General features: G+C 60.4%; 43 protein-coding genes. 20 read left to right on the forward strand and 23 right to left on the reverse strand.

Going from position 1 to position 50,770, the window contains the following annotated elements; translation table 11 throughout:
* Positions 1 to 1,739: retention module-containing protein (locus BLU76_RS24810; protein ID WP_139211665.1), on the reverse strand; the 1,739-nt coding region annotated here is incomplete at its 3' end.
* Between the two features lie 455 nt (positions 1,740 to 2,194).
* Between BLU76_RS24810 and BLU76_RS24815 the strand changes: the two genes are divergently transcribed.
* The 3 genes from BLU76_RS24815 (at position 2,195) to BLU76_RS24825 (ending at position 7,352) form a co-directional block, all read left to right on the forward strand.
* A complete protein-coding gene (locus tag BLU76_RS24815; protein ID WP_092150956.1) occupies positions 2,195 to 3,553 on the forward strand; it encodes a TolC family outer membrane protein in 1,359 nt (452 codons plus the stop codon).
* 30 nt (positions 3,554 to 3,583) lie between these two features.
* On the forward strand, positions 3,584 to 5,743 hold the full coding sequence (locus tag BLU76_RS24820; RefSeq protein ID WP_092224936.1) for a type I secretion system permease/ATPase: 2,160 nt from the start codon (positions 3,584 to 3,586) through the stop codon (positions 5,741 to 5,743).
* A 244-nt stretch (positions 5,744 to 5,987) separates the two neighbouring features.
* A complete protein-coding gene (locus BLU76_RS24825) occupies positions 5,988 to 7,352 on the forward strand; it encodes an HlyD family type I secretion periplasmic adaptor subunit (RefSeq protein WP_072341479.1) in 1,365 nt (454 codons plus the stop codon).
* A gap of 185 nt (positions 7,353 to 7,537) precedes the next feature.
* On the opposite strand, the gene BLU76_RS24830 is transcribed toward BLU76_RS24825, so the two are convergent.
* Together BLU76_RS24830 and BLU76_RS24835 are read right to left on the reverse strand one after the other, a co-directional pair.
* Positions 7,538 to 8,134: a tRNA-uridine aminocarboxypropyltransferase gene (locus BLU76_RS24830; protein ID WP_092224821.1), complete on the reverse strand. Its 597-nt coding sequence runs from the start codon at positions 8,132 to 8,134 to the stop codon at positions 7,538 to 7,540.
* A gap of 2 nt (positions 8,135 to 8,136) precedes the next feature.
* A complete protein-coding gene (locus BLU76_RS24835; RefSeq protein ID WP_003184133.1) occupies positions 8,137 to 9,030 on the reverse strand; it encodes a LysR family transcriptional regulator in 894 nt (297 codons plus the stop codon).
* Positions 9,031 to 9,362: 332 nt separating this feature from the next.
* On the opposite strand from BLU76_RS24835, the gene speB reads away from it, so the two are divergent.
* The 4 genes from speB (at position 9,363) to BLU76_RS24855 (ending at position 13,895) form a co-directional block, all read left to right on the forward strand.
* A complete protein-coding gene (speB, locus tag BLU76_RS24840) occupies positions 9,363 to 10,313 on the forward strand; it encodes an agmatinase (RefSeq protein ID WP_003198979.1) in 951 nt (316 codons plus the stop codon).
* Between the two features lie 9 nt (positions 10,314 to 10,322).
* Positions 10,323 to 10,748, forward strand: a complete 426-nt coding sequence (locus BLU76_RS24845; protein WP_092224823.1) for a YybH family protein — start codon at positions 10,323 to 10,325, stop codon at positions 10,746 to 10,748.
* 51 nt (positions 10,749 to 10,799) lie between these two features.
* Positions 10,800 to 12,314, forward strand: coding sequence for a purine-cytosine permease family protein (locus BLU76_RS24850; protein WP_256572705.1), 1,515 nt, complete (start codon positions 10,800 to 10,802; stop codon positions 12,312 to 12,314).
* A gap of 192 nt (positions 12,315 to 12,506) precedes the next feature.
* The gene (locus BLU76_RS24855; RefSeq protein ID WP_092224825.1) at positions 12,507 to 13,895 is read left to right on the forward strand and encodes a sodium:solute symporter family protein; all 1,389 of its coding nucleotides are present in this window, start codon (positions 12,507 to 12,509) and stop codon (positions 13,893 to 13,895) included.
* A gap of 242 nt (positions 13,896 to 14,137) precedes the next feature.
* On the opposite strand, the gene BLU76_RS32000 is transcribed toward BLU76_RS24855, so the two are convergent.
* Positions 14,138 to 14,266 carry a PA1414 family protein gene (locus tag BLU76_RS32000; protein WP_256222727.1) on the reverse strand — a complete coding sequence of 43 codons (129 nt, stop codon included), beginning with the start codon at positions 14,264 to 14,266 and terminating at the stop codon, positions 14,138 to 14,140.
* 139 nt (positions 14,267 to 14,405) lie between these two features.
* The gene (locus tag BLU76_RS24860) at positions 14,406 to 15,299 is read right to left on the reverse strand and encodes a putrescine utilization regulator PtrR (RefSeq protein ID WP_063322451.1); all 894 of its coding nucleotides are present in this window, start codon (positions 15,297 to 15,299) and stop codon (positions 14,406 to 14,408) included.
* A gap of 103 nt (positions 15,300 to 15,402) precedes the next feature.
* On the opposite strand from BLU76_RS24860, the gene BLU76_RS24865 reads away from it, so the two are divergent.
* Positions 15,403 to 16,575 (forward strand): MFS transporter, encoded by a 1,173-nt coding sequence (locus tag BLU76_RS24865; RefSeq protein ID WP_092224827.1) that lies wholly within the window; start codon positions 15,403 to 15,405, stop codon positions 16,573 to 16,575.
* Here BLU76_RS24865 and BLU76_RS24870 read toward each other — a convergent pair whose 3' ends face one another.
* Both BLU76_RS24870 and BLU76_RS24875 read right to left on the reverse strand, forming a co-directional pair.
* A complete protein-coding gene (locus BLU76_RS24870; protein ID WP_092150977.1) occupies positions 16,576 to 18,030 on the reverse strand; it encodes an NCS1 family nucleobase:cation symporter-1 in 1,455 nt (484 codons plus the stop codon).
* A 389-nt stretch (positions 18,031 to 18,419) separates the two neighbouring features.
* A complete protein-coding gene (locus BLU76_RS24875; RefSeq protein ID WP_060738695.1) occupies positions 18,420 to 19,256 on the reverse strand; it encodes a CvfB family protein in 837 nt (278 codons plus the stop codon).
* A gap of 339 nt (positions 19,257 to 19,595) precedes the next feature.
* Here BLU76_RS24875 and BLU76_RS24880 point away from each other — a divergent pair, with 339 nt between their 5' ends.
* From BLU76_RS24880 to BLU76_RS24890, 3 genes are all read left to right on the forward strand, one after another.
* Positions 19,596 to 19,784 carry a hypothetical protein gene (locus BLU76_RS24880; RefSeq protein ID WP_018607615.1) on the forward strand — a complete coding sequence of 63 codons (189 nt, stop codon included), beginning with the start codon at positions 19,596 to 19,598 and terminating at the stop codon, positions 19,782 to 19,784.
* Between the two features lie 189 nt (positions 19,785 to 19,973).
* On the forward strand, positions 19,974 to 20,690 hold the full coding sequence (locus tag BLU76_RS24885) for a TorF family putative porin (RefSeq protein ID WP_092224829.1): 717 nt from the start codon (positions 19,974 to 19,976) through the stop codon (positions 20,688 to 20,690).
* A gap of 81 nt (positions 20,691 to 20,771) precedes the next feature.
* Positions 20,772 to 21,638, forward strand: coding sequence for a DUF6279 family lipoprotein (locus BLU76_RS24890; protein WP_092150986.1), 867 nt, complete (start codon positions 20,772 to 20,774; stop codon positions 21,636 to 21,638).
* A 62-nt stretch (positions 21,639 to 21,700) separates the two neighbouring features.
* Here the strand turns inward: BLU76_RS24890 and BLU76_RS24895 are convergent, their stop codons facing one another.
* The gene (locus tag BLU76_RS24895; protein WP_063322456.1) at positions 21,701 to 22,093 is read right to left on the reverse strand and encodes a hypothetical protein; all 393 of its coding nucleotides are present in this window, start codon (positions 22,091 to 22,093) and stop codon (positions 21,701 to 21,703) included.
* Between the two features lie 187 nt (positions 22,094 to 22,280).
* Between BLU76_RS24895 and BLU76_RS24900 the strand changes: the two genes are divergently transcribed.
* Together BLU76_RS24900 and BLU76_RS24905 are read left to right on the forward strand one after the other, a co-directional pair.
* Positions 22,281 to 23,012 (forward strand): DUF899 domain-containing protein, encoded by a 732-nt coding sequence (locus BLU76_RS24900; protein WP_092224831.1) that lies wholly within the window; start codon positions 22,281 to 22,283, stop codon positions 23,010 to 23,012.
* Positions 23,012 to 23,383: a hypothetical protein gene (locus BLU76_RS24905; RefSeq protein ID WP_371915048.1), complete on the forward strand. Its 372-nt coding sequence runs from the start codon at positions 23,012 to 23,014 to the stop codon at positions 23,381 to 23,383. Before BLU76_RS24900 ends, BLU76_RS24905 begins: the two co-directional genes overlap by 1 nt.
* 244 nt (positions 23,384 to 23,627) lie before the next feature.
* On the opposite strand, the gene BLU76_RS24910 is transcribed toward BLU76_RS24905, so the two are convergent.
* Positions 23,628 to 26,132 (reverse strand): glycoside hydrolase, encoded by a 2,505-nt coding sequence (locus tag BLU76_RS24910; protein WP_092224833.1) that lies wholly within the window; start codon positions 26,130 to 26,132, stop codon positions 23,628 to 23,630.
* A 366-nt stretch (positions 26,133 to 26,498) separates the two neighbouring features.
* Here BLU76_RS24910 and BLU76_RS24915 point away from each other — a divergent pair, with 366 nt between their 5' ends.
* Positions 26,499 to 26,774: a hypothetical protein gene (locus tag BLU76_RS24915; RefSeq protein ID WP_092150995.1), complete on the forward strand. Its 276-nt coding sequence runs from the start codon at positions 26,499 to 26,501 to the stop codon at positions 26,772 to 26,774.
* Between the two features lie 244 nt (positions 26,775 to 27,018).
* On the opposite strand, the gene BLU76_RS31615 is transcribed toward BLU76_RS24915, so the two are convergent.
* A complete protein-coding gene (locus tag BLU76_RS31615) occupies positions 27,019 to 27,180 on the reverse strand; it encodes a hypothetical protein (protein WP_170867323.1) in 162 nt (53 codons plus the stop codon).
* Positions 27,181 to 27,406: 226 nt separating this feature from the next.
* The gene (locus BLU76_RS24925) at positions 27,407 to 28,753 is read right to left on the reverse strand and encodes a DEAD/DEAH box helicase (RefSeq protein WP_092224837.1); all 1,347 of its coding nucleotides are present in this window, start codon (positions 28,751 to 28,753) and stop codon (positions 27,407 to 27,409) included.
* 193 nt (positions 28,754 to 28,946) lie between these two features.
* On the opposite strand from BLU76_RS24925, the gene BLU76_RS24930 reads away from it, so the two are divergent.
* A complete protein-coding gene (locus BLU76_RS24930; protein ID WP_092150850.1) occupies positions 28,947 to 30,245 on the forward strand; it encodes a mechanosensitive ion channel family protein in 1,299 nt (432 codons plus the stop codon).
* A 107-nt stretch (positions 30,246 to 30,352) separates the two neighbouring features.
* Here BLU76_RS24930 and BLU76_RS24935 read toward each other — a convergent pair whose 3' ends face one another.
* From BLU76_RS24935 to BLU76_RS24950, 4 genes are all read right to left on the reverse strand, one after another.
* On the reverse strand, positions 30,353 to 31,219 hold the full coding sequence (locus tag BLU76_RS24935) for a carboxylate/amino acid/amine transporter (protein WP_063322466.1): 867 nt from the start codon (positions 31,217 to 31,219) through the stop codon (positions 30,353 to 30,355).
* A 137-nt stretch (positions 31,220 to 31,356) separates the two neighbouring features.
* Positions 31,357 to 33,225: an ATP-binding protein gene (locus BLU76_RS24940; RefSeq protein ID WP_092224839.1), complete on the reverse strand. Its 1,869-nt coding sequence runs from the start codon at positions 33,223 to 33,225 to the stop codon at positions 31,357 to 31,359.
* Positions 33,226 to 33,528: 303 nt separating this feature from the next.
* A complete protein-coding gene (locus tag BLU76_RS24945) occupies positions 33,529 to 34,128 on the reverse strand; it encodes an FMN-dependent NADH-azoreductase (protein ID WP_072341417.1) in 600 nt (199 codons plus the stop codon).
* A gap of 150 nt (positions 34,129 to 34,278) precedes the next feature.
* Positions 34,279 to 34,593, reverse strand: a complete 315-nt coding sequence (locus BLU76_RS24950; RefSeq protein ID WP_063322469.1) for a hypothetical protein — start codon at positions 34,591 to 34,593, stop codon at positions 34,279 to 34,281.
* A gap of 50 nt (positions 34,594 to 34,643) precedes the next feature.
* Between BLU76_RS24950 and BLU76_RS24955 the strand changes: the two genes are divergently transcribed.
* The 5 genes from BLU76_RS24955 to aqpZ all read left to right on the forward strand — a co-directional run bounded on the left by BLU76_RS24955 (position 34,644) and on the right by aqpZ (position 39,879).
* On the forward strand, positions 34,644 to 35,567 hold the full coding sequence (locus BLU76_RS24955) for a PA3225 family LysR-type transcriptional regulator (protein ID WP_060738713.1): 924 nt from the start codon (positions 34,644 to 34,646) through the stop codon (positions 35,565 to 35,567).
* A 14-nt stretch (positions 35,568 to 35,581) separates the two neighbouring features.
* Positions 35,582 to 36,385 (forward strand): alpha/beta fold hydrolase, encoded by an 804-nt coding sequence (locus BLU76_RS24960; RefSeq protein WP_092224841.1) that lies wholly within the window; start codon positions 35,582 to 35,584, stop codon positions 36,383 to 36,385.
* A 4-nt stretch (positions 36,386 to 36,389) separates the two neighbouring features.
* Positions 36,390 to 36,953: a peptidylprolyl isomerase gene (locus BLU76_RS24965; protein ID WP_092150838.1), complete on the forward strand. Its 564-nt coding sequence runs from the start codon at positions 36,390 to 36,392 to the stop codon at positions 36,951 to 36,953.
* An 85-nt stretch (positions 36,954 to 37,038) separates the two neighbouring features.
* Positions 37,039 to 38,871, forward strand: a complete 1,833-nt coding sequence (locus tag BLU76_RS24970; protein WP_092224843.1) for an ABC transporter ATP-binding protein — start codon at positions 37,039 to 37,041, stop codon at positions 38,869 to 38,871.
* 318 nt (positions 38,872 to 39,189) lie between these two features.
* Positions 39,190 to 39,879 carry an aquaporin Z gene (gene aqpZ / locus BLU76_RS24975; protein ID WP_063322473.1) on the forward strand — a complete coding sequence of 230 codons (690 nt, stop codon included), beginning with the start codon at positions 39,190 to 39,192 and terminating at the stop codon, positions 39,877 to 39,879.
* Positions 39,880 to 39,896: 17 nt separating this feature from the next.
* On the opposite strand, the gene BLU76_RS24980 is transcribed toward aqpZ, so the two are convergent.
* The 8 genes from BLU76_RS24980 to BLU76_RS31720 form a co-directional block, all read right to left on the reverse strand.
* A complete protein-coding gene (locus tag BLU76_RS24980; protein WP_092224845.1) occupies positions 39,897 to 41,021 on the reverse strand; it encodes a GNAT family N-acetyltransferase in 1,125 nt (374 codons plus the stop codon).
* Between the two features lie 180 nt (positions 41,022 to 41,201).
* On the reverse strand, positions 41,202 to 42,254 hold the full coding sequence (locus BLU76_RS24985; RefSeq protein ID WP_256572704.1) for an RHS repeat-associated core domain-containing protein: 1,053 nt from the start codon (positions 42,252 to 42,254) through the stop codon (positions 41,202 to 41,204).
* A 195-nt stretch (positions 42,255 to 42,449) separates the two neighbouring features.
* Complete coding sequence (locus tag BLU76_RS24990; protein ID WP_063322477.1) at positions 42,450 to 43,760, reverse strand: OprO/OprP family phosphate-selective porin; 1,311 nt, start codon at positions 43,758 to 43,760, stop codon at positions 42,450 to 42,452.
* A gap of 222 nt (positions 43,761 to 43,982) precedes the next feature.
* Positions 43,983 to 44,219, reverse strand: coding sequence for an anti-sigma factor family protein (locus tag BLU76_RS24995; RefSeq protein WP_063322478.1), 237 nt, complete (start codon positions 44,217 to 44,219; stop codon positions 43,983 to 43,985).
* Positions 44,213 to 44,824, reverse strand: coding sequence for an RNA polymerase sigma factor (locus BLU76_RS25000; protein WP_072341392.1), 612 nt, complete (start codon positions 44,822 to 44,824; stop codon positions 44,213 to 44,215). Before BLU76_RS25000 ends, BLU76_RS24995 begins: the two co-directional genes overlap by 7 nt.
* A gap of 188 nt (positions 44,825 to 45,012) precedes the next feature.
* Positions 45,013 to 46,134 carry a beta-ketoacyl-ACP synthase III gene (locus BLU76_RS25005; protein ID WP_063322480.1) on the reverse strand — a complete coding sequence of 374 codons (1,122 nt, stop codon included), beginning with the start codon at positions 46,132 to 46,134 and terminating at the stop codon, positions 45,013 to 45,015.
* Positions 46,135 to 46,382: 248 nt separating this feature from the next.
* The gene (gene hrpA / locus BLU76_RS25010) at positions 46,383 to 50,294 is read right to left on the reverse strand and encodes an ATP-dependent RNA helicase HrpA (RefSeq protein WP_092224849.1); all 3,912 of its coding nucleotides are present in this window, start codon (positions 50,292 to 50,294) and stop codon (positions 46,383 to 46,385) included.
* A 296-nt stretch (positions 50,295 to 50,590) separates the two neighbouring features.
* Positions 50,591 to 50,770: hypothetical protein (locus BLU76_RS31720; RefSeq protein WP_218190252.1), on the reverse strand; the 180-nt coding region annotated here is incomplete at its 5' end.

Raw genomic sequence — 50,770 nt, forward strand, 5'->3', positions numbered from 1 at the left:
CTGTCGTCCACGGCCTTGGGCAAGTCGTCGACGATGTTCACGTCCAGGTTGCCGTTGGCCGTGGTGCCGTTATCGTCGGTGACCACTACGGCGAATTGCTCGCTAACGCTGTTGGCGCCGTTGGCGTTTGGATGGGCTTCATTGTCCAGCAAAGTGTAGCTATAGCTGACCACACCGGTGCTGGCGTTGTAGCCGGTGATGGTCAACGTATTACCCAGCGCAGTGGTAATCGATTGCGGGAAACCCGCCGCCACGCCGCCGGTGACGACGTTGATTCCACCCACACTCAAGGTCTGCACACCGTCCAGCGCGGTCACGGTAAAGGTGCCGCTTTGAGTCAGCGCCGATGCATCCGGACTGCTACCGTCGCTGAGATTTTTTTCCTGCAGCGATAGCTCACCACCCTCGGCATCAAGGCCCACCAACACCACAGGGTCGTCGTTGTTGTGCACTTGCAGCACCAGGTTCGCGGTGCTGGTGTCGCCATCGGCGTCGGTCAGCGTGTAGGTGAACGTCTCAGTGCCGCTGCCCCCACCGTGCAACGCGACGAATTGCGGGTCGCTGGTGTTCAGGGTGTAGGTGTACGTGCCGTTGGGGTTGAGCACCAGGGTGCCGTAGGTGCCGGTGAACGTGCCGCCGATGATCGGCCCGCTGTCGGGACCGGTGGGGATCCGGTCGGCGCCCTGATGGTCGTTGGGCAATACGTTGCCGGTGAGGGTCACCAGGGTTTCCGACGCCGTGTTGGCGTGGCTGTCGTCGATCGCCTGGGGTACGTCATCGGTGATGTTGACGTCCAGGGTGCCGGTGGCCGTGTCGCCGTCGGTGTCGACGGCCACTACCGGGAACTGCTCGGTAATGTTGTTGGCACCACCGCCGGCAGGATGGGTTTCATTGTCCGTCAGGGTGTAGGTGTAACTGACCGCCCCCGTGGCTGGGTTATAGCCGGTGATGGTCAACGTGTTGCCCAGCGCCGAAGTGATGGTTTGGGGGAAGCCCGTGGGCACGCCGCCTGTGATCACGTTGATGCCGCCGATGCTCAGGCTGCTCAGCCCGTCAGGCGCGGAAACCGTGAAGGTGCCGCTTTGCACCAACGCCCCCGGATTGCTGGCCGAACCATCGGCCAGATTGGCCTCGTTGGTGGTCAGTTCGCCGCCCTCGACATTGACCCCGTCGAGGGTCACCGGGTTATCCGGTGTCACCGGCGGCACGGTTGCATCGTCGCCCGTGTTGTCCGGATCACCGGCCAGGCGCAGTTGTGGAAACTCGGGAATCCCGTTGAACCCGGCCGTCGGAAAACCGATCTGCGGATCGACCTCCCCGCCAACTTCTTCCAGCAGCACAAAACTGTGCCCACCGCCCACGCCCCCCGGGTTGCCACCCTCGGGGCCGGCGGCCGTGGCTTCACCGGTCTGGGTCGGGTCGGCACCGGCGGCGATGGCTTGCTGCAGCTTTTGCACATCGGTCAGTTGCGCGTTACTCGGTGTCGCCGCGTCAGGCGTGTCGACATGCGGCGCATGGTTGGCGAGCAACTGCGGAGTCAGGGTCAGGTTGCTTTCGCGGCCCAGGGTCAACGTCTGGCCGTTCTGCATACGAACAGCCACCGCCCCTTCGGCACCGGTGACCAGGTGTTCGCCGGCATAAAGCCGATCGCCTTCGACCAGAGGCCGCCGCAGGCCACCTGCCGCTTCTGCGAATACTTGCCCGACTATTTTGCTGACGATACCGATGAGCGCTGCCATGTGCATTTCCTCCGTTGCCGACCGCAATCGGCACGTGTCTGGGTGAAGAATCCGTCCTCAGGTTTGGCAATCCAGAAAGCTGGAAAATCTGCCAGCTTTCGTGAAAGCAGAAGGTGCTGGCAATTCGCCAAAACGACAAAAAACCGTCACCAAAAACCACTTCACAGATCGCTCTTTCGACACTTCTTCACATCGTTTAAAAATTTGCATGGAACTTTTATTGACGCCTAAAAGCCGTCGCAACCCGCAAACTAAAAGGCTTTCGCTCTGAACAATGTGCCGGTTTTTTTCAAGCTCATAAGTTTTTTTCGGAATAAGCCTTATGAGAAATTCTTCTTAGGTTTTGCTCAGGATGTTCTTAGCTGTGTTGTTACAAGGTTGAAACGGTTTTGATCTTTAATACGTCAATATTTTGGCGACAAGCGAAGCACTACAGACCTCAGGAGATGCACCCCATGCGCGTTCTAACCCCCCTCTGCAGCGCGGTTTTACTGGCCATGGCCTGCTCTTCTCAGGCGCAGGCAATGTCCTTGACCGAGGCGATCCAGAGCACCATTGCCACTCACCCAGAGCTGGCACAACGGGTGGACAGCCGTCTGTCGGCCAATGAAGACGTCAAGGTCGCCCGAGGGGGCTTTTTCCCATCGGTGGATTTGAATGCCGGTTACGGTCGTGGCTATAGCGACAACACCAACACCCGGGCCTTGGGCAACCACCACACCAACATCCTCACCTATACCCAATCGGAGCTGCGCCTGCGGCAGATGATCTTCGACGGGTTCAACACTGCCAATGAAGTGGACCGCACCCAGGGCGTGGTCAACTCCCGAGCCTATTACGCCCAGGGCACCGCCCAGGATCTGGCGCTACGCACTATCGAGGTCTACCTGGAAGTGCTCAAGCGCCGCGAGCTGGTGACCCTGGCCAAGAACAACCTGCAGGCGCACCTGCGGGTCAACGACCAGATCGGCCTGCGCACCGAGCGAGGGGTGGGCAGTACGGCCGACTCCGACCAGTCCAATGCCCGTCGGGCCCTGGCGGAAAACAACTACGACACCGCCCAGGTCGACTTGGCCGACGCCGAGGCCAACTTCTACAGCGTGGTCGGACGCATGCCCGATGAGCTGGAGACACCGCCCTCGACCAAAGGCGAAATCCCCGCCGACCTGCGCGAAGCCCAGCAAAGCATGGTGGATAACAACCCCTACCTGAAATCGGCCCAGGCCGACATACAGTCCGCCGAAAGCCAGTACGAAGTGGCGAAGTCGCCGTTCTATCCACGCTTCGACGCCGAGGCGGCGGTGGGCGCCAACAACAACCTCGGCGGCGAAGAAGGCCACGACAACAACTGGCGGGTCGGCGTGGTGATGAACTACAACCTGTTTCGCGGTGGCAGCGACAAGGCGCGGTTGGCGTCCAACGCCCACCAGATCAACCAGGCCATGGACATCCGCAACAACGCCCTGCGCCAGCTCAACGAAGATACGCGCCTGGCCTGGAACGCGATGCTCAACGCCCGCAAACAGACCCCCACCGCCCGCGAGTACGCCGACACCACCGCCCGTGTGCGCGCCGCATACCAAGATCAGTTCGGTCTCGGCCAGCGCACCCTGCTCGACCTGCTCGACAGCGAAAACGAGCTGTACAACGCCAACCGCCGCTACACCGAAGTGCGTTACACCGAGGAATACTCGATGTACCGGGTGCTGGCGAACATGGGCCTGCTGTTGCACAAACAACGGATCGTGCTGCCGGCCGATACGGTCGCGCAGACCGAAGTCAAGAACCAGGCTCGGCTGCCGGAACTGAAGTAGCCCCCTCCAAAAAAAATGGGAGCGAACACTGTGACCAGCATGGAACCCGCAACCCTTGGCGCTGATCCGCGCCTGAATTTCGATGATCCCTTGCTGGACGGTCTGTTGATCCTCTGCAAACTCCATGGCGCGACGGTCAGCCGCGCCAGCCTCAGCGCCGGGCTCCCTATGGCGCACCAACGCTTGAGCCTGGACCTGCTGCCCCGCGCAGCAGCCCGGGCAAGCTTGCAGGCGCGGCTGTTGCGTCGTGAGCTGGCGGACATCTCCCCCCTGAACCTGCCAGTGATGCTGATCCTGGCGGGGGGCCGCTGTGCGGTATTGCGGCGCTGGGGCGAGGACGGCAAGGCACTGATCCTGCCCAGCGAAGCCGATGGCGGCGAGCAGTGGGTCAGCCGCGAGGAATTGACCACCGATTACAGCGGCCAGGCGCTATTCGCCCGGCCGCGCCATGAACTCGAAGACCTGCGCGCGCCCCTGGTGCCGCGGGTCGAGGCGTGGTTTCGCGACACCTTGAAACTATCGCGCTGGCTGTACAGCGACGCGATCCTGGCGAGCTTCCTGATCAACCTGCTGGGGCTGATGGTGCCGCTGTTCGTCATGCAGACCTACGACCGCGTGGTGCCGAACCAGGCCACGTCCACCTTGTGGGTGCTGGCCGTGGGGCTGTTGATCGGCACCGGCTTCGAACTGGTGCTGCGGGTGGTGCGCGCCCATCTGCTGGACACCGCCGGCAAGAAAACCGACGTGATTCTGTCCGCCACCCTGTTCGAACGCATCACCGGCATGGCGATGAAGGCCAAGCCGGTGACCATCGGCGGCTTCGCCCAGAGCATCCACGACTTCCAGGGCCTGCGCGAATTCCTCACGGCGGTGACGCTCACCAGCCTGATCGACCTGCCCTTCGCCCTGCTGATGCTCGTCGTGATCGGCCTGCTGGGCGGCTGGCTGGTGGTGATTCCCGTGATCGCGTTTCCGATCACCATCGTCTTCGCCATGATCATCCAGGTGCGCCTGCGCGACACCGTGCAAAAAAGCCTGGCCCTCGGCGCCCAGCGCCAGGCCCTGCTGATCGAAACCCTCGGCGGCCTGGAAACCCTCAAGGCCTGCAGCGCCGAAAGCGAGCGCCAGCATCAGTGGGAAAGCACCCACGGAGCCCTCACCCGCCTGGACAGCCACGCGCGCAACCTCTCGGCTCTGGCGACCAACGGCACGTTGTTCCTGCAACAACTGGCCGGCATGGCGACCATCGTCGCCGGGGTCTACAGCATCATCGCCGGCAACCTCAGCGTCGGCGCGCTGGTGGCGACCTATATGCTCGGCAGCCGGGTGCTCGCCCCGCTCGGGCAGATCGCCGGGCTGATCACCCGTTACCAGCAAGCCCAGCTCACCATGCGCAGCACCGATGCCCTGATGGCGCTGCCCCAGGAACGCGATGCCAAACAACGGCCGCTGGATCGCACCCAGTTGCAGGGCGCGCTGGACGTCAGCGGCGTGACCTTCCACTACAACGGCCAGAGCACCCCAGCACTGGCGAACATCAGCTTCAGCCTCAAGCCCGGCGAACGGGTCGGGATCATCGGTCGCAGTGGCTCGGGCAAGAGCACCCTGGCGCGCCTGGTGATGGGTTTCTATGCGCCGGAGGAAGGCCAGTTGCTGCTCGACGGCCTGGACCTGCGGCAACTGGACGTCGCCGACCTGCGCCAACAGATCGGCTACGTTGCCCATGACCTGCCGCTGCTGGCCGGTAGCCTGCGGGACAATCTCACCTTGGGCGCCCGTTACATCAGCGACGCGCGCATGTTGGAAGTGGCGGAACTGACCGGTGTCACCGAACTGGCGCGCCAACATCCCCAAGGTTTCGACCGCCCGGTGGGCGAGCGCGGGCAACTGCTCTCCGGCGGCCAACGCCAGGCCGTGCTGCTGGCCCGGGCCTTGCTGCTCGACCCGCCGATCCTGCTGCTGGACGAACCCACCAGCGCCATGGACAACAGCAGCGAAGACGTCCTGCGGCAAAAACTCCACACCCATGTACAGGGCAAGACCGTGCTGCTGGTCACTCACCGCACCTCGATGCTGAGCCTGGTGGACCGCTTGGTGGTGTTGGACAACGGACGGATCGTGGCGGATGGACCGAAGGAAGCAGTCATCGATGCGTTGCGCAAGGGACGGGTGGGGACGGCGGCGGTTTAACAGCCCCCACAACACCTGTGGCGAGGGAGCTTGCTCCCGCTGGGCTGCGAAGCAGCCCCCAAGCCATTCACCCGATTGTGTCAGACGGACCGCCTCGACAGGTTTTACGACGGCTTCGCCGCCGAGCGGGAGCAAGCTCCCTCGCCACAAAAAGCAGCGCCCAGCTCTCTTCTAAAAGCAGCACCCGCTCTTTTCTAAAAAGCAGCGACCGGCTCCACTTCACTTAACCGACGGGTACCGCTCCATGTCAGCCCAAACACCGGATTCAACCGCTCGAAGCTACTTCGGCAGTTTCAGCAAAAGCGCCGAAAGCGAGTTCATGCCGGAAACCGCCGGCGCCACGCTGCAGGATTCGCCCCGGCGCTCGCGGGTCACCGTGTGGCTGGCCGCCGGGTTGATCGTCACCGGGTTGGTCTGGGCGAAGTTGGCGGTGTTGCAGGAAGTCACCACCGGTGAAGGCAAGGCGATTCCGTCGAGCAAGATCCAGGTGATCCAGAACCTGGAGGGCGGCATCGTCACCGAGATTTTCGTCCGTGAAGGCCAGATGGTGAACAAGGGCGACACCCTGCTGCGCCTGGATGACACCCGATATCAGTCGAACAAGGGCGAGAGCGAAGCCGACCGCTATGCCTTGACCGCCCAGGTCGAGCGTCTGTCGGCCGAGGCCGAGGGCCGGCCGTTCAATCTTTCGGCCGAGGTGATCGCCAAGGCCCCGCAAGTGGCCGAGGACGAGCGCTCACTGTACGAACAACGCCAGCGGCGCCTGGCCAGTGAACAACGGACCCTGACCGAACAGCTGCGGCAGAAGACCCAGGAGCTGGCGGAGTTTCGCTCCAAGCAAGGCCAGTTCAGCTCGGCCCTGGCCTTGCTGCAAGAAGAAATGAACATGTCCGCCCCGCTGGTGCGCACCGGGGCGGTATCACCGGTGGAGATCCTGCGGCTCAAACGCAGCGCGGTGGAAATCCGCGGCTCGCTCAACGCCACCACCCTGGCCATTCCCCGAGCCGAATCGGCGATCAACGAGATCAAGAGCAAGATCGACGAATCGGAACAGACCTTTCGCTCCGAAGCAGCCAAGGACCTCAACGAGAAACGCACCGAACTGTCGAAAATCACCGCATCGAGCATCGCCATCGACGACCGCGTGACACGCACTACGGTGGTCTCGCCCGTGCATGGGGTGATCAAGCAACTGAAGGTCAACACCATCGGCGGCGTCGTGCAGCCAGGCAACGACATGGTGGAAATCGTGCCCCTGGAAGACAACCTGCTGATCGAAGCCAAGGTCCGCCCCCAGGACGTGGCGTTCCTGCACCCGGGCCAGAAAGCCATGGTCAAGTTCAGCGCCTACGACTACACCATCTACGGCGGGCTGAGCGCCAAGCTCGAACTGATCGGCGCCGACACCATCACCGACGACAAGGGCAACAGCTTCTACCTGATCCAGGTGCGCACCGACAAAAACCATTTGGGCGGGGATGCCAAACCCTTGCTGATCATTCCGGGAATGGTGGCGACAGTGGATATCATTACCGGCGAGAAAAGTGTCCTGGATTACCTGCTCAAGCCGGTGTTGAAAGCGCGGACCGAGGCGATGCGCGAGCGCTGATCTGGATTTGACTCGCCTGTTTGGTCCGGGGACATGGTTAACCCCTGTGGCGAGGGAGCTTGCTCCCGCTGGGCTGCGAAGCATCCCCAAGACCATTCACCTCGCTGTATCAGACAGACCGCGCCAGTAGGTTTTACGACGGCTGCGCCGCCGAGCGGGAGCAAGCTCCCTCGCCACAGGGGCCTCTAAACCTCTCCATGGTTCTTCTGGTAAGTCTCCTCCCCCATCGCCGCAATCTGCCCCTCGATCAGCGCTTCGAACGGCCTCAACAACGCCTCGAAACTCGCCGGCGCCTCCAGCGTCTGCAACGCCTGGACAATCGCCTCCACCGTCGACAACGCCCCCGGCCCGGGCGCCTTGCGCAAGCGATAACGGGACACCCCGCCTTCGGCCAGGGTCACCCTCGGCAGCGCCGCCAACAAGGGATTGAGGTGCAGCAACTTGCGCGCCTTGCGCCAGGTGCCATCGGGAACGACCAACAGCAGCGGCTCATCGGACAGGACATAGGCTTGCAACGGCTGCGCCTCATCGCCGGGAAACAGCAAGCGCGCCTGATACCCCGGTTGATTGAGCAACCGGGGCAAATCCTCGAACACCTCACCCACGATCAACTCGGCATTATTGAGTCCCAATGCCGCCAGCCGGGCGGTATTCAAAGCATGGTTCACTTCACTGGGATGCTGCAACAGCAAGACGCGGGTGCGGCTGTCGAGGCTGGGGATCAGCGAGCACAGGCAATGGCTTTGCGGCCTGTGGCAACGCGGACAATGGATTCTGGACATGGTCAGGCCTGATTCAGTTGAGCTTTGAGCAAATCGCGGAAGGTCTGGATCAGTGGCTCGCGGCTACGACCACGGCGTACGATCATCGAAAACGGCGCCTGATAACCAAAGGTCGCCGGCAGCAGCACGCGCAAGTCGCCCTTGTCGACCCAGGCCTGGGCGTAGTGCTCGGGCAGGTAACCGACGTAGGCGCCGGACAACACCAGGATCAACTGCGCCTCCATGCTCTCCACCGTCGCCGCGCTGTGCTTGAAGCCGTGGCGAGCCAGTTCGGCCTGGCTCCAGTAACCGCGCCCGACCATGCGTTGCTGGGTGATGACCTGCTCGGGGATGCGCCGCTCGTTGAACAACGGGTGGCGGTTGCTGCAGTACAACCAGTGCTGCTCACGGTACAGCGGCATGTAGACCAGCCCGCTCATGCGCGTGGAAAACGCACCGATGGCCAGGTCCAGGCGATTATCCTGCACGCCGAGTTGCAGCTCGTAAGGGCTCATGACCGACAGATGCAAATGCACCGCCGGATGTTCCTGGCTGTAGGCGCCGATGGCTTCGGCGAACGGCAAGGCCTTGTCGCTGACGGTGGAGTCGATCACCCCCAGGTTCAAGGTGCCGCGCAGCTCACCCTTGAGCGCGGCGGCGTACTGCTCGAACCCTTCGAGCTCGCCCAGCAGGCGCAAGGTTTCCTGATGGAACAGCTCGCCCTTGCTGGTCAGGCTGAAGCCACCCCGGCCGCGATGACACAACACCAGGCCCAAGGCCGATTCCAGTTGGCTCATGTAGGTGCTGATGGCCGACGTGGACAGGTTGAGTTCGTGCTGGGCATTGGCGAACCCTTGGTGCCGAACCACGCTGACAAAAATGCGCAGCAGTTTCAGGTCGGGTAGAGCGTTGGCCATTGGGGGCTCCATACAATCGAGTCAATGCAAACTTTGTGGCGAGGGGATTCATCCCCGCTGGGCTGCGAAGCAGCCCCAATACCATTTTCCTGACACACCGAGCTTTCAGGTTTTAGGGCCGCTTCGCGCCCCAGCGGGGATAAATCCCCTCGCCACAGGGGCCACTATTTCCCAATCCAAACAGGGGGACCGTGCTGCCGCGAAGTCTATCGCCCCGCCCGCCATTAGTTTAGAAAAATCTGAACTAAGTATTTGCCCCCAGCGATTCTTCACGGCAACGGCTTTTCGCAGAATCGGCCCCTGATAAGTAAAACAACGATGAGGCCCTACCCGTGGACAAGATTCTTCACCAACCACTGGGCGGCAACGAAATGCCGCGCTTCGGCGGCATCGCCACCATGATGCGACTTCCCCATTTGCAAACCGCTGCCGGCCTGGACGCTGCGTTCGTCGGCGTGCCGCTGGACATCGGCACCTCCCTGCGCGCCGGCACTCGTTTCGGGCCGCGGGAGATCCGCGCCGAATCCGTGATGATCCGCCCCTACAACATGGCCACTGGCGCCGCGCCGTTCGACTCGCTGTCGGTGGCCGACATCGGCGACGTGCCGATCAACACCTTCAACCTGCTGGACGCGGTGCGGATCATCGAGGAGTCTTACCACAAGATCCTCGAACACAACGTCATCCCCCTGACCCTGGGCGGCGACCACACCATCACCCTGCCGATCCTGCGGGCGATCCACAAGAAACACGGCAAGGTCGGCCTGGTGCATATCGACGCCCACGCCGATGTGAACGACCACATGTTCGGCGAGAAAATCGCCCATGGCACCACCTTCCGCCGCGCCGTGGAAGAAGGCCTGCTCGATTGCGACCGCGTGGTGCAAATCGGCCTGCGGGCCCAGGGCTACACCGCCGACGATTTCAACTGGAGTCGCAACCAGGGTTTCCGCGTGGTCCAGGCCGAAGAGTGCTGGCACAAATCCCTGGCACCGCTGATGGCTGAAGTGCGTGAGAAAGTCGGTGGCGGCCCGGTGTACCTGAGCTTTGATATCGACGGCATCGACCCGGCCTGGGCCCCTGGCACCGGCACCCCGGAAATCGGCGGGCTGACCACCATCCAGGCGATCGAAATCGTGCGCGGCTGCCAGGGCCTCGACCTGGTGGGTTGCGATCTGGTAGAAGTCTCGCCGCCGTACGACACCACCGGCAACACCTCGCTGCTGGGCGCCAACTTGCTGTACGAGATGCTCTGCGTACTGCCTGGCGTGGTTCATCGCTGAGGTGCGGTCATGAACGATCGAGATCAGGTTCTCAAGGCCGCCGCCGAATTGGTGTCGGCCTTCGCCCGCAATGACCGCGACGCCTACTTTGGCGCGTTCACAGGCGATGCGAGTTTCGTGTTCTACACCCTCGAACAGCCCCTGCTGTCACGCGATGCCTACCAGGCGTTGTGGGATCGCTGGCGGTCCGAGGATGGCTTCGAGGTGCTCAATTGCACCTCGAGCAACGCCTTCGTCAGCCTGCAAGGGGACGTGGCGATTTTCATCCATGACGTGGCCACCGAGCTGCGCATGCAAGGGGAGCGACACTTTAGCCAGGAGCGCGAAACCATCCTGTTCCGCAAACAGGAAGGCCGCGCACAAGAACAACAGGGCCTATGGCTGGCCTGCCATGAACATTTGTCCGCCATGCCGGAAGGGCTGCCACCCCCTTAGCCAAACAGGCGACGCTCACACACGATGAGCGCGCCTTGATGATCGGAGCAGATCATGAATAACAATAACGATAAAAGCCTTACGCAAATTGAAACCAACGGGGTCGAACAGATCCCGGACCACCAGCGAACCGCCGGCCCGGGGGACTTGTTTCGCCTGATCTTCGGTGGCGCCAATACCTTTGCCACCGCCGTGCTCGGCAGTTTCCCAGTGCTGTTCGGCCTGTCATTCCAGGCCGGTGTCTGGGCGATTGTGCTAGGGGTGTTGGTGGGGTCGATCATCCTCGCCCCCATGGGCCTGTTCGGCCCGCTCAACGGCACCAACAACGCGGTTTCTTCCGGTGCGCACTTCGGCGTGCACGGGCGGATCGTCGGCTCGTTCCTCTCGTTGCTGACCGCCATCGCGTTCTTCTCGCTGTCGGTGTGGAGTTCGGGGGACGCGTTGATCGGCGGCGCCAAGCGGCTGATCGGCGTGCCGGAAACCGACCTGAGCCTGGGCCTGGCCTACGGCCTGTTTGCCCTGCTGGTGTTGACGGTGTGCATCTACGGCTTCCGCTTCATGCTGTGGGTCAACCGCATCGCCGTATGGGCCGCCAGCCTGCTGTTTTTGCTGGGTATCCTGGCTTTCGCACCGACCTTCGACAGCCAGTTCGCCGGCACCGTCAGCCTCGGCCAGCCGGGCTTCTGGGCGGCGTTTATCGGCGCGGCGCTGGTGGCCATGAGCAACCCGATTTCCTTCGGTGCGTTCCTGGGTGACTGGTCGCGCTACATCCCCCGCAACACGCCCAAGCGCCGCATCATGCTGGCCGTGATCGCTGCGCAGCTGGCGACGTTGATCCCGTTCCTGTTCGGCCTCGCCACCGCCACCATCGTGGCGATCAAGGCGCCGGACTACATCGCGGCCAACAACTACGTGGGCGGCCTGCTGGCGGTTTCGCCGAGCTGGTTCTTCCTGCCGGTGTGCCTGATCGCGGTGATCGGCGGCATGTCCACCGGCACCACGTCGCTGTATGGCACCGGGCTGGACATGTCCAGCGTGTTTCCACGAGTGCTGTCGCGGGTCAAGGCGACGCTGCTGATCGGCGTGCTGTCGATTGCGTTCATCTTCATCGGGCGCTTCGCGGCGAACCTGGTGCAGAGCGTCTCGACCTTCGCCGTGCTGATCATCACCTGCACCACACCGTGGATGGTGATCATGATCATCGGCCTGTTGGTGCGCCGCGGCTTCTACTGCCCGGACGACCTGCAAGTGTTCACCCGCGGCGAAACCGGCGGGCGCTACTGGTTCAGCCATGGCTGGAACTGGCGCGGCCTCGGGGCGTGGATTCCCAGCGCATTGGTGGGGTTGTGCTTCGTCAACCTGCCAGGGCAGTTCGTCGGGCCGCTGGGGGAATTGGCCGGCGGGATCGACATCAGCCTGCCGGTGACCCTGGGGTTGGCCTCGGTGGTGTACTTGGTGCTGCTTGGGTTATTCCCGGAACCGGCGGCGGTGTACGGGCCGGATGATCCGCGGAGCAAAGGCTCTTCGGTGTCAATCGATAGCCCCTCCCTCAGGCAGACCGTCTGACCCGAGCCAACAAACCCCCTGTGGCGAGGGAGCTTGCTCCCGCTCGACTGCGCAGCAGTCGCTATCAAGGGCTGCTTCAGCCCAGCGGGAGCAAGCTCCCTCGCCACACAAGCACGTTCGCACTGAGGGCGCGGTGCCAGGGAGGGCATCACCCCGACTTCCTATAAAAAAGACAATCGGAGACACGCCATCATGGCTTTGGACTTAATCGTCGTTCTTCTCTACGCCACTGGCATGATCGCCCTCGGCTGGTACGGCATGCGCCGCGCTAGAACCCGTGACGACTACCTGGTCGCCGGGCGCAATCTCGGCCCGGGCTTTTACCTGGGCACCATGGCTGCCACCGTCCTGGGCGGCGCGTCCACCATTGGCACCGTGCGCCTGGGCTACGTCTACGGTATTTCCGGATTCTGGCTGTGCGGCGCCATCGGCCTGGGCATCGTCGGCCTGAGCCTGTTCCTCGCCAAGCCGTTGCTCAAGCTCAAGATCTACACCGTGACCCAGGTGCTGGAGCGCCGCTACAACCCGGCCGCGCGCCAGGCCAGTGCGCTGATCATGCTGGTTTACGCACTGATGATCGGCGCCACCTCGACCATCGCCATCGGCACCGTGATGCAGGTGCTGTTCGGCTTGCCGTTCTGGGTGTCGATCCTGGTGGGCGGTGGCGTGGTGGTGCTGTACTCCACCATCGGCGGCATGTGGTCGCTGACCCTCACCGACATCGTGCAATTCCTGATCATGACCGTTGGCCTGGTGTTCCTGCTGATGCCGATGTCCATCGTCGATGCCGGTGGCTGGGATGCGATGATGGCGGCATTGCCGGCCAGTTACTTCGATTTCACCGCGATTGGCGGGGACACCATCCTCACCTACTTCCTGATCTACTTCTTCGGCATCTTCATCGGCCAGGACATCTGGCAGCGGGTATTCACCGCTCGCAGTGAAGGCGTGGCCAAAGTGGCCGGCACCGCCGCCGGCCTGTACTGCGTGCTGTACGGCCTGGCCGGTGCGTTGATCGGCATGGCGGCCAAGGTATTGCTGCCGGACCTGGAAAACGTCAACAACGCCTTCGCCAGCATCGTCCAGACCAGCCTGCCCAACGGTATTCGCGGCCTGGTGATCGCCGCGGCCCTGGCAGCCTTGATGTCCACCGCCGCAGCGGGCCTGCTCGCGGCGTCCACCACGGTGGTCCAGGACTTGCTGCCCCGTCTGCGCCAGGGCCGTGAAAGCGGCAGTGGCGACGTTCACGAGAACCGCATCGCGACCCTGCTGATGGGCGCGGTAGTCCTGGTGATCGCCCTGGTGGTCAGCGACGTCATCAGCGCCCTGACCCTGGCCTACAACCTGCTGGTGGGCGGCATGCTGATCCCGCTGATCGGCGCCATCTACTGGAAACGCGCCACCACCGCTGGTGCGATCACCAGCATGTCGCTGGGCTTCCTGACCGCGCTGTTCTTCATGCTCAAGGATGGCCTGGACGCCAACACGCCGATCTACTACAGCCTGAGCGTGGCGCTGGTGAGTTTTGTGCTGGTGAGTGTGCTGTCGCCACGGCCGAGTGCGGTGGCCAAGGCGATCTAACCGGTACGACGCAGTCCCCGTGGCGAGGGAGCTTGCTCCCGCTGGTGCGCGAAGCGCGCCCAAAGCCAGGCGCCTCGGTGTGTCAGAAAGGGCTGAGGAGGCTGATTTGGGTCTGCTTCGCAGCCCAGCGGGAGCAAGCTCCCTCGCCACAGGGTTCACATCGCCAATAAAAAGATCGCAGTTCCGGGCCATCTCAATTGAAATGGTCCGGAACTGCGATCTCTCCAAATTCGGTGGCGTATTTACCGGCGGCGCGGTTGGCGGCGGCGTTGCTCGTCATCGGTGCGGATCGGTATCGGTTGCATCGGTGGCTCGATCAGGCCAAGCGCGACACCCAGGTCATGAAGCCAATTCTGGATTTTCTCTTTCATCGTGGTGCCCCCTCAGGGTGGTACGAGCGGCAAATTACTGTGGCCCCTTCGCACTGATAATAGTCCGATGTTCTACGCAATGCTCGTCTCAGTTTGCAATGATCTGTTACTGAATTGATCCAAATCCACCTCCCGGAGTTCAAGCCGATTGCGCCGTCGTCATGGGCGTTCGCGGCCAGGCCTGTTGTTGCAATTCAATCCAAGCGTTGAGGTTGGCCCCGACCATGCCTTTGCGCCACATCAGCCAAGTGGTGGCACTGGCGAACGGCTCGGCCAGCGAATGCACCGATACCCGCTCGCGGCCCGGCAGGCTGGCCAGCATCGACTCGGACATCAACGCCACCCCGGACCCGGCGATCACACACGCCAGCATCCCCTGGTAAGACTCGATTTCCATCGCCCGGCCCATGGTCGCGTGATCATGGGCAAACCAGGCCTCTAATCGCATCCGGTACGAACAACCACGCCGGAACGTGAACACCGCGCGGCCCTGCACATCCAGGGCACTGCGAACCGGCGGATGATCGGCCTCGGTAATCAGCACCAACCGCTCGTCGCACAACGGCACGCCATCCAACCCCGCGAGCTCCAGCGGGCCGTCCACCAGCGCCGCGTCGAGCCGGTTGGTGAGCAGGCCTTCAAGCAGCTCGCCACTAGGCCCCGATTGCACTTGCAGGTTCACCGCCGGATACGCCCGGTGATAAGCCGCCAGCAGGTCCGGCAAATGCGTCGCCGCCGTGCTGTACATCGTGCCCAGCAGGAAGTCCCCGGCCGGCTGCCCGCCCTGCACGGCGGCATGGGCCTCGTCGTGCAAGGCGAACAGCTTGGCCGCGTAGTCCAGCAGGACTTTTCCTGCCGGCGACAACTGCAAACGCTGACGCTCCCGCAGGAAAAGGTCCACGCCCAGCTGTTCTTCAAGCTGCTTGAGCCGGGTCGACAGGTTCGACGGCACCCGGTGCAGGCGCTCGGCAGCCCGGGTGATGGAACCTTCCTCGGCCACGGCCTGGAAAATCCGCAGTTGGCTGAACTCCATGACCTTCTCCAAAAAAGAACAAGTTACTCACTATTATTCATTTTTAATGAAAGTCAATCAGTCCTAGCCTGACGGTCATTCGCCCCGACACCGGAGAACGACCATGTCACCTCTTATTCGCCTGCTCGGCAGTTTCATCGCGCTGATGATGGCCATGGGCATTGGCCGCTTCGCCCTGACGCCCCAGTTACCTCATTTGATCGGCGAAGGTCAGGTCGACTTGACCGCCGCCGGTCTGATTGCCGCCGCCAACTACCTGGGGTATTTCCTTGGCGCGCTGGACGCCATGTTCGCCCGTCGTCCGGAACAGGTGCGGCGGCGGTTGCTCGGCGGCCTGTGGCTGTGCGTGCTGCTGACCCTGGCGTCGTTCTGGGCCTGGGGCTTCTGGCCGCACCTGGCGTTGCGCTTCGGCACCGGCGTGGCGAGCGCCTGGGTGATGGTGATGATCACCGCCCTGAGCCAACCCTTGGCCGCAGCGGTGGGACGGCCACGGCTCGGTGCCCTGGTGTTTGCCGGGCCGGGCCTGGGGATTTTCCTGACCGGCCTGCTCGCCCTCGGCTCGAACCTGCTGGGCCAGACCTCCGCCACCCTGTGGCTGGTGTATGCCGGCGTGGCCTTGGCGATGTTGCTGGTGATCTTGCCGATCCTGCCGCAGCCGGCCGTCGCAACACCTGTCGCTGGGCCGACCGCCCCTTCGCCGAACACCGGCATCGCTCGACTGGGCGTGGTGTACGCCCTGTACGGCGTGGGCTACATCATTCCGGCGACGTTCCTGTCGCAGATGGCCTCGGCGCAGTTCCACGGCCAATGGCTGGCCGATCTGTTCTGGCCCTGCTTCGGCCTGGCCGCCGCCAGCGGCGTGTTGCTGGTCAGCCGGCGGCGGCCGAACCCGAACACCACCGGCCACTGGCTGATCGGTACGCTCTGGCTGCAAGCCGCCGGGGTATTTGCCTGCCTGCTGGGCAGCGGGCCGGGGCTGGCGCTGGGGGTGATCCTGTGTGGCACGCCGTTCCTGGCCTGCATGCAGTTGGTGATGCTGCGCTCCCGGGAACTGGCGCCCCACGCCACCCAGCGCAACGCTGGACTGTTGACCGCCTGTTTTGCCGTGGGCCAGCTCAGCGGGCCACTGCTGGCGGCGCTGAGCAGCCATTTCAGCGGCGGCCTGCAACCGGCGCTGATCATTGCCGGCAGCGGCCTGGTGCTGGCCGGTGGCCTGTTGTTGCGGCCCGCCAGCCGGGGCGTGGCGAACCCTTGCGCCCAGACCGCCCTGCGTTGATCAGGCCTGGCCGGCCGGGCTGAACGCCTTGCTCGACTGCGTGGCCGGCTCGCGTCGCGCCAAGGCGAAATACAACACCCCGCCGAGGAAGCAACCGGTAAACCAAGCAAAATTGGCCATCGATTGCAGCATCGGCGTGAAGGTGATCGCCACCCCCATCAGCGTCGCCGGAATCAACGCCTTCACCGCCGTCCAGTTGATGCCGCCGCTGTAGTAATAACGCCCGCTCGGCCCGTCATTGAACAGCGCATCGACGTCGATCTGCTGTTTTTTGATCAGGTAGTAATCCACCAGCAGAATCCCGAACAGCGGGCCGATAAACGCCGCCAACACGTCCAGGGTGTAGTGGATCACTTCAGGGTTATTGAACAGGTTCCACGGCGTGATGAAAATCGAGGCCAGCGCCGCGATCATGCCACCAGCGCGCCAGCTGATTTTGCTGGGAGCGACGTTGGCGAAGTCGAAGGCCGGCGAGACGAAGTTGGCGACAATGTTGATGCCGATGGTCGCCGTCACGAAGGCAAAGGCCCCCAGCAAGACCGCCACGTCGTTGTCGATGCGCGCCACGGTGGCAATCGGGTCGTGGAGCATTTCACCGAACACCGGCAAGGTCCCGGAAACAATCACCACGGTGACCAGGGAGAACGCCAGGAAATTCACCGGTAATCCCCAGAAATTACCCCTGCGCACGTCAGACATGCTCCGGCAGTAACGGCTGAAATCGCCGAAATTCAGGGTCGGACCGGAAAAGTACGACACCACCAGTGCCGTCGCCACGATCACTTGGCCGAACGCCTGCCAACCGGACAAGGACTTTTCCGCCAGGGTGAAGCTGATGTTGCTCCAACCGGCCTTCCACACGATCCAGCCGGCCAACAAGAACATCACGGCGTACACCACCGGCCCCGCCCAATCGATGAAACGACGGATCGAATCCATACCGGTCCAGAACACCAGCGCCTGGACGAACCACAAGCTGAGGAAACCGAACCAACCCAGGTAGGACAAACCGGCAAAATGCGGCGTCGCGTAGACCTCCATCGAAGGAAAAAACCGCAGCACCACGATAATCAGCGCGCTGGAGGCCAGGTAAGTCTGAATGCCGTACCAGGCCACGGCGATCAAACCGCGAATGACCGCAGGAATATTCGCCCCGAACACCCCGAACGCCAGTCGGCAGATCACCGGGTACGGCACCGCCGCCTGTTGGCTCGGCTTGGCGACCAGGTTGGCGATCAACTGCACGATGCAGATCCCGCCGAGCAAGGCGATAAGCACCTGCCAACTCGCCAGGCCCAAGGCGAACAGACTGGCGGCGAAGACATAACCGCCCACGCTGTGCACATCACTCATCCAGAACGCGAAGATGTTGTACCAATTCCATTTCTGCGGCAGTGGGCCCAGGTCCTCGTTGTAAAGGCGGGGGCTGTAGCCATTGGGCAATTGCTCGGACATTGCGGGGCTCCTTTGAGTACCGCCGTGCCCCCGTATCGACCTGCTCACCATACTGCGCACGGGAGCCGGCATGGTTTGTATACGCGTTTCCACGCAGAATGCGTGCCATAGGCGCTGGATGTTAGACAAACCGGGGTGTGTGGCGCAGAGAAACACCACGCAGGAACAGGCATACGCCCACGAACAGGGCGCAGGTGCATGCTAAAGGTGCAAGATTTTGTATACAGCGAAGATCAACCTGTGGCGAGGGAGCTTGCTCCCGCTGGGGCGCGAAGCGGCCCCTTCGAACATGCTACCTCGGTGTCTTAGCTTGGATTGAGTGCAGCTGGTTTGGGGCTGCTTCGCAGCCCAGCGGGAGCAAGCTCCCTCGCCACAGGAATTGTGTGCAGTTAGCTCAATTCAATGCGATCGGCATGAATGACAATCTGCCCATTCTTGTACAGCGCACCAATGGCCTTCTTGAAGTTGCCCTTGCTCACGCCAAACAGGCTGCTGATCAGCGCCGGGTCGCTCTTGTCGCTGACCGCCAGGGTGCCGTTGTTCTCTCGCAACTTGGCGAGAATCTTGGCGTTCAGGCTAGTGGCAGCTTCCTGGCCCACCGGCTGCAGGCTCAGGCTGATCTTGCCGTCTGGGCGAATCTCCTTGATGAAACCTTTTTCCTGCATGCCCGCGCGCATGAACTTGAAGATTTCGTTCTTGTGGATCAAGCCCCAGTGCTTGTTATTGATGATCGCCTTGAACCCCATGTCGGTGGCTTCGGCGACCAGCAAATCCACTTCCTGGCCCGGCGTATAGTTGGCCGGGGTCTTGTCCAGATAGCGATCCAGGCGTGCCGTGGCGGTGATGCGACGGGTGTGCTTGTCGAGGTAGACGTGCACCACGCAGTATTCGCCGGCGGTCATTTGGCGCTTTTCTTCGGAATACGGCAGCAACAGGTCCTTGGGCAGGCCCCAGTCCAGGAACACGCCGATGCTGTTGACCTCAACCACTTTCAGGCTGGCGAACTCACCGACCTGCACTTTTGGTTTTTCGGTGGTGGCGATCAGTTTGTCGTCGCTGTCCAGATAAATAAAAACATTGAGCCAGTCTTCATCTTCGCTGGGAATATCCTTGGGGATATAACGGTTGGGCAGCAGAATTTCGCCGTCCGCGCCGCCATCCAGATATAAACCGAAGTTAGTGTGTTTAACCACTTGCAAACTGTTGTAGCGCCCGACTAAAGCCATTTCCAATACCCTCATTGCGTGGGCGGCATTCTACCCGGTTTTGCGGCGCGATTCGTGGCCGCCGGCAAGGTTTGCCTGGAAGGCCCGGCACAACCCTTGATTTTCCTGGGTTTGCGTCCGAGGCACAGCCATTCGTCAGGCCGGAGACGGTGCATGCCGTCCTTTCTCGACACTACATTCTTCACACGGTTGTTATTTAAAACAGAGGCTTAGGGCAATTATTGCCGGATAACGGCTGATTATTCCCATCACGCTGGCGATAATTCAGAAGGATATTTGCCAAGCAATTGTCAAGTATTTCCTGTACGATGCCTGGCCCAATTAATTATCTACAGGTTAATGGCCGTCATGCGCGTAAAAGCATCCAACAGCAAAGCAAAGCCAGCTCCAGCCGTTGAAACCAGCGAGTCGATCAACGACCAGATCGCTGCGTTCCTCAAGTCCGGCGGCGAGATCCAGCAAATTGCCAAAGGCGTCAGCGGCCAGACATTCGGCCCGTCCAAGCAGATCAGCCTGGGCAAGAAGTAACCTGCGCGTCACCTGGTCCCAAAGCGCTTTGAGTTTCGAAGCGCTTGGACTGGAACCCTCCCCGCCCTATCCATTTCCCATGAATCGACGAACGGCCTTCGCAGCCGAGCATTCGCCGGTATGCTTTCACCTCTCTAGCTCAAGCGTTTCAGCTTAGTTCCTGCTCCTCGCTATTTCATGGAGTGAAGCATGCGTATTCCTATTGTTGCGCTGGCGATCAGCCTGCTGACGTGCTCCCTCGCCCAGGGGCAGGTGTTCCAACGCGAACTCGGCGACTTCGATCTCAAACTGGGCACCACTCCCAGCCGCAGCATGGCCGAGGGCCTGGTCACGCCGTCGAGCACCGGCTCGTTTCATGGTGGGTTGGACCTGAGCCACGACAGCGGCTGGTACGTTGGCCAGTGGTCACCCAGCGCCGGCCTGACATCGTCCGCCGACCTTGAGGTCGATTCCTACATGGGCTTTAAACAACCCTTCGACCAGACCCTGGGCTACGAAGTCGGCCTGATCCACTACAGCTACCCCACCGTCGATACCCTCGACAGCCAGGAGTTCTACGGCGGCCTGACCGTGCTCGGCAGCCGTTTTGGCGCGGCCCTGAGCAACGACCCGGACAAACAGAACAGCACACTGTTCGCCGACCTGGGCGGCAACGTGCCGTTCGGCATTGGCATCAGCGCCAAATACACCACCCACCAACTCAATACGCCAGTCTCGGTGGAGAACGGTTATATCGGCAGCTTCAGCGACTGGTCGTTGAAAATTTCCCGTCCGTGGAAGGGCCTCGACCTGGACCTGATCTACAGCGACTCAAGCCTCAGCGGCAGCAGTTGCTCGGCGTACTCGGGCCACAACAGCGAGTGCGACAGCCTGCTGACCCTCAAGATGGCCCACCCTTTTTACTAAGCGTTACGCATTTAATCGGCTGAACTGCCGCGCGTCTGCGATGCTCAAACAAAGCACCTACGCCTTCGCAAGGACTCGCTCATGCCGCGCTGGTTGACCCGCACTGCCATGTTCATCGCCCTGTTGCTGACGCTCACCGCCTGCAGCCGCATCGGCCTGGCCTACCGCAACCTCGACCTGATCATCCCCTGGACCCTCAATGATTACCTGGACATCAGAGGCGAGCAAAAAGACTGGTTCAACGAACGCCTCAAGGACCACCTGACCTGGCATTGCACAACCCAATTGCCCGACTACCTCGACTGGCTGGATCGCCTCAAGACCATGGTGAAAACTGACCAGGTAACCGACGAAGCCTTGCAACAACGTACCCAAGAAGCCAAGGCCGCCATCGCCGAAACCGCACGGCAAATCACTCCCTCGGCCATCGAACTGCTGCAAGGCCTGAACGACGACCAAGTCGATGACATGGATGCCGCCTTCGTCAAGGATCAGCGCAAACGCCAGCAGCAATACCTCAAGCCGACGTTGCAGGAACAGATCCAGGAACGCAGCGACCGGATGGTCAAACGCTTGGACGACTGGCTCGGCCCGCTCAACGAAGCCCAGCACCAACGGGTGATGGCCTGGTCCACCGCCCTGGGTGACCAGAACCAGCAATGGATCGCCAACCGCGCCCACTGGCAAAACCAGTTCAGCGAAGCCGTGGCCCAGCGCCACAGTCCTGACTTTCCCAAACGCATCGAGCAGTTGCTGGTCAACCGCGAAAGCCTCTGGACGCCCGCCTACCGCGAAGCCTTCAGCAAAACCGAAGCCCAGGCCCGCAGCCTGCTGGTGGACCTGATGGCCGAAAGCACCCCGCCCCAGCGCGAACGGCTGCTGAAGAAAATCGACGGGGTGAAGAAAGATTTCACTGACTTGAAGTGCCTGAAAGCAGCACGATCTTAAAACCACTGAAGATCCAATGTGGGAGCGAGCTTGCTCGCTCCCACAAGGTTTGTGCCTGGTTCCTAGGCAATCTGCGCCTTGGACGCCAAATCATCAAACGTAAACTCATCCAGCGCATCGTCCTGCTCATCCAGCACCTGGCGCGGATGATCATTGCCCGGAATGCTGCTGTCGATCAGGCTCAACAACCGCGAGCCACGGGGCGTCAGCACGAAGTTCTCGCCGTTACCGCCCTCTTCCTCCGGCCGCGGCTCGATATAGCCACGCTCCAGCAGTAACTTTTCATACTCCCCGGCGACCGCTTTCAGATGATCGAGGTTCTCGATTTCCTCACCCGCCGCCGCCTTCTGAGCTGCGTATTCCTCCGCATAAGGCCGAGGCGTAAAACTATGGCCGGCGCCGTTCTGCACTTCGTGCAACAACTTTTCGATCAAGTCCCAGTTATAAGTCGTCATCCTGGTCCATCCTCTGAAGAGTGAGATGCCTACCTAGGTTGTGACCGAGGTGCTGCGCCGCCGTTCAGCCAGGTTTCCGGGTGGTCACTGCCTTGAGCCGACCAACGGCCTGTCGAATTCATCGAAGGCCAAACGACCAGTTGCTGAAACGCCCACTAAGTAGCTCTGCCATGCAGGAGAAATCACCATGAACGTAGAGAATCATCCGGTCGTCTCGCGGGAAGAGTGGCTCGCCGCCCGCCGCCAACACCTGGCCCACGAAAAAGCCTTCACCCGCGAACGAGACAAACTCAGCGCCGAACGCCGCGCCCTGCCCTGGGTAAAAATCGACAAACCCTACCGTTTCCAAGGCCCCCACGGTGAACTGAGCCTGGCCGACCTGTTCGGCGGTCGCAGCCAACTGATCATCTACCACTTCATGTTCGGCCCCGGCTGGACAGAAGGCTGCCAGGGCTGCTCATTCCTCTCCGACCACATCGACGGCGCCAACCAACACCTGGCCCACCACGACGTGGCCGTGGTCGCCGTCTCCCGCGCCCCCTTCGCCGAGTTCCAGCCGTTCAAGCGCCGCATGGGCTGGACCTTCGACTGGGTCTCGTCCAACGGCTGCGACTTCAACTACGACTTCGGCGTCAGCTTCAAAGCCGAAGACACCGCCGGTGGAAAAGCCACCTACAACTACGAAAAAACCGACACCACCGAAGGCGAACTCCCCGGCCTGAGCGTCTTCTACCGCAACGAAGCCGGCGACATCTTCCACACCTACTCCACCTACGCCCGCGGCCTCGACATTCTGGTCGGCACCTACAACTACCTCGACCTGACGCCCAAGGGCCGCAACGAAGACGAAATCATGGACTGGGTGCGGCATCACGATAAATACGACGAGGCCAAGCCACACAGCTGCTGCCACAGCTGATGCGCCAACCCGCACAAGTCGAGCGCGATCCCCGTGGCGAGGGAGCTTGCTCCCGCTCGACTGCGCAGCAGTCGCCTGCTTTGCCTGACCTTTCGCAGCGCCAAAGCCGACCGCTGCAAGGCCAAAGGTCCTACACAAAGCTCGGAAACTGCATCCCCGCTACCCTGCTCATCGACACCGAAGCCCCGCTCGACGTCCTTTTCGAAACGGCTGGTTACCGCATTCGCACCGTGACCCAATTGCTGGAAAACATCGAGTTCCGTTCGGATATCAGTGCCGATACGATGGTGCTTTCCGACTTCTGCAAAATGCTGACGATAGCCCTGCGCGATGGGTGTGATTGGGAGGCGGTTACGGGCCCAGGTTGTTGAATAATGAAAACGGGCGAGCTTTGAGTCGCCCGTTTCAAATGTATGGAGAGTACAAATTGATTGAGACTTTTACAGAATTTGCCCCCGCAGAATACCCGGCGGGAGCACGCGCCCTCGCCAAAGGGGCTGTGCCGAATTCAGGTTGGGCTTCATAAAAAACCGGACTCAACGTCCGGTTCTTTATGAAAGAGCTAGGAATTCGCCTCGGAAAGCAGGGATATCCTGCTGAGCATTGGTTTGACGACTACTTACTTGCCTCCTCAACGGCTGCCGTATTCTGAGGACCGAAAGAATATTTCAGGGCCCGTGCCTTCATGGTGCGCGGATCAGGTAAGCCTACGGTCTCTGGGCCCGCAAAACCGGTGACACCTTTGCTGAGCGTGGGATTGATCGCATCGAACAGGAAGCTGAAACCTTGTTTGAGCGAGCTCTGGGCGATGCCGTGACATCCCATGCAACCGCCCATGGTCAGGCCTTGGGTGCTGTGGTCGTAATCCGGTACCTTGATGTTCAGCTGGTTGCGCGCATTGATCAGGGTGTTGTTCTTCGGGATGGGGAATACGTTGCTCCCACGAAACAGCTGAATCCCCGGCTGGCTGCTTTCGACCATGATATTGGCCAGGTAGTAATCCGGATCGGTTTGAGTGCTCGACGGGATGGCTTGAACGCCTTTGAGCCGATAATGCTTCCAGACCGAATTGTTGAATTCGCCGCTGCCGTCCATCAACTGCTTGACCTGGTTGTTCACCGCCGCGACTTCGACATCCATGGTGAGCGGTTGCACGACCCGGATCGGGCCGGCCTGCCCTTCAGGGATCCCGTTACTGCCGGAGTAGACCGGCGGATCAAGGCTCGCGTTTGCGACTGCGCCCGCTTTTGGCAGGGAAACCGTATAGGTCTTGTTGCCGTCAGAGAAAGTGGCGGTCGGGGGGTTGTTTATATCGAAACCGGGGTAATCAATCTTGTTGTAGTTGGCAATGTAGTAGAGCCCGGTCGGTGATTTACCGTCGGGCAGCGTCAGGGCATCTTCGTGCTCGAACGTGGCGAAAATGAAGGTCGGGTAGTTGGACGTCTTATGGATTATATGTAAGGCGACCAGTGCGTAGTCTTCGTTCTGCGCCACCGGGTCACTGTCGAGGCCCTTATAGGTCACCACCGTCGCCGTGTGGTAACGCGCGCGATTTTGAACCGGGATGTCTGCCAGCTTGCGCCATGTCGCCTTGACCTCCACCGCGCCGTCGGGCAGCACTACATTCGTATCCGGGAACCTGGTCAGGCCTTTCGCATACTCGTAAACGACGGGGTTCGCCTTGGCCTCGAACAGGATCTGGCTGTCGTTTGAAGGGGCATAATCTCTCCCTGTCTTCGCCACATTTGGCGGATTGACCGGGAAGAAAATAGCGTTTTGTCCTATTTGGGTCGCCTCATCCAGATTGTTGTAATGATTAAAGGTGGCGCCAGGCGCCAAACGAATACCCTGGGGAAATTGTATATAGCTGTATTGCGGGTCAGAACCAAATGGGCGCGTCGGACCACCTGCGGTGTTTTTTTGTGGTCCCGCGGGAAACAACTCAGTACGGTGCGCGAAGGTTTGCCATAACAAGGGGCTGGGAGACTTTGGCACCTTGCCCGAATCAGCAAAACTGCTGGCGGGATTGCCGACGCCGCGGTTAGCGGGCAATGGTGCGGCAGCTGTATTGTTCAGTGCGAAAAAGCTGCGCCAGGCGAACGTTGCATAGTCGCTATGGCTGAGGCCTGTGGCCAGGTCCGAGGGCAGTTGCGGGTTGCGCACGGTTAGATCGCTTGCGGTAATGCCATAGGAAACGCCCAAAACCGAGGGAAAGTTATCAAGCCCACTCGCAGCGAAATACGGATTCCAGTTAACCCCATCGCTGGAGTAAAAAGTTTTTGTATTGTTGCTGACAAACACACGATCGTTGATCATCGCCGCACTGTTCAGGAAAAGTTTACTGTTTATACCTTTCAGCTCTTGCCTCTCTCCCCACTGGCCGCGACGGTTGTAAGTGCGTGCGTACATGAGGCGATTTTCCACTGTGTAATAGACCCAAATCTTACCGCTATAGACGATAGGCACCACTTTGGTCAGAGGCGTGTCAGTGCTTTCCTGGAACGCTGGAGTTTCCCGGCCGAACAGAAGACCATCATTCGAAGTGACGTAATAAACAGTTTTAGCATTACCGTCACCTTTGTGATAAAAAATGAATAATTGACCGTTATACACAACGGGGCTGTTAACGCCGGCCATAGGGCTGGTATTGATAGTTTGAATATCGGTCCAATTGACGCCGTCTGTAGAGCTGGTGGTCCTCAAGCGTTGCTGAGGATCGGCAAAGGTCAGCACTAGCTTCTGCTTAAATACAGTCACTGAAATATCCCCACCCCATCGGTAGCCATTCACTGGGATAGTTTTAGCAGGGGACCACTTTTTCCCATCTGTCGAATAGGAAGAATAGATATGCTCTGAATCATAATTATTGGACCAGAACATATAAATTTTTCCCTTGAACGACTGCACCGCGGGTATAAATCCCGCTGGGAGGCCGAATCCCACCAGGCTCGTCGAGGAAGGAATACCGTTTGAGGCGTCGGGCTTGTCAAAGACATCGACTTTTATTCCCACACCTTGTTGCGGTGTGGCGATGATCAGACTTTCCGCATAGGCCGATGAGAGCGCAAACAAACCCCACAGACACAACATCAGCCGACTGAATATCGCTCTAAGACTCATAGGTTTCATTCCTTTGAATTAACGGCTACCACAGGCCGTGGATACGTCCTGACAGGCGTAGTTGTTCTATTGTTCAATGCGAGCTGAACTGGATGTTCTGGAAGTCATTGACTGCATTGCGACAGACATATTGTTAGCCTCCTAGCTAATAAAGCACTTACATCCTGTGTGAAGCAGCGACCCGGCGTTGCAGGCATAGGGCTACCAGTCGCCTTTCTCCATGGTAGACGACGGTTTAATATCGGCTAGGGAAATTCTGAAAAAAGGCACCCTGCCAAGCGGCAGCCAGCATGGCGGCTAATGAACTTTCCACCCAATACCGGCCTCAACCCATTACCTGCCCAACAAGGAATATGAGGCCCAGCCATGAAAACCCTCTTGAAACTCACCCTCGCAGCCACCCTCACCTGCGCCCTGCCCGCCTGGGCCACTTGCACGCCAGAGCAAGCGACCGCCAAGCGCGAACAATTGGCAAATGAAGTGACCAAGCTCACCGAACAGAACCCGGCCAAGGCCAAGGAAATCAACGACGAGTTGCAGGCCATGGACCTGGAGACGGCCAGCAAGGATGTGCCGGACAAGTGCCAGTTGATCGATAAGCGTCTGCAAGAGTTGAAGGATGCGGAGAAGAAGGCCGGGTGATTGCCCTAGTCTGAGCACCGCTTCGCTTTTGTGGCGAGGGAGCTTGCTCCCGCTGGGGTGCGAAGCGCCCCCCAAAAACAAGTCTCACCGCGCAATAATGGGTGAACACGCAACTTTGGGGCTGCTGCGCAGCCCAGCGGGAGCAAGCTCCCTCGCCACAGGTTCTGCATCGAACTTAAGGTCGAGTTTCACCCATAAAAAACCGGACCTTGGGTCCGGTTTTTCATGAGGCACTAGCGCCGCTTCACTCCGCCGCAGGCGCTTCTGGCTTGCGGCGCTTGAGCGGGGCCATGCCGTCCTTGCTGACCAGCGACGGGGCGTCGGCCTTCGGGCGGTTGGCGGTCTTGCGCTTGGTCGGGGCCTTGGCGCAGAAAAGAAAGCCGGGTGGTTGCCCTAGTCTGAGCACCGCTTCGCTTTTGTGGCGAGGGAGCTTGCTCCCGCTGGGGTGCGAAGCGCCCCCCAAAAACAAGTCTCACCGCGCAATAATGGGTGAACACGCAACTTTGGGGCTGCTGCGCAGCCCAGCGGGAGCAAGCTCCCTCGCCACAGGGTTCGGCATCGAACTTAAGGTCGAGTTTCACCCATAAAAAACCGGACCTTGGGTCCGGTTTTCATGAGGCACTAGCGCCGCTTCACTCAGCCGCAGGCGCTTCTGGCTTGCGGCGCTTGAGCGGGGCCATGCCGTCCTTGCTGACCAGCGACGGGGCGTCGGCCTTCGGGCGGTTGGCGGTCTTGCGCTTGGTCGGGGCCTTGGCGCCGGTTTTCTTCTTGTCGCCCTTGGCGTCGACCTTTTTCTTCTTCACGCCAACGGCCTTGCCCGAGGCCTTGACCTTTTTCGGTCCGCCGTAGGTGCCTTTGACTTCCTTGATGGTGCGGCGCTCGAAGCTCTGCTTGAGGTAGCGCTCGATGCTCGACATCAGGTTCCAGTCGCCGTGGCAGATCAGCGAGATCGCCAGGCCGTCGTTGCCGGCGCGGCCGGTACGACCGATGCGGTGCACGTATTCGTCGCCGCTGCGGGGCATGTCGAAGTTGATGACCATGTCCAGGCCATCCACGTCCAGGCCGCGGGCGGCGACGTCGGTGGCGACGAGGATTTTCACGCCGCCCTGTTTGAGGCGGTCGATGGCCAGCTTGCGGTCCTTCTGGTCTTTCTCGCCGTGCAGTACGAACGCCTTGTATTCCTGAGCCACCAGGCGACCGTAGATGCGGTCGGCCATGGCCCGGGTGTTAGTGAATACGATGGCTTTTTCGTAGGTTTCGTTGGCCAGCAACCAGTTCACGATCTGCTCTTTGTGCTGGTTGTGATCAGCGGTGATGATCTGCTGGCGGGTGGTGGAGTTCAGTTGGCTGACCGCGTTGAGCTGCAAGTGCTCAGGGTTGTTCAGCACCTTGGCGATCATCTCGCGCAGGCCCGAGCCGCCAGTGGTGGCAGAGAACAGCATGGTCTGCTGGCGATTGACGCATTCGTCCACCAGGCGCTGCACGTCTTCGGCAAAACCCATGTCGAGCATGCGGTCGGCTTCGTCCAGCACCAGTACTTCGACTTCCTTGAGGTCGAGGTTGCCGGCGTTCAACTGCTCGATCATCCGCCCCGGCGTGCCGATCAGGATGTCCGGCACCTTGCGCAGCATGGCGGCCTGGACCTTGAAGTCTTCGCCGCCGGTGATCAGGCCGGACTTGATGAAGGTGAATTGCGAGAAGCGTTCCACTTCCTTCAAGGTCTGCTGGGCCAGTTCGCGGGTCGGCAGCAGGATCAGAGTCTTGATGCTGACGCGCACCTTGGCCGGGCCGATCAGGCGGTTGAGGATCGGCAGCACGAACGCGGCGGTCTTGCCGCTGCCGGTCTGCGCCGTCACCCGCAGGTCACGCCCCTGGAGCGCGAGCGGAATAGCCGCTGCCTGCACCGGCGTTGGCTCGACAAATTTAAGCTCGGCCACGGCTTTGAGCAGGCGTTCGTGCAGGGCGAATTGGGAAAACACGGGTGCTACCTCGAAGAAATGCAAAAAAACAGCTGCATAGGGTAACGGTTTCGAGCGCGAAGGCCGAGTTTCTTTATACAAACGGCGGCAAATCAGTGCATTTTTATCAGCCGTTATTGCATCAACGGTCACTTGACCGGGCTTAAATGCTCTAATCGTCCCGTCGCGTCTTTATAGAAGAACCGTTTCGTCCATGGACATCAAACAACTCTGGGTCAACCTCCAAGACCTCTGGGGTGCCCTTGACCAGCACCCGCTCCTGCATTCCAGCCTCGCCCTGATGTTGCTGCTGGTCATCGCCCTGGTGCTTGGCCGTGTGGCGCGCTACCTGATTCTGCACGCCGCCAAGCTGCTGGGGCGCCAACCGGCCTTGAACTGGGTCAACGACCTGCGCCAGAACAAGGTATTCCATCGCCTGGCGCAGATGACGCCGTCGCTGATCATCCAGTTCGGCCTGCACCTGGTGCCGGAACTGAGCAAGACCAGCCTGGTTTTCCTCGGCAATGTCGCCCTGGCTTTCACCATTTTGTTCCTGGTGCTGGCTCTCAGTGCCTTGCTCAGCGCCCTGCTGGACGTCTATGCGCGCACCGAGCACGCCCGTACCCGCTCGATCAAAGGCTATGTGCAACTGACGAAGATGGTGCTGTATGTATTCGGCGCGATCATCATCGTCGCCACCCTGATCGACCGTTCGCCGCTGTTACTGCTGTCGGGCCTGGGAGCGATGTCGGCGGTGATCCTGCTGGTCTACAAGGACACCCTGCTGTCGTTCGTCGCCAGCGTGCAGCTGACCAGCAACGACATGTTGCGGGTCGGCGACTGGATCGAGATGCCCCAGGTCGGCGCCGACGGTGATGTGGTGGACATCACGCTGCACACGGTCAAGGTGCAGAACTTCGACAAGACCATCGTCTCGATCCCGACCTGGCGACTGATGTCCGAGTCGTTCAAAAACTGGCGTGGCATGCAGCAATCCGGCGGGCGGCGGATCAAGCGCAGCCTGTTCATCGACGCCAGCGGCGTGCGTTTCCTGCATGACGAGGAAGAACAACGCCTGACCCAGGTGCGCCTGCTGACCGACTACATCGGCCGCAAGCAGGCCGAACTCAAGGCCTGGAACGAGGCCCAGGGCAACGTCGCGGCGATGTCGGCCAACCGTCGGCGGATGACCAACCTGGGCACCTTCCGCGCTTATGCACTGGCGTATTTGAAAAGCCACGCGGAGATCCAGCCGAACATGACCTGCATGGTCCGGCAGTTGCAGACCACCGCCCAAGGCATCCCGCTGGAAATCTACTGCTTCACCCGCACCACCGCGTGGACCGACTACGAGCGTATCCAGGGGGATATTTTCGATTACCTGCTGGCGGTGATGCCGGAGTTTGGGTTGAACCTGTATCAGCAGCCCAGCGGCACGGATTTGCGTTCGGGGTTGTTGCCGGCGGTGCTGGGGGCAAGCCACCTGCCGGAGCCGCAGAAGCAGGTGATCTGAAACCACCAGATCCCCTGTGGGAGCGAGCTTGCTCGCGATAGCGGTGTATCAGAAACATAGATGCTGACTGACACTCCGCCATCGCGAGCAAGCTCCCACAGGGGTTTTCAGCGTGCAGGTAGCGGTTGGCGGATCCCCAACCGACTGATCCACACCGCCGCCAATATCACCGATCCCCCCAACAGCAACCGCCCCAACGCCTCGTGCTGGTTCCAGATCAACAGGTTCACCAGCAGCCCCACCGGCACATGCAGGTTGTTCATCACCGCCAGCGTCCCGCCATTGACCAGGCACGCGCCTTTGTTCCACCAGTAAAGTCCCAGCGCGGTGGAGACCAGGCCGAGGAACACCAACACGCCCCATTGCAGCGGCGCTTCAGGCCAGAAGTTGGCCTTGCCGAACAGCAGGAAAGCCGGCAACGCCACCATCAGCGCCCCAAGATAGAAATAACCGAAACGCCGGTAATGCGGCAGGTCGCTCGGGTGGCGGGCCACCAGATGCTTGTACAGCACCTGCCCGGCTGCATAGGTGAAGTTGGCCAGTTGCAGCAGCAAGAAGCCCATGAAGAAATCCGGGTTGATCCGGTCGTAGCGAATCACCGCCGCGCCGGCCACGGCCACCAGCGCCGCGATCAGCGCCCAGGGGTTGAAGCGACGGTTCAGCGCGTCTTCGATCAAGGTCACGTGCAGGGGCGTCAGGATGGTGAAAAGCAGCACCTCGGGCACCGTCAGCACTCGGAAGCTCAGATACAGGCAGACGTAGGTCACGCCAAACTGCAAGGCACCGATCAACAACATGCCGCGCATGAACGCCGGCTCCACCTGGCGCCAGCGCGTCAGCGGAATGAACACCAGCCCGGCCAGCAACACCCGCACCAGCACGGCAAAATAACTGTCCACATGCCCAGCCAGGTACTCGCCGATCAGGCTGAAGGAAAATGCCTGGATCAATGTCACAAAAAGTAGATAGCCCATACCGCCCTCGTTTCGAATGGCGGCGAAGATAGCGCTTTTGAACGGTGGGAGCGAGCTTGCTCACGATGGCGGCGTGTCAGTCAGCATCTGTATTTCTGACCCTCCGCCATCGCGAGCAAGCTCCCACAGATACTCCACTAACTTGAAAGTTCATCCACGACCCAAGGAGTGGCCTGACGCTGGTGCCGATGGCTGGCGGCACGCTGGAGCACTCGGGTCAGCGCCTGGAAGTTTGCCGGTTTGGTCAGGACGTCATCGGCACCCCCGGCCCTGAAACGCTCTATCTCGCTGGAAAAAACACTCGCGGTGAAAGCAACGATGTAGCAAGTATCGCCCTGGGGTAACTCGCGAATTCTACGCACAGCCTCCATCCCATCCATCACGGGCATGTTGATATCCATCAGAATGATCTCTGGCGTCGAAGCCATGCAACGATTGACCGCCTCCAGGCCATCTGACGCAAGGTCGGGTGTATAACCCAACTCTTGTAGCATCGCCATGGCCACTTTCTGACTCACCGGATGGTTCTCCACCAGAAGGATATCGAGCGGATAATCCTCGGCAAAAGACGAGTCGAAGCCAACCGCCGCCTGATCATCCTTGATGGGTATTTCCGAGACTGAAAAAAGCGCCAGGGGTAGAGAGAAGGAGAATGTCGAGCCTAAACCTGGCTGACTGGTGAACGTTAAAGTCCCCTGCTGCGCCTCGAGCAGGTTCTTGCAGATAGAAAGACCCAACCCGCTCCCAGTGAAGCGTTGGCTAGCCGCCTCTTTAAACTGCACAAAGGGTTTGAACAGATTGTCTTGCCGTTCCGTGGGGATACCGATGCCGGTATCGCGTATGGAGAAGTCGAGCCACGCTTGAGAGCCGTAACCGCTGGTGGTGACCAGGAGCGATATTTTTCCGGCTTCGGTAAATTTGACCGCATTGCCCAGCAAGTTGATCAATATCTGGCGAAGGCAATCCATATCGGTCTTGACCAAAGGCGGTACGTCTGGGGAAAACTGCGCCTCCAGCACGATGGGTTTGTCCTGGATATTTTGCCGGATGAGTTCCATACAGGATGAAACCAGTGCTCTCACTTCGAAAACACGAGGTTTCAATTCAAGTTTGCCCGCTTCGATTTTGGCGAGATCGAGAATGTTATCGATAAGAGACAGCAGGGTCCGTCCACTGGAATGAATCGTTGTGAGAAGACGGCGTTGCTCGGGATCCAGGGCGGACCGGGCCAATAGTTCGGTCGCGCCAATGACACCGTACATCGGGGTGCGAATTTCATGACTCATGGTTGCCAGAAAGCTGGTTTTTGAACGATCAGCGTCTTCGGCGGCATTTTTAGCCTGATTCAATACCTGCTCATTGACTCGCAGTTGCTGAAGATGAGCACGCATGCGTAAAAGGAGGAAAGCGAGAAATACCAGGATGGCCAGGATGATGTGGTACAGCGAGTCATGATTAAGTTGTTGGTAGTAGTCCGCCAAGGTAACTTCCGCCCCGACAACATACACCGTACCGTCTTGTGATTTTAAGGGGACAAAGACCGCGCGAAAATCACCCCAATGATCCGAGTAGTCGATCCAGGTTGGCTCGGTACGCTCAAAACTATCGAGTAAAGCCTGGCTGGCATCGGGATAAGGATCGAAAAAACGCACGAAATTCTTCTCTTGAATTTCTTCTTTCGATGCGCTGGAACTGATCAGGTAGGCCTTTGCACCTCGCTTGATCACGCTATAGACAAACGCAGTGCCCATGGACTCGTTGAAGCCGGAGAGGCGCTGAATGGTATCCCAGTCCTGCGCTTGCGATTTGGATTGCTTATCGACCAGATTGTCATGGTAACGGTCGCCGAGGATCGCCGAAGCCCCCAGCGCGGCATGCAGCAATTTATTATTAATGTTGTCAGTAAGGACGCTTTGCGTCTCGACATAGAGGTAGTAGATATAGCCACCTGCCCCTATGAGATAGGCTAGAAATAAGGCCCATGTTTGCCGTTTGATTTTTAACATATCACAGCCTCCCTACTGTAAATCGGCGCATAAATTACCACAGCCAGACGTCGACAGACTTGCCCAATCCGAGTGAGTTTGCCGCCTGCCTATCTCCCAGCCCTCAAAAGCTTGAGGGGCCGTTCATGTCAGGTAGTGGTTATTTCTATTTCCCCCAAAAAAAAAGCCCGATCTCGCTAAAGCGTTCAATCGGGCTGATGCACTCAGGAGCAATAAGTGCAAAGGGAGGTTCGATGCGCAAAACGATTTGAAGGGAAGCGCCAGGCCACTAGACCACCTGGCGATTATCCGAGGATTAACGGATCAGGCGACCTGGGACAGTTTGGCGTTGGCCTGATTCAGGCCCTTCTCCTGGAAGTCGCCGCCCAGGTTCATGCCTTCGGCATGGATGAAGGTCACGTCGTGGATCCCGATGAAGCCCATGACCTGGCGCAAGTAGGGTTCTTGATGGTCAGTGCTGCCGCCGGCATGAATGCCACCACGGGCGGTCAGCACGAAGGCGCGCTTGTCGGCCAGCAGGCCTTGAGGGCCGGTGGGGGTGTATTTGAACGTCACGCCGGCACGCAGCACATGGTCGAGCCAGGCTTTCAGTGTGCTGGGGATGGCGAAGTTGTACATCGGTGCAGCCATTACCAGCACGTCCGCGGCCAGCAGTTCATCGGTCAGTTGGTTGGAGCGCTCCAGCGAGGCGTTTTCAACGTCGCTGCGCTGCTCGGCCGGCTTCATCCAGCCACCCAGCAGATTGGCATCCAGGTGCGGCACCGGATTGACGGCCAGGTCGCGAACGCTGATTTCATCGGCCGGGTGCGCCGCTTTCCACTGGCTGATAAAGGTCTGGGTCAGTTGACGGGACACCGAGTCTTGCTGGCGGGCACTGCTTTCGATGATCAGAACGCGGGACATGGCTTGTAGGCTCCATCTGAGAATGTTGTCAGTCGATGGAGTGAAGGTTAAACGCGATCATATCGATGAAAAAGCGCAAATAACTGCTGTAAAGCATCGATAAATTCGTTTATAAGCGGAGCAAGCAATATTGCCTGCCTCACTGCCGGGCTATTTCGGCTGACAGGTCAGCTTGATGCGCAGCTTGATGATGTTGCGGTTGAACTTGGCCGTGGCGTTCTTGAACTTGCCGGCGGCGACTTCGATCTTGCGGGTGCGCGGTGCCTCGGGGCCATTGTTGAAGACCACGGTACAAGCCGCGTCGGTGTTGCCGTAGTTGTTGACCTGGATGGAACCGATATCGGCATCGGTGTCATAGGCGTTGTAGTCGATGCTCAGGCCGTTGAGGTGTTTTTCCACATCGATCGGGTAGGCAAACGCAGTCAGTGGCAGCAGGGCCAGCACCACACAACAGATTTTCTTCATTCGGCAGTCTCCACCAAGGGACTGCCAGCTTAGGACAAGAGGAGCTCGATATGAAAGCGCCCCGCGTAACCCTTGATCAATGGCGCACCTTGCAGGCCGTGGTCGACCACGGCGGCTTCGCCCAGGCCGCTGAAGTGCTGCATCGCTCCCAGTCGTCAGTGAGCTACACCGTGGCCCGCATGCAGGATCAGCTCGGCGTACCGTTGCTGCGCATCGATGGGCGCAAGGCCGTGCTGACCGAAGCCGGCGGCGTACTGCTGCGCCGTTCCCGGCAACTGGTGAAACAGGCCAGCCAACTGGAAGACCTGGCCCACCACATGGAGCAAGGCTGGGAAGCGGAAGTGCGCCTGGTGGTCGACGCGGCCTACCCCAACGCCCGCCTCGTTCGCGCCTTGACGGCGTTCATGCCACAAAGCCGTGGCTGCCGGGTGCGGCTGCGCGAAGAAGTGTTGTCGGGTGTCGAAGAAGTGCTGCTCGAAGGCGTGGCCGACCTGGCCATCAGCGGCTTCAGCATTCCCGGTTACCTGGGGGCGGAGTTGAGCGACGTAGAGTTCATCGCGGTGGCCCATCCCGAGCATGCCCTGCACCGCCTCAACCGCGAACTGAACTTCCAGGACCTGGAAAGCCAGTTGCAAGTGGTCATCCGCGACTCCGGCCGCCAACAGCCCCGCGACGTCGGCTGGCTCGGCGCCGAGCAGCGCTGGACCGTGGGCAGCCTGGCCACCGCCGCGAGTTTCGTCGGCAGCGGCCTGGGTTTCGCCTGGCTGCCCCGGCACATGATCGAACGGGAACTCAAGGAAGGCGTGCTCAAGCGTCTACCCTTGGAACAGGGAGGCAGCCGCAACTCGACCTTCTATCTTTTCTCAAACAAGGAAAAACCCCTGGGCCCGGCCACGCAGATCCTGATCGAATTGCTGCGCACCTTCGACACCGCGCCGCTGGATGCGCCGTTCGCCGCCCCTGAACAAGCCTGACAAGGACTTCGCCGATGGCCTATTTTGAACATGAAGGTTGCAACCTGCACTATGAGGAATACGGCCACGGTACGCCCTTGCTGATGGTCCACGGCCTGGGCTCGAGCACCCGCGACTGGGAAAAGCAGATCCCGGTGCTGTCCGCCCGCTACCACCTGATCGTGGTGGATGTGCGCGGTCACGGTCGCTCCGACAAGCCGCGCGAGCGCTACAGCATCGAAGGGTTCAGCGCCGACCTGGTCGCCCTGGTCGAACACTTGGACCTCGGCCCGGTGCATCTGGTGGGTTGGTCCATGGGCGGCATGATCTGCTTTCAGCTGGCTGTGGACCAACCCAACCTGGTCAGGAGCCTGTGCATCGTCAACAGTGCTCCCGAAGTCAAAGTCCGCACGCCCGATGACTGCTGGCAATGGTTCAAGCGCTGGAGCCTGATGCGCATCCTCAGCCTGGAGACCATCGGCAAGGCCCTCGGCGCCAAGTTATTCCCCAAGCCCGAACAAACCGAGTTACGCCTGGAAATGGCTCGGCGCTGGGCAAAAAACGACAAACGTGCTTATCTCGCCAGCTTCGATGCGATCGTGGGATGGGGCGTGCAGGAACGACTGTCGCAGGTCGCCTGTCCAACCCTGGTCATTTGCGCCGACCATGACTACACCCCGGTGGCACTGAAAGAAGCCTACGTCAGGCTACTGCCCGATGCACGGCTGGTGGTCATCGCCGATTCGCGGCACGCCACCCCGCTGGATCAACCCGAACGCTTCAACCAAACCCTGCTCGACTTTTTGACCGCAACCGATTCCACCACTCAGGATCACTGACCCCATGCTGAAAAAAATCGCCCTTGCCGCCGGCACCGTATTGTTTGCCGCCAACCTGATGGCTGCGACTCCCGCCAAGGCACCCCATGTATTGCTGGAAACCACCAACGGCCAGATCGAAATCGAACTGGACCCGGTCAAGGCCCCCATCAGCACCAAGAACTTCCTTGAGTACGTGGACAGTGGCTTCTACACCAATACGATTTTCCACCGAGTGATCCCGGGCTTCATGGCCCAGGGCGGTGGGTTCACTCAAACCATGCAACAAAAAGACACCAAGGCCCCAATCAAGAACGAAGCCAGCAATGGCCTGCACAACGTTCGTGGCACCTTGTCGATGGCCCGCACATCCAACCCGGACTCGGCCACCAGCCAGTTCTTCATCAACGTGGCCGACAACGCCTTCCTCGATCCGGGCCGTGACGCCGGTTACGCAGTGTTCGCCAAGGTGGTCAAGGGCATGGACGTGGTGGACATCATCGTCAACTCCCAGACCACGACCAAACAAGGCATGCAAAACGTGCCGATCGACCCTGTGCTCATCAAGTCGGCCAAGCGCATCGACTGAAGCGGCACACGGCAAGCCTGGGCGGCGCGGGTCATCCCGCACCGCCCATTAGCAAAAAGGAGAGCCCCTGCCAGGGCATTTACAGATGGTTTTTCGCCGTTTCGAAACACTGATCGATATCTTCCGCGACGCCCCGAGCTCGGCCCCGCCGAACCGCGTCCTGCCCTTCTACACCTATTACCTGAAACAGGTCTGGCCCAGCTTCGTCGTGCTGCTGGTGGTGGGCCTGATCGGCGCGCTGATCGAAGTGGCACTGTTCAGCTACCTGAGCCGCATCATCGACCTGACCCAGGGCACTCCGAATGTGGACTTCTTCAAGGTCCATGGCCTGGAACTGGCCTGGATGGCGGTGGTGGCGCTGGTCTTTCGGCCGATCTTCGTGGCCCTGCATGACCTGCTGGTGCACCAGACCCTGAGTCCCGGCATGACCAGCCTGATCCGCTGGCAGAACCACAGCTACGTGCTCAAGCAGAGCCTGAATTTCTTCCAGAACGATTTCGCCGGGCGCATAGCCCAGCGCATCATGCAGACCGGCAACTCCCTGCGCGACTCGGCGGTACAAGCCGTGGACGCCCTGTGGCACGTGCTGATCTACGCCATCAGTTCCCTGGTGCTGTTCGCCGAAGCCGACTGGCGCCTGATGATCCCGCTGCTGATGTGGATCGCCGCCTACATTGGCGCACTCTGTTACTTCGTGCCAAGGGTCAAGGAGCGCTCGGTGGTGTCGTCCGATGCCCGCTCCAAGCTCATGGGCCGGATCGTCGACGGCTACACCAACATCACCACCCTCAAGCTGTTCGCCCACACCAACTTCGAGCAGCAGTACGCCCGCGAAGCCATCCAGGAGCAGACCGAAAAAGCCCAGTTGGCCGGTCGCGTGGTGACCAGCATGGACGTGGTCATCACCGGCATGAACGGGCTGCTGATCGTCGGCACCACCGGGCTGGCGCTGTGGCTCTGGACTCAGTCGCTGATCAGCGTGGGCGCCATTGCCCTGGCGACCGGGCTGGTGATCCGCATCGTCAACATGTCCGGTTGGATCATGTGGGTGGTCAACGGCATCTTCGAGAACATCGGCATGGTCCAGGACGGCCTGCAGACCATCGCCCAGCCAGTCAGCGTCACCGACCGCGACCAGGCCAAGCCCCTGGCGGTCGCTCGCGGCGAGGTGCGTTTCGAGCACGTGGATTTCCACTATGGCAAGAAAAGCGGCGTGATCGGCGACCTCAACCTGACCATCAAGCCCGGGGAAAAAATCGGCCTGATCGGCCCGTCCGGCGCGGGTAAATCCACCTTGGTCAACCTGCTGCTGCGTCTTTATGACGTGCAAGGCGGGCGCATCCTCATCGACGGCCAGGACATCGCCGAGGTCGGCCAGGAAAGCTTGCGCGAGCGCATCGGCATGATCACCCAGGACACCTCGCTGCTGCACCGCTCGATTCGTGACAACCTGCTTTACGGCAAGCCAGACGCCACCGATGCGCAACTCTGGGAAGCCGTGCGCAAGGCCCGGGCCGATGAGTTCATTCCATTGTTGTCGGATGCCGAAGGTCGTACCGGTTTCGACGCCCATGTGGGTGAGCGCGGCGTGAAGCTGTCCGGCGGCCAGCGCCAGCGCATCGCCATTGCCCGGGTGCTGCTCAAGGACGCGCCGATCCTGATCATGGACGAAGCGACGTCAGCACTGGACTCGGAAGTCGAAGCGGCGATCCAGGAAAGCCTCGAGACCCTGATGCAAGGCAAGACCGTGATCGCCATCGCCCACCGCCTCTCGACCATCGCCCGCATGGACCGCCTGGTCGTGCTGGAAAACGGCCGCATCGCCGAAACCGGCAGCCATGCCGAACTGCTGGCCCATGGTGGGTTGTATGCGCGGTTGTGGCAGCACCAGACGGGTGGGTTCGTGGGGATCGACTGAATCAACCAGACACCACTGACCCCTGTGGCGAGGGAGCTTGCTCCCTCGCCACAGGGTCTTTGCTTAAACAGTAGGGCCAGTGCAGCCCCAAGGCCTTTCTGAAAAAATCTGTCCAGAATCCATTTAGCCCATATAGCAACGACATACTCCCCGCCGACCACGGCCAAAACCGCCCCAGTCCATGACTCTGGCGGTTTTTTTGTGCCGCTGGATTTGTCGATAAACCCTGCTGTACTCAGCCCAGGTTCTGGAGATGAGCCTGTCGTAATGCTGCAGGATGCATAACCGATTATCACGACTGTTTTTTCAAGGATGCTTATGTCTTTACTCAAACGTTCAACGACTGAGTTGTTGGGTACGTTCTGGCTGGTGTTGGGCGGCTGCGGCAGCGCGGTATTGGCTGCCTCCGGGATTGGCGTGCTGGGGGTTGCCCTGGCATTCGGCCTGACGGTGTTGACCATGGCGTTCGCCATCGGTCATATCTCCGGCTGCCACCTGAACCCGGCTGTGTCGGTGGGTTTGTACGTGGGCGGGCGGTTTCCGGCCAGGGAATTGCCGGCCTACATCATCGCCCAGGTCATCGGTGGTGTGCTGGCCGCGGCGCTGATCTACTTCATCGCCAGCGGCAAGGAAGGCTTTGACCTGACCGCGTCCGGCCTGGCGTCGAACGGTTACGGCGAGCATTCACCCGGTGGGTATTCGTTGGCGGCCGGTTTTGTGACCGAGCTGATCATGACGGCAATGTTCATCCTGATCATCCTCGGCGCCACCGATAAACGTGCCCCGGCCGGGCTGGCACCGATTGCCATCGGCCTGGCCCTGACGCTCATTCACCTGATCTCGATTCCAGTCACCAACACGTCCGTCAACCCGGCCCGCAGTACCGGTCCGGCGCTGATCGTCGGCGGCTGGGCCATCGAGCAACTGTGGCTGTTCTGGGTAGCACCGCTGCTGGGTGCTGTCATTGGTGGTGTCTCTTACCGCTGGCTGGGCAACGAAGACAGCTGAGTCACACCCGCGAAAAATCAGCACTGCCGATAAGGCAGTGCTGTTTTCGCCTCTTCGGCATAGGCCAGCACCCCCTCTTGCTCGCGCACGAGGAAATCCGCCACGGCCGCTTTCAACCCCGGATGCCGCAAGTAATGCCACGAACGGGTAATCACCGGTTCGAACCCCCGAATCAATTTGTGCTCGCCCTGGGCCCCGGCATCGAAACGCTGCAAGCCATGGGCAATCGCGTAGTCCATGCCCTGATAGAAACAGGTCTCGAAATGCAGGCGATCAAATTCCGCCAGGCAGCCCCAGTAACGCCCGTAGAAACTGTCGCCGCCCACCAGGCTGAACGCCATCGCCACCGGCCGTGAACCTTGCTTGGCCAAGACCACGCGAATGGCCTCAGGCATGCGCTCGGCCAGCAGGCTGAAGAACGCCCGGGTCAGGTACGGCGCCTGCCGCCGCACCGCGTAGGTGTTGGCGTAACAGGCGTAGACAAAGTCCCACTGGGCCTCGTCCAGTTGCTGGCCTTCGAGCCATTCGAACTCGATGCCCTGCCCCGCCACCTGTTCACGCTCCTTGCGCATCTGCTTGCGCTTGCGCGAACTGAGGGCATCGAGAAAATCCTGGAAGTCCCGATAACCACGATTTTGCCAGTGGTACTGGCAGCCAATCCGCTGCAGCCAACCCTCCTGCCCGGCCAGCGCCGCGTCGGTGAAGGCATCGGTGAAGTTGATGTGGGCGCTGGAAAGCCCTTCGATCTCAAGATAACCCGGCAGGCTGCCCAACAATTCCAGACCGTCCTCCACGCGGGCCGCCAACAATCGCGGACCGCTGACCGGACTGAACGGCACCCCTGTCAGCAGCTTGGGGTAATACTCGATCCCGGCCCGGGCGCAGGCATCGGCCCAGGCATGGTCGAATACGTATTCACCGTAGGAATGCCACTTGCGGTAACTGGGCAAGGCCGCCAGCAGACGACCGCCTTCGATGTGCAGCAAATGCTCAGGCTGCCAACCAGATTGCGGGCCGAGGCTGGCACTGTCTTCCAGGGTGCTCAGGAAGGCGTGACGCAGGAATGGTTGGTTGGCGGGTACCAGGGCGTCCCATTCTTGCGGCGCAATGGCGGACAGGCTGTCCAAGACGTGAAGCGGCATGCGGTTCCTCGATATCCAGACAATGGATGGAGCGAGTATCGCCGATCCGGACGGTAGGAACGAGAAGCAGGATACTTTTTTACGGGCTTGGGTGATGAGTGATCCGAAATAGGATATTGGCGGTACTACTCGACATCTTGCAGTTCGAAAAAATCAGTTATTAGAGGTCGCCCCCTTTACTTATTCGCGAATATTCTTCATTTCCGCCGCTGTTCTGACTCTATCTTCCACACTGGCTAAATGTTCAGCGCGCTCCTGCCCTGGTATGTTTTTCATCATCTTATCGTACACTTCTGCGAGCGCCTCGAGTTTTTTTGCCCCACGCCGCGTAATTCCAACCTCACCTTTGTGGCGTAGAGCGAATTCATAATTCTTCAATGCAGATATTGTTTTTCCGCGAAAAAAATCTTGCTCACTGATCATGTTACTCACAATCTCCGGACTGACTTCCAGATCACTAATTTCAATAAATTTAGCCTCATATTTTCTAACCATCACGTCAAAATAAGCCACGTTTTTTTGGGCATTCAAAACATCTTCAGACCCAATAACTCTTAAACTCGGAGGCTTGACTCTGTGCTTAGTCAAGGTAAAAATCCCGGATGTAGTTTCGCCCACAGAAAACGCTGCTGGCTTTCTAAAAAAACGCGATACAGCTCCTATAAAACCATGCCCCGTCGGGTCTACATTATTAATTGGATCCCCCACACAATACATGTACGCATTCAATCCCCCCCTACCGAAGGGACTCAAGTTATCCGGGCTGTGAAACCTCATCAACTGAGGATTGAAGACACGGTAGCCCTTGCCCAGCAAATACCAGCCGGTCTGCCTTTCGCGCCGCTCGCCGTTGTAACCCAAATGACTACTCGCCGAGCTGCCTTCAACCCGATGGCCATAGGGTGAATACGCAATACTCGTGAGTCCCTGCCGAGTAACTTCACCCATCACGCTGTTCTTATCATCGCCCATCAGCAATATGGGACTGGCATCACCACCGGTTTGGCACTCGGCGAGCACCACGCCCTCTGCACGCACGAAGGTTGTGCTGACAGTCCCGCTGACTTCGCTCGCCAGCTCATCGTTTCGGTAGAACCGATGCTCTTTGCCCTCGGACGTAGTGCGCCCGATCAAGCTATCGAGTGCGTCATAGTGAAAGCGGGTGGTCGGTTCATAGGGCGAGGCAGCGAAGTTGGTAATGGGGTGATTGGACCCAAGATCTGAATCCGCCATGGTTGACTCTCCAGGTGAGCTATGGTGGCCTGAAGAAGTAAGCACGCTTTCCGGATACGGCGAAACTGTCAGGGTTGACAGGTGGCTACCCATACAGCGCTTACCCAAACGCGGCTCAAAAAAAAACCCCGCCAGAGGCGGGGTTCAAAGGAGCGCTTTAACGGATGAAGTCAGAGCGGTATATCAAAGTGCGGTTTAGAACACGTACTGAGCACGCATCACAAAACCGTCGCCATCGTCGTCGCCATTGGCGTTGGTCACTTTGTCGGTCTTGGCCTTGATGTAGGCAGCGGAAATTTTCACCGCTTCGTTGGCGTACCAGTTCACGCCCAGGTTGTGCACCTTGGCTTCGGCATCGCCCACGTCGCGGGTCGCCGAGGCAGTGGTGATGTTGTCGTCTTCGACGGTCAGGCTGTCGAAACGATAGAACACTTCCCAGGCACCGATGGATTTGTTCTGAGGTTTGATCGCGTCAAACTTGCCGACTTTATAACCACGGGACTCGCCGGTGAGGGTGTACGCGCCCTGTACGTAGAAGCCATGGCCTTTGATGTCTTCGAAACCATCGGCATCAGCCTTGGTCTTGCGAGTGATGTATTCGCCCTGGATCGACGCAGGCCCCATGGCGAAAGCGGCTTCCAGGCCGAAGGCGGTGTCGCGGTCGTACGAACCGGCTGGCGAGTTGTTCGCGCCGCCCAGTACCGGACGGTTGCCGTTAGGGCCGGCGTCGTTGCCACCCAGGGTTTCAACGCCACGCATGCCCAGGCGGGAGCGATAACGCGCATCGAAGACGGTGTCGGAGACGTCGCGCGAAGCCACGTTCACACCGAAGTGCAGCACGTTGCCAGCATCGTGCATTGGCGCGAATACGAAGCGACCGTTGACTTGCTTGACGCTGTCGCCGTCGGTGTCGTCGGTGTCTTTGCTGAATACACCGGCCGAGGCATAGAACGAATCGGCGAAGGTGCTGGAGGCTTGCAGGCCCAGGCCGTTCTGATGGCTGTTCGTCCAGTCGATCAGGTCGTAAGCGGCGTTACGCTCAGGTGCAGTGACCCACTTGGAGCTGGTGGCTTTTTCCAGGCCGAAGTCGGGGTCGAAGCGACCCACCTTGATCGAAACCGGCTTGAAGCCGTTGTAGGCCAGGGACGCTTCGTCGAAGTAGCCGTTATCGGAGTCGCCACTGTTGTGGGACATGTCGTAGTTGATGGTGTAGGCCCAATCCGTGTACAGCACGCCGGACAGTTCCAGGAACGCGCGGCGGATGTAAGCGGCATCGGCCGAGTTGCCGTTGTCGGTGTAGATACCATCGAACTGGCTGTAGTCAGCCTGCAGACGACCACCGAGCTTGAAGCTGAACTCTTTGTCAGTGGTAGCGACCTCAAGGCCGCCCTTGGTTTTGACCACGATATCGGCGCCGTCGGTGGTGACGGTGCCGGCGAAAGCCTGGGCGGTTACTGCCATTGCCAGTGCGCTGGCGGCAACACCTGCGAAGTGCTTGCGGATCATCGAAGAATTCCCCTGTTGGTAGTCTATGCGTTAGAAAACACGCGGAACTGGGCCCGCTGGTGTTGGGAGGGGATCTTGGCGACGGGTTGTGTCAGGCGAGTTGCTATCACATAAAGATTTTATGACAGCGGAACTTTTTACTTCGAAAGGGAATAACTGAGAAGCAGCTGCAAGGAGTGAGCTGCAAGCGGCAAGTTAGAGCAGTCGCAGGTGCATACGGAACTAGGGGTGGTGACGTTTACGTTCAGCCGCGAGTTTTTCGGCGAGGTGATCCAGGTCGGGAATGGGGGCTTCAGGAAGCTTTTTGAGGGTCGCCTGCATTAGCCGCATCTGGCGGATAAAACGCCGGCAGTTGGGGCAGAACATCAGGTGATGACGCACCATCAGGCGTTCACGAAAACTTAACTGGCCGTCGAGATAATCGCTGGAGCGCGCCACTTGTTCCTTGCAGGTCAGCATTCGCCGGTTTCCTCGAAATGTTCAACGGTCGCGAAGACTTTCAGCCGGGCGCGATGCAACAGCACTCGCACATTGGAGAGCGAAATATCCAGAAGATTACAGATTTCTTCCAGCTCCAGTCCCTGGCGTTCCCGCAGGTTCAGCACGCTGCCTTGCAGTTCCGACAGGCTGAGCAACGTGTGCTCCAGGCAATCGCGTAATTCCGCCATCGTGAGCAGCGCCTCAGGCGTGTCCTGGTGCCAGGCGAACGGCGCCAACAGCCAATGACCGTCGGCGGCGAAACGATCATCGCCGAGGGTGCCATGGGGTGACGGCAGATCGTCGAGCAACACCTCCCGACGGTTCTGTTTGTAGCGCCCTTTGGCAGCGTTGGCGGTGATGGTCAGCAGCCAGGTCTTGAGGCTGGAACGTCCCTGGAAACCACTGAGATTACGCACCACCGACAGCCACGCGTCCTGCACCACCTCATCGACATGGCGGCTGCCGACGATGGCATAGGCCACGGCGCGCATCGGGCTCTGGTAGGCGCTGACCAGCTCCTTATAGGCCTGCTGCTCACCGGCCAGGAGGCGTTGGAGCAGAAGGGTGTCATCGGTGACCGTCATTCAACGCCCCATTGCCTGGAAGACTGATGATTTTTCTGTGGCGAGGGGATTTATCCCCGCTGGGTTGCGAAGCGACCCTAATATCTGCCATTGCGGTGCACCAGGATGTATTCATTGCCTGCTTTGGGGCTGCTACGCAGCCCAGCGGGGATAAATCCCCTCGCCACAATACATCCCATTGCCAGTCATCAATGCTTACGCAAAATCACACTGCCAATCGAATACCCAGCGCCGAACGAGCTGAGCACGGCGACCGAACCGCTGGGCAAGTCATCCTGGTATTTGTGAAAAGCAATCACCGAGCCCGCCGAACTGGTGTTGGCGTAGCGGTCGAGGATCACTGGCGCTTCCTCTTCGGTGGCTTCGCGCCCCAGCAGTTTGCGCACGATCAGGTGGTTCATGCTCAGGTTGGCCTGGTGCAGCCAGAAGCGCTTCACCTCGCCGACGTTCAGCTGGTTTTCTTCCAGGTGGGCACCGATCAGCTCGGCCACCATCGGGCAGACGTCGCGGAACACCTTGCGGCCTTCCTGGACAAACAGCTTGTCACGGCTACCGATGCCTTCTTCGGCGGCGCGGTTGAGGAAGCCGAAGTTGTTGCGAATGTTGTTGGAGAACTTGGTCAACAGCTTGGTGCTGACCACGTCGAACTGGTACGGCGAGGTCGCCAGGTCCGCCCGCTCGATGATCACGGCGGTGGCCGCGTCGCCGAAGATGAAGTGGCTGTCGCGATCACGGAAGTTCAGGTGGCCGGTGCACACTTCCGGGTTGACCATCAGGATTGCCCGGGCCTGGCCCAGTTGCACGCTGTTGGCTGCTGCCTGGATGCCGAAAGTGGCTGAGGAACAAGCCACGTTCATGTCGAAACCGAAACCTTCGATGCCCAGGGCTTCCTGGACTTCGATGGCGATGGCCGGGTAGGCACGCTGCAGGTTGGAACAGGCGACGATGACCCCGTCGATGTCGGCGACCGTGCGGCCGGCGCGCTCCAGGGCCTGTTTCGCAGCGCCGATGGCCATCTCGCAGAGCACCGACCACTCGTCGTTGGAGCGCTCGGGCAACCGTGGGGTCATGCGTTGCGGATCAAGAATGCCCTCCTTGTCCATGACAAAGCGGCTCTTGATGCCGGAGGCCTTTTCGATGAACGCGGCGTTGGATTCGGTCAACGCCTCGACTTCACCGCGCGCGATGGCATCGGCGTTGTCGGCGTTGAATTGCGCGACATAGGTATTGAAAGATTGCACCAGCTCTTCATTGGAGATGCTGTTGGCCGGGGTGTACAGGCCGGTGCCGCTGATGACGACGTTATGCATGGTCGTGTCTCTGATCTGTTCAGGCAGAAAGCATTGGCACCGACGTACCAATACACAAAGGGACTTTTCCCATCCGGGGAAGCAGCCCTGGCATCGCTTTATTCCGATCCGCCCGAGGCATTGAAGCTCAAAACCACGGGACCGGCATTTATAGCCGCGAAGTTTGCCATAAACGCTGGCGTTTGGCCCATTCTCCCTCACTTACTACATAAAACCTGTGGGTTACGGGCCTGCCCGTGATTCTGCGATCAGCCCTCCACCAGGCTCCACTGCTTGCCCAGGCGCTTGTCGGAAATCGGCACCTTGGTCCCCAGTTGCTGGGCGAACAGCGACACCCGGTATTCCTCCAGCCACCAGCGGTACAGTTCCAGTTGCGGATCGCGCTTGCCTTCCTGGGCGTGTTTGCTGGCGCGGGCCTGGTATTGGGCCCAGAGGTTCGACAGCTCGCCGCTCCAGACCCGGTCTTTCTGCACCTGGCTACCGAGCTTCTCGAAGCGTTGCTCGATGGCCTTGAGGTAGCGCGGCAGCTCCTTGAGCCACTGATGTGGGGTTTCGCGCACGAACCCCGGGTACACCAGGTGGCTGAGTTGCTGCTTGATATCGTTCAGCGCCACGGCCTGGGCCAGGTCGATCTTGCCCTTGAAGCGTTTTTGCAGGCCATGCCAGAGCTTGAGGATGTCCAGGGTCAGTTTCGCCAGACGTTCGGCATGCTCGGTCCAGCCGCCGCGCTTGCGCTCGGCCAGGGAGGCCAGTGCGGCACCGTCGCGGGGCAGGCTCGCTTCGCCTTCGAGCACACAACTGTCGAGGCTGGCGAGCAGGATGTCTTCCACCAGGCCGTCGATGCGGCCCAAGTCGCGGTACAGCAGGCCCAGCTCCGTCAGCCCCGGTAGCTTGCCACGCAGGAACTTGGCCGATTCGGCCAATTGCTGCATGAGCAAGCGTTGCAAGGCGCGGCGATGCTGGAACTCGGCTTCGGCCGGGGTCGGGAAGCGGCCTTCCTTGACCACGCCGCCCTCTTCCACCAGCGCCGGATAGACCGTCATCGACAGCCCGGCGATCTTCTGCTGGGTTTTCTCGGCCACCGGCGCGAAGATTTTCGCCTCCACCGGCGCCTGGCTTTTCGCCGTTTGCGGTACGGCCAAGGCGGCCTGGCTGGCCTCGGCAAAGCGCGCCGTCAGCTCGGCCAAGTCCCGGCCCTCACCGAGGAACTTGCCCTGGCCGTCGACGATTTCCAGGTTCATGCGCAGATGGCTTTCCACCTGCTGCGCGGCTTCCGCCCAGGCTTCGTCGCTGACCCGCGCGCCGGTCATGCGCAACAACTCACGGCCCAGGGCTTGCGGCAACGAACCTTCGGCGAAGGTGATGCGTTGCAGCGCCGCCTTGACGAAGTCGGGCACCGGCACGAAGTTCTTGCGCAAGGCCTTGGGCAGGTTGCGCACCAGGGCGATGCACTTGGCTTCGATCACCCCTGGCACCAGCCACTCCAGGCGCTCCGGCGGTAGCATCGGCAGCAGTGGCGCCGGCACTCGCAATGTCACGCCGTCGCGTGGGTGGTTGGGCTCGAAGTGATAGCTCAGCGGCAAGGTCAGGTCGCCGACGCGCAAGGTGTCGGGGTAATGCGCGGCGGTGACTTCGCTGGCTTCGCGGGCCAACACGTCTTCTTCGCGCATGATCAGCAGTTGCGGGTCTTTCTGGCTGTTGATCCGGTACCAGCTGTCGAACGTCGCGGTCTGGTGGATCTCGGCCGGCAAGCGCGCGTCGTAGAAGGCAAACAGGGTTTCCTCGTCCGCCAGGATGTCGCGGCGACGGGCCTTGGCTTCCAGCTCGTCGAGTTGCTCCAGCAACCGGGTATTGGCACTCAGGCACTTGGCTTTGGACTGGATCTCGCCGCGCACCAGCGCCTCGCGGATGAACAGCTCCCGTGACACCACCGGGTCCACCGGCCCGTAATGCACTGGCCGTCGACCAACGACGATGAGCCCGAACAGGGTGATTTGCTCATAGGCCACCACCTGTCCGCGCTTCTTCTCCCAATGGGGTTCGAAGTGGTTTTTCTTGATCAGGTGCCCGGCCAGCGGCTCGATCCAGTCCGGTTCGATCTTGGCAACCATGCGCGCATACAGCTTGGTGGTTTCCACCAGTTCGGCGGTCATCAGCCATTGCGGACGCTTCTTGCCCAGGCCCGAAGACGGATGGACCCAGAACCGCCGCTGGCGGGCGCCGAGGTAGTCGCCCTCTTCGGTTTTCTGGCCGATCTGGCTCAACAGGCCCGAAAGCACCGCTTTGTGCAGTTTCGGGTAATCGGCCGGTTCTTTATTGAGGCTCAACTGCATGTCGCGGCAGATCAGGCTCAACTGACGATGGGAATCGCGCCACTCGCGCAGGCGCAGGTAGTTGAGGAAGTTCTTGCGGCACCAATTGCGCAGCGGGCTGGCGGTCAGGGCCTGGCGCTGCTCTTCGAAACCGCGCCACAGGTTGACCAGCCCGGCGAAGTCCGAATCCGCGTCCTTCCACTGGGCGTGGGCCTGGTCCGCCGCCTGTTGGCGCTCCGGCGGACGCTCGCGCGGATCCTGGATCGACATGGCACTGGCGACGATTAACACTTCCTGCAAACTGCCCAGCTTCGCCGCTTCCAACAGCATGCGGCCCATGCGCGGGTCCACCGGCAGGCGCGCCAACTGGCGACCGAGCGGGGTCAATTGGCTGTTGCGGTCCACCGCCGACAATTCCTGCAGCAGGTTGAAACCGTCACTGATGGCCTTGCCATCCGGCGGCTCGATGAACGGGAAATCAGTGATCTCGCCGAGGCGCAGGTGCAGCATCTGCAGGATCACCGCCGCCAGGTTGGTGCGCAGGATTTCCGGGTCAGTGAACTCCGGCCGTCCAAGAAAATCTTCTTCGCTGTACAGCCTCACGCAGATGCCCGGCTCGACCCGCCCACAGCGTCCCTTGCGCTGGTTGGCACTGGCCTGGGAAATGGCTTCGATGGGCAGGCGCTGGACCTTGGCCCGATAGCTGTAGCGGCTGATGCGCGCGGTGCCGCTGTCGATCACGTAGCGGATGCCCGGCACGGTCAGCGAGGTCTCGGCGACGTTGGTCGCCAGCACCACGCGACGGCCCGGGTGGGACTGGAAGATCCGCTGCTGTTCGGCCGGCGACAGTCGCGCATACAGCGGCAGGATCTCGGTGTGCTTGAGCTGGGCCTTGCGCAGCATCTCCGCGGCGTCGCGAATCTCCCGCTCGCCCGGCAGGAACACCAGCACGTCCCCAGGGCTGCGGCGCTCGCTGCGCTCGTAGGCGGCGATTTCATCAAGGGTGGCGAGGATCGCCTGGTCGACAGTCAAGTCATCCTCGACCCGGTTGCCTTCCTCGTCCTGCTCCAGGGTCAGCGGGCGATACCAGGTTTCCACCGGGAAGGTGCGGCCCGAGACTTCCACGATCGGCGCATCATCGAAATGCTTGGAGAAGCGCTCCAGGTCGATGGTCGCCGAGGTGATGATGACTTTCAGGTCCGGACGGCGTGGCAGCAGGGTCTTGAGGTAGCCCAGCAGGAAGTCGATGTTCAGGCTGCGTTCGTGGGCTTCGTCGACGATGATCGTGTCGTAGCGCTCGAGGTAGCGGTCGTTCTGGGTCTCGGCCAGCAGGATGCCGTCGGTCATCAGCTTGATCAGGGTGTTGGCGTCGCTCTGGTCCTCGAACCGCACCTGATAACCCACCAGCGCCCCCAACGGCGTAGCCAGTTCCTCGGCCACCCGGCTCGCCACGCTGCGAGCGGCGATCCGGCGCGGCTGGGTGTGGCCGATCAGACCATGCTGGCCGCGACCGATTTCCAGGCAGATCTTCGGCAACTGCGTGGTTTTGCCCGAGCCGGTTTCGCCGGCGATGATCAGCACCTGATGCTTGAGCAACGCTTCCTTGATTTCGTCGCGCTTGGCGGCGATCGGCAAATTGTCGTCATAGCGGATCACTGGCAGGCTGGCCTTGCGCGCCAGCACCTGGTCGCACGACGCCTGCATGCGCGCCACCCACTGGGCCAGCTTGGCCTCGTCGGGTTTCTTGCGCAGCTCGAGCAACTGACGCCGCAACCGGTGACGGTCGGCGAGCATGGCGTGGTCGAGGTTTTTCAGCAGCTTGTCGATAGCGGGGGCTTGGTCAGTCATCAGGTACGCAAGGGTCTTCGGTTTGTGCAGGGGGGCGATTGTCGCAGATTTGCGGCCATTGCGCCGAACGCGCAAAGCAGCCCACCGCCACACCCTTGTGGGAGCGAGCTTGCTCACGATGGTGGTGGTTCAGCCTGCATTAGATGTTGACTGAGATACCGCTATCGCGAGCAAGCTCGCACACAGGAGCTTTTCGTCAAAGCTGCTTGTGTGGCGAGGGAGCTTGCTCCCGCTGGGCTGCGCAGCAGCCCCTCTCAAGCTCACTCAATCAACCTGACCCACCGCGTCGCCGGGTTCTAGGGCCGCTGCGCGCCCCAGCGGGAGCAAGCTCCCTCGCCACGGGAATTGGGCGCGGCGCGGGTTAAGGGAATGCCTCGAATCAGTGTCAGTCTCAAGAGCAAATCGGTTGGTCGACCGGGATGCTTTTGAGCTTTTGAGCTTTTGAGCTTTTGAGCTTTTGAGCTTTTGAGCTTTTG

This window comes from Pseudomonas sp. NFACC08-1 (genome assembly GCF_900106735.1).
Classification (GTDB): Bacteria; Pseudomonadota; Gammaproteobacteria; order Pseudomonadales; family Pseudomonadaceae; genus Aquipseudomonas; species Aquipseudomonas fluorescens_Q.

Bases quoted from the DNA above. Each gene is read 5' to 3' on its own strand.
- BLU76_RS25000 (WP_072341392.1), bottom strand. From the start codon at position 44,824: ATGACGGTCACCGATGACACCCTTCTGCTCCAACGCCTCCTGGCCGGT.
- BLU76_RS24865 (WP_092224827.1), top strand. From the start codon at position 15,403: ATGTCACCTCTTATTCGCCTGCTCGGCAGTTTCATCGCGCTGATGATG.
- BLU76_RS24845 (WP_092224823.1), top strand. From the start codon at position 10,323: ATGAACGATCGAGATCAGGTTCTCAAGGCCGCCGCCGAATTGGTGTCG.
- BLU76_RS24815 (WP_092150956.1), top strand. From the start codon at position 2,195: ATGCGCGTTCTAACCCCCCTCTGCAGCGCGGTTTTACTGGCCATGGCC.
- BLU76_RS24825 (WP_072341479.1), top strand. From the start codon at position 5,988: ATGTCAGCCCAAACACCGGATTCAACCGCTCGAAGCTACTTCGGCAGT.
- BLU76_RS24870 (WP_092150977.1), bottom strand. From the start codon at position 18,030: ATGTCCGAGCAATTGCCCAATGGCTACAGCCCCCGCCTTTACAACGAG.
- BLU76_RS24940 (WP_092224839.1), bottom strand. From the start codon at position 33,225: ATGTTAAAAATCAAACGGCAAACATGGGCCTTATTTCTAGCCTATCTC.
- BLU76_RS24960 (WP_092224841.1), top strand. From the start codon at position 35,582: ATGGCCTATTTTGAACATGAAGGTTGCAACCTGCACTATGAGGAATAC.
- BLU76_RS24930 (WP_092150850.1), top strand. From the start codon at position 28,947: ATGGACATCAAACAACTCTGGGTCAACCTCCAAGACCTCTGGGGTGCC.
- BLU76_RS24880 (WP_018607615.1), top strand. From the start codon at position 19,596: ATGGCCGTCATGCGCGTAAAAGCATCCAACAGCAAAGCAAAGCCAGCT.
- BLU76_RS24835 (WP_003184133.1), bottom strand. From the start codon at position 9,030: ATGGCCAACGCTCTACCCGACCTGAAACTGCTGCGCATTTTTGTCAGC.
- BLU76_RS24875 (WP_060738695.1), bottom strand. From the start codon at position 19,256: ATGGCTTTAGTCGGGCGCTACAACAGTTTGCAAGTGGTTAAACACACT.
- BLU76_RS24970 (WP_092224843.1), top strand. From the start codon at position 37,039: ATGGTTTTTCGCCGTTTCGAAACACTGATCGATATCTTCCGCGACGCC.
- BLU76_RS24905 (WP_371915048.1), top strand. From the start codon at position 23,012: ATGCGCCAACCCGCACAAGTCGAGCGCGATCCCCGTGGCGAGGGAGCT.
- aqpZ (WP_063322473.1), top strand. From the start codon at position 39,190: ATGTCTTTACTCAAACGTTCAACGACTGAGTTGTTGGGTACGTTCTGG.
- BLU76_RS24955 (WP_060738713.1), top strand. From the start codon at position 34,644: ATGAAAGCGCCCCGCGTAACCCTTGATCAATGGCGCACCTTGCAGGCC.
- BLU76_RS24900 (WP_092224831.1), top strand. From the start codon at position 22,281: ATGAACGTAGAGAATCATCCGGTCGTCTCGCGGGAAGAGTGGCTCGCC.
- BLU76_RS24910 (WP_092224833.1), bottom strand. From the start codon at position 26,132: ATGAGTCTTAGAGCGATATTCAGTCGGCTGATGTTGTGTCTGTGGGGT.
- BLU76_RS24855 (WP_092224825.1), top strand. From the start codon at position 12,507: ATGGCTTTGGACTTAATCGTCGTTCTTCTCTACGCCACTGGCATGATC.
- BLU76_RS24860 (WP_063322451.1), bottom strand. From the start codon at position 15,299: ATGGAGTTCAGCCAACTGCGGATTTTCCAGGCCGTGGCCGAGGAAGGT.
- BLU76_RS24995 (WP_063322478.1), bottom strand. From the start codon at position 44,219: ATGCTGACCTGCAAGGAACAAGTGGCGCGCTCCAGCGATTATCTCGAC.
- BLU76_RS24915 (WP_092150995.1), top strand. From the start codon at position 26,499: ATGAAAACCCTCTTGAAACTCACCCTCGCAGCCACCCTCACCTGCGCC.
- BLU76_RS24990 (WP_063322477.1), bottom strand. From the start codon at position 43,760: ATGATCCGCAAGCACTTCGCAGGTGTTGCCGCCAGCGCACTGGCAATG.
- BLU76_RS24945 (WP_072341417.1), bottom strand. From the start codon at position 34,128: ATGTCCCGCGTTCTGATCATCGAAAGCAGTGCCCGCCAGCAAGACTCG.
- BLU76_RS24985 (WP_256572704.1), bottom strand. From the start codon at position 42,254: ATGGCGGATTCAGATCTTGGGTCCAATCACCCCATTACCAACTTCGCT.
- BLU76_RS24965 (WP_092150838.1), top strand. From the start codon at position 36,390: ATGCTGAAAAAAATCGCCCTTGCCGCCGGCACCGTATTGTTTGCCGCC.
- hrpA (WP_092224849.1), bottom strand. From the start codon at position 50,294: ATGACTGACCAAGCCCCCGCTATCGACAAGCTGCTGAAAAACCTCGAC.
- BLU76_RS32000 (WP_256222727.1), bottom strand. From the start codon at position 14,266: ATGAAAGAGAAAATCCAGAATTGGCTTCATGACCTGGGTGTCGCGCTT.
- BLU76_RS24895 (WP_063322456.1), bottom strand. From the start codon at position 22,093: ATGACGACTTATAACTGGGACTTGATCGAAAAGTTGTTGCACGAAGTG.
- BLU76_RS24980 (WP_092224845.1), bottom strand. From the start codon at position 41,021: ATGCCGCTTCACGTCTTGGACAGCCTGTCCGCCATTGCGCCGCAAGAA.
- BLU76_RS24885 (WP_092224829.1), top strand. From the start codon at position 19,974: ATGCGTATTCCTATTGTTGCGCTGGCGATCAGCCTGCTGACGTGCTCC.
- BLU76_RS24950 (WP_063322469.1), bottom strand. From the start codon at position 34,593: ATGAAGAAAATCTGTTGTGTGGTGCTGGCCCTGCTGCCACTGACTGCG.
- BLU76_RS24890 (WP_092150986.1), top strand. From the start codon at position 20,772: ATGCCGCGCTGGTTGACCCGCACTGCCATGTTCATCGCCCTGTTGCTG.
- BLU76_RS24830 (WP_092224821.1), bottom strand. From the start codon at position 8,134: ATGTCCAGAATCCATTGTCCGCGTTGCCACAGGCCGCAAAGCCATTGC.
- BLU76_RS24935 (WP_063322466.1), bottom strand. From the start codon at position 31,219: ATGGGCTATCTACTTTTTGTGACATTGATCCAGGCATTTTCCTTCAGC.
- BLU76_RS25005 (WP_063322480.1), bottom strand. From the start codon at position 46,134: ATGCATAACGTCGTCATCAGCGGCACCGGCCTGTACACCCCGGCCAAC.